This window comes from Kitasatospora sp. NPDC048407 (assembly GCF_043200475.1).
Classification (GTDB): domain Bacteria; phylum Actinomycetota; class Actinomycetes; order Streptomycetales; family Streptomycetaceae; genus Kitasatospora.
In genome coordinates this window covers 1-54,312 of record NZ_JBICXW010000012.1, presented here as the reverse complement: position 1 = coordinate 54,312, position 54,312 = coordinate 1, and the positions used below count along the sequence as shown (strand labels likewise).

52 protein-coding genes, 1 tRNA gene, 6 pseudogenes and 1 riboswitch (1 of these 60 only partly in view) are annotated in these 54,312 nt (G+C 71.6%); of the genes and pseudogenes, 34 read left to right on the top strand and 25 right to left on the bottom strand.

The features are described from left to right. Together ACGFWJ_RS22115 and ACGFWJ_RS22110 are read left to right on the top strand one after the other, a co-directional pair. Nucleotides 1-718 carry the 3' portion of a JmjC domain-containing protein gene (locus tag ACGFWJ_RS22115; RefSeq protein WP_387637999.1) on the top strand. The gene continues 158 nt to the left of window position 1, outside the view, so the window shows 718 of its 876 coding nt (coding positions 159-876); its start codon lies beyond the left edge, outside the window; it ends in the stop codon at nt 716-718. Between the two features lie 59 nt (nt 719-777). After that, complete coding sequence (locus tag ACGFWJ_RS22110; protein WP_387637997.1) at nt 778-1,776, top strand: MazG family protein; 999 nt, start codon at nt 778-780, stop codon at nt 1,774-1,776. A gap of 4 nt (nt 1,777-1,780) precedes the next feature. Here ACGFWJ_RS22110 and ACGFWJ_RS22105 read toward each other — a convergent pair whose 3' ends face one another. Beyond that, a complete protein-coding gene (locus ACGFWJ_RS22105; protein WP_392952133.1) occupies nt 1,781-2,203 on the bottom strand; it encodes an SDR family NAD(P)-dependent oxidoreductase in 423 nt (140 codons plus the stop codon). A gap of 155 nt (nt 2,204-2,358) precedes the next feature. On the opposite strand from ACGFWJ_RS22105, the gene ACGFWJ_RS22100 reads away from it, so the two are divergent. The 7 genes and pseudogenes from ACGFWJ_RS22100 (at nt 2,359) to ACGFWJ_RS22070 (ending at nt 10,327) form a co-directional block, all read left to right on the top strand. After that, nucleotides 2,359-3,603: a cytochrome P450 gene (locus ACGFWJ_RS22100; protein ID WP_392952130.1), complete on the top strand. Its 1,245-nt coding sequence runs from the start codon at nt 2,359-2,361 to the stop codon at nt 3,601-3,603. Between the two features lie 242 nt (nt 3,604-3,845). Continuing rightward, nucleotides 3,846-4,045: riboswitch (cyclic di-AMP (ydaO/yuaA leader) on the top strand. A 3-nt stretch (nt 4,046-4,048) separates the two neighbouring features. Then, complete coding sequence (locus ACGFWJ_RS22095; protein WP_392952127.1) at nt 4,049-4,735, top strand: transglycosylase family protein; 687 nt, start codon at nt 4,049-4,051, stop codon at nt 4,733-4,735. 252 nt (nt 4,736-4,987) lie between these two features. Beyond that, nucleotides 4,988-6,277 (top strand): phosphopyruvate hydratase, encoded by a 1,290-nt coding sequence (gene eno / locus ACGFWJ_RS22090; protein WP_387637989.1) that lies wholly within the window; start codon nt 4,988-4,990, stop codon nt 6,275-6,277. Nucleotides 6,278-6,478: 201 nt separating this feature from the next. Further along, nucleotides 6,479-6,916, top strand: a complete 438-nt coding sequence (locus ACGFWJ_RS22085; RefSeq protein WP_387865365.1) for a septum formation initiator family protein — start codon at nt 6,479-6,481, stop codon at nt 6,914-6,916. Continuing rightward, a pseudogene (locus tag ACGFWJ_RS22080) lies at nt 6,913-7,462 on the top strand (DUF501 domain-containing protein); the annotation flags it as partial. The gene ACGFWJ_RS22085 and the pseudogene ACGFWJ_RS22080, both read left to right, overlap by 4 nt. Nucleotides 7,463-7,593: 131 nt before the next feature. Next, nucleotides 7,594-8,529 (top strand): exopolyphosphatase, encoded by a 936-nt coding sequence (locus ACGFWJ_RS22075; protein ID WP_392952123.1) that lies wholly within the window; start codon nt 7,594-7,596, stop codon nt 8,527-8,529. A 433-nt stretch (nt 8,530-8,962) separates the two neighbouring features. Further along, nucleotides 8,963-10,327, top strand: coding sequence for an NAD(P)/FAD-dependent oxidoreductase (locus tag ACGFWJ_RS22070; RefSeq protein ID WP_387637983.1), 1,365 nt, complete (start codon nt 8,963-8,965; stop codon nt 10,325-10,327). Nucleotides 10,328-10,503: 176 nt separating this feature from the next. On the opposite strand, the gene ACGFWJ_RS22065 is transcribed toward ACGFWJ_RS22070, so the two are convergent. Then, nucleotides 10,504-10,947 (bottom strand): DNA-binding protein, encoded by a 444-nt coding sequence (locus ACGFWJ_RS22065; RefSeq protein ID WP_387865371.1) that lies wholly within the window; start codon nt 10,945-10,947, stop codon nt 10,504-10,506. Between the two features lie 148 nt (nt 10,948-11,095). Between ACGFWJ_RS22065 and ACGFWJ_RS22060 the strand changes: the two genes are divergently transcribed. Beyond that, nucleotides 11,096-11,302: a hypothetical protein gene (locus ACGFWJ_RS22060; RefSeq protein WP_392952119.1), complete on the top strand. Its 207-nt coding sequence runs from the start codon at nt 11,096-11,098 to the stop codon at nt 11,300-11,302. Here the strand turns inward: ACGFWJ_RS22060 and ACGFWJ_RS22055 are convergent. Both ACGFWJ_RS22055 and ACGFWJ_RS22050 read right to left on the bottom strand, forming a co-directional pair. Further along, nucleotides 11,253-12,008, bottom strand: coding sequence for a hypothetical protein (locus ACGFWJ_RS22055; protein WP_392952116.1), 756 nt, complete (start codon nt 12,006-12,008; stop codon nt 11,253-11,255). The two genes, ACGFWJ_RS22060 and ACGFWJ_RS22055, sit on opposite strands and share 50 nt — an antisense overlap. A gap of 153 nt (nt 12,009-12,161) precedes the next feature. Further along, nucleotides 12,162-12,243 (bottom strand) — tRNA-Leu (locus tag ACGFWJ_RS22050). 337 nt (nt 12,244-12,580) lie between these two features. Between ACGFWJ_RS22050 and ACGFWJ_RS22045 the strand changes: the two genes are divergently transcribed. Beyond that, the gene (locus ACGFWJ_RS22045) at nt 12,581-13,354 is read left to right on the top strand and encodes an ABC transporter ATP-binding protein (protein ID WP_043915787.1); all 774 of its coding nucleotides are present in this window, start codon (nt 12,581-12,583) and stop codon (nt 13,352-13,354) included. Nucleotides 13,355-13,400: 46 nt separating this feature from the next. Beyond that, on the top strand, nt 13,401-15,956 hold the full coding sequence (locus ACGFWJ_RS22040) for an ABC transporter permease (RefSeq protein WP_392952112.1): 2,556 nt from the start codon (nt 13,401-13,403) through the stop codon (nt 15,954-15,956). A gap of 83 nt (nt 15,957-16,039) precedes the next feature. Here the strand turns inward: ACGFWJ_RS22040 and ACGFWJ_RS22035 are convergent, their stop codons facing one another. After that, on the bottom strand, nt 16,040-16,564 hold the full coding sequence (locus tag ACGFWJ_RS22035) for a peptidylprolyl isomerase (protein WP_392952109.1): 525 nt from the start codon (nt 16,562-16,564) through the stop codon (nt 16,040-16,042). Between the two features lie 172 nt (nt 16,565-16,736). On the opposite strand from ACGFWJ_RS22035, the gene ACGFWJ_RS22030 reads away from it, so the two are divergent. Further along, a complete protein-coding gene (locus tag ACGFWJ_RS22030; RefSeq protein WP_392952106.1) occupies nt 16,737-17,621 on the top strand; it encodes a Bax inhibitor-1/YccA family protein in 885 nt (294 codons plus the stop codon). A gap of 89 nt (nt 17,622-17,710) precedes the next feature. Beyond that, complete coding sequence (locus tag ACGFWJ_RS22025) at nt 17,711-18,049, top strand: hypothetical protein (protein WP_387637965.1); 339 nt, start codon at nt 17,711-17,713, stop codon at nt 18,047-18,049. Between the two features lie 95 nt (nt 18,050-18,144). Here the strand turns inward: ACGFWJ_RS22025 and ACGFWJ_RS22020 are convergent, their stop codons facing one another. The 3 genes from ACGFWJ_RS22020 to ACGFWJ_RS22010 all read right to left on the bottom strand — a co-directional run bounded on the left by ACGFWJ_RS22020 (nt 18,145) and on the right by ACGFWJ_RS22010 (nt 21,733). Beyond that, on the bottom strand, nt 18,145-19,056 hold the full coding sequence (locus ACGFWJ_RS22020; RefSeq protein WP_387637962.1) for a hypothetical protein: 912 nt from the start codon (nt 19,054-19,056) through the stop codon (nt 18,145-18,147). 289 nt (nt 19,057-19,345) lie between these two features. After that, entirely contained in the window at nt 19,346-20,566 is a 1,221-nt protein-coding gene (locus ACGFWJ_RS22015) for an acetyl-CoA C-acetyltransferase (protein ID WP_392952101.1), read from the bottom strand. 57 nt (nt 20,567-20,623) lie between these two features. After that, nucleotides 20,624-21,733, bottom strand: coding sequence for an SGNH/GDSL hydrolase family protein (locus ACGFWJ_RS22010; protein ID WP_392952099.1), 1,110 nt, complete (start codon nt 21,731-21,733; stop codon nt 20,624-20,626). Between the two features lie 324 nt (nt 21,734-22,057). Between ACGFWJ_RS22010 and ACGFWJ_RS22005 the strand changes: the two genes are divergently transcribed. The 4 genes from ACGFWJ_RS22005 (at nt 22,058) to ACGFWJ_RS21990 (ending at nt 27,091) form a co-directional block, all read left to right on the top strand. Next, nucleotides 22,058-23,458 carry a cystathionine beta-synthase gene (locus tag ACGFWJ_RS22005; RefSeq protein ID WP_392952096.1) on the top strand — a complete coding sequence of 467 codons (1,401 nt, stop codon included), beginning with the start codon at nt 22,058-22,060 and terminating at the stop codon, nt 23,456-23,458. 408 nt (nt 23,459-23,866) lie between these two features. After that, entirely contained in the window at nt 23,867-24,196 is a 330-nt protein-coding gene (locus ACGFWJ_RS22000) for a hypothetical protein (protein WP_392952094.1), read from the top strand. A gap of 154 nt (nt 24,197-24,350) precedes the next feature. Then, a complete protein-coding gene (locus ACGFWJ_RS21995) occupies nt 24,351-25,619 on the top strand; it encodes an Ig-like domain-containing protein (RefSeq protein WP_392952092.1) in 1,269 nt (422 codons plus the stop codon). Nucleotides 25,620-25,729: 110 nt separating this feature from the next. Continuing rightward, a complete protein-coding gene (locus ACGFWJ_RS21990; protein ID WP_392952089.1) occupies nt 25,730-27,091 on the top strand; it encodes a hypothetical protein in 1,362 nt (453 codons plus the stop codon). Nucleotides 27,092-27,238: 147 nt separating this feature from the next. Here ACGFWJ_RS21990 and ACGFWJ_RS21985 read toward each other — a convergent pair whose 3' ends face one another. Next, the gene (locus tag ACGFWJ_RS21985; protein ID WP_392952086.1) at nt 27,239-27,448 is read right to left on the bottom strand and encodes a hypothetical protein; all 210 of its coding nucleotides are present in this window, start codon (nt 27,446-27,448) and stop codon (nt 27,239-27,241) included. Between ACGFWJ_RS21985 and ACGFWJ_RS21980 the strand changes: the two genes are divergently transcribed. Beyond that, complete coding sequence (locus ACGFWJ_RS21980) at nt 27,447-27,938, top strand: DUF1203 domain-containing protein (protein WP_387637944.1); 492 nt, start codon at nt 27,447-27,449, stop codon at nt 27,936-27,938. The genes ACGFWJ_RS21985 and ACGFWJ_RS21980 overlap by 2 nt on opposite strands. Before the next feature lie 7 nt (nt 27,939-27,945). Here ACGFWJ_RS21980 and ACGFWJ_RS21975 read toward each other — a convergent pair whose 3' ends face one another. The 3 genes from ACGFWJ_RS21975 to ACGFWJ_RS21965 form a co-directional block, all read right to left on the bottom strand. Beyond that, nucleotides 27,946-28,311, bottom strand: a complete 366-nt coding sequence (locus tag ACGFWJ_RS21975) for a cupin domain-containing protein (RefSeq protein ID WP_392952083.1) — start codon at nt 28,309-28,311, stop codon at nt 27,946-27,948. A 115-nt stretch (nt 28,312-28,426) separates the two neighbouring features. Beyond that, entirely contained in the window at nt 28,427-29,542 is a 1,116-nt protein-coding gene (locus tag ACGFWJ_RS21970) for a hypothetical protein (RefSeq protein ID WP_392952080.1), read from the bottom strand. A 19-nt stretch (nt 29,543-29,561) separates the two neighbouring features. After that, nucleotides 29,562-31,211 carry a M48 family metalloprotease gene (locus ACGFWJ_RS21965; RefSeq protein WP_392952078.1) on the bottom strand — a complete coding sequence of 550 codons (1,650 nt, stop codon included), beginning with the start codon at nt 31,209-31,211 and terminating at the stop codon, nt 29,562-29,564. 165 nt (nt 31,212-31,376) lie between these two features. On the opposite strand from ACGFWJ_RS21965, the gene ACGFWJ_RS21960 reads away from it, so the two are divergent. Next, nucleotides 31,377-32,531: a cystathionine gamma-synthase gene (locus ACGFWJ_RS21960; RefSeq protein ID WP_392952075.1), complete on the top strand. Its 1,155-nt coding sequence runs from the start codon at nt 31,377-31,379 to the stop codon at nt 32,529-32,531. A 100-nt stretch (nt 32,532-32,631) separates the two neighbouring features. Here ACGFWJ_RS21960 and ACGFWJ_RS21955 read toward each other — a convergent pair whose 3' ends face one another. Next, the gene (locus ACGFWJ_RS21955; RefSeq protein WP_392952073.1) at nt 32,632-33,072 is read right to left on the bottom strand and encodes a MarR family winged helix-turn-helix transcriptional regulator; all 441 of its coding nucleotides are present in this window, start codon (nt 33,070-33,072) and stop codon (nt 32,632-32,634) included. An 89-nt stretch (nt 33,073-33,161) separates the two neighbouring features. Here ACGFWJ_RS21955 and ilvA point away from each other — a divergent pair, with 89 nt between their 5' ends. From ilvA to ACGFWJ_RS21940, 3 genes are all read left to right on the top strand, one after another. Further along, nucleotides 33,162-34,373, top strand: a complete 1,212-nt coding sequence (gene ilvA, locus ACGFWJ_RS21950) for a threonine ammonia-lyase (RefSeq protein WP_392952071.1) — start codon at nt 33,162-33,164, stop codon at nt 34,371-34,373. Nucleotides 34,374-34,595: 222 nt separating this feature from the next. Further along, on the top strand, nt 34,596-35,606 hold the full coding sequence (locus tag ACGFWJ_RS21945; RefSeq protein ID WP_392952068.1) for an ATP-binding cassette domain-containing protein: 1,011 nt from the start codon (nt 34,596-34,598) through the stop codon (nt 35,604-35,606). Between the two features lies 1 nt (nt 35,607). Further along, nucleotides 35,608-36,468 carry an ABC transporter permease gene (locus ACGFWJ_RS21940; RefSeq protein ID WP_392952065.1) on the top strand — a complete coding sequence of 287 codons (861 nt, stop codon included), beginning with the start codon at nt 35,608-35,610 and terminating at the stop codon, nt 36,466-36,468. A gap of 77 nt (nt 36,469-36,545) precedes the next feature. Here ACGFWJ_RS21940 and greA read toward each other — a convergent pair whose 3' ends face one another. Both greA and ACGFWJ_RS21930 read right to left on the bottom strand, forming a co-directional pair. After that, nucleotides 36,546-37,043, bottom strand: coding sequence for a transcription elongation factor GreA (gene greA, locus ACGFWJ_RS21935; protein WP_387637920.1), 498 nt, complete (start codon nt 37,041-37,043; stop codon nt 36,546-36,548). A gap of 279 nt (nt 37,044-37,322) precedes the next feature. After that, nucleotides 37,323-37,745 (bottom strand): DUF4307 domain-containing protein, encoded by a 423-nt coding sequence (locus tag ACGFWJ_RS21930; protein ID WP_387637918.1) that lies wholly within the window; start codon nt 37,743-37,745, stop codon nt 37,323-37,325. A 160-nt stretch (nt 37,746-37,905) separates the two neighbouring features. Here ACGFWJ_RS21930 and mca point away from each other — a divergent pair, with 160 nt between their 5' ends. Further along, the gene (gene mca / locus ACGFWJ_RS21925; RefSeq protein WP_387637915.1) at nt 37,906-38,775 is read left to right on the top strand and encodes a mycothiol conjugate amidase Mca; all 870 of its coding nucleotides are present in this window, start codon (nt 37,906-37,908) and stop codon (nt 38,773-38,775) included. A gap of 57 nt (nt 38,776-38,832) precedes the next feature. After that, nucleotides 38,833-39,024, top strand: a complete 192-nt coding sequence (locus ACGFWJ_RS21920; RefSeq protein WP_392952062.1) for a hypothetical protein — start codon at nt 38,833-38,835, stop codon at nt 39,022-39,024. 3 nt (nt 39,025-39,027) lie between these two features. On the opposite strand, the pseudogene ACGFWJ_RS21915 reads toward ACGFWJ_RS21920, so the two are convergent. From ACGFWJ_RS21915 to ACGFWJ_RS21905, 3 genes and pseudogenes are all read right to left on the bottom strand, one after another. After that, nucleotides 39,028-39,388 (bottom strand): annotated as a pseudogene (locus tag ACGFWJ_RS21915) (Uma2 family endonuclease); the annotation flags it as partial. Nucleotides 39,389-39,501: 113 nt separating this feature from the next. After that, nucleotides 39,502-40,455, bottom strand: a complete 954-nt coding sequence (locus ACGFWJ_RS21910; RefSeq protein ID WP_392952059.1) for a hypothetical protein — start codon at nt 40,453-40,455, stop codon at nt 39,502-39,504. Next, nucleotides 40,452-41,864, bottom strand: a complete 1,413-nt coding sequence (locus ACGFWJ_RS21905) for a phenylacetate--CoA ligase family protein (protein ID WP_392952057.1) — start codon at nt 41,862-41,864, stop codon at nt 40,452-40,454. The genes ACGFWJ_RS21910 and ACGFWJ_RS21905 overlap by 4 nt, the downstream gene beginning before the upstream one ends. Before the next feature lie 398 nt (nt 41,865-42,262). On the opposite strand from ACGFWJ_RS21905, the gene ACGFWJ_RS21900 reads away from it, so the two are divergent. Then, the gene (locus ACGFWJ_RS21900; protein ID WP_392952054.1) at nt 42,263-43,120 is read left to right on the top strand and encodes a helix-turn-helix domain-containing protein; all 858 of its coding nucleotides are present in this window, start codon (nt 42,263-42,265) and stop codon (nt 43,118-43,120) included. Between the two features lie 36 nt (nt 43,121-43,156). Continuing rightward, a pseudogene (locus tag ACGFWJ_RS21895) lies at nt 43,157-43,288 on the top strand (DUF255 domain-containing protein); the annotation flags it as partial. A gap of 51 nt (nt 43,289-43,339) precedes the next feature. On the opposite strand, the gene ACGFWJ_RS21890 reads toward ACGFWJ_RS21895, so the two are convergent. Further along, nucleotides 43,340-44,338: an ArsR/SmtB family transcription factor gene (locus ACGFWJ_RS21890; protein ID WP_392952052.1), complete on the bottom strand. Its 999-nt coding sequence runs from the start codon at nt 44,336-44,338 to the stop codon at nt 43,340-43,342. A 68-nt stretch (nt 44,339-44,406) separates the two neighbouring features. On the opposite strand from ACGFWJ_RS21890, the gene ACGFWJ_RS21885 reads away from it, so the two are divergent. Continuing rightward, nucleotides 44,407-45,660 (top strand): MFS transporter, encoded by a 1,254-nt coding sequence (locus ACGFWJ_RS21885; RefSeq protein ID WP_392952049.1) that lies wholly within the window; start codon nt 44,407-44,409, stop codon nt 45,658-45,660. Between the two features lie 60 nt (nt 45,661-45,720). Beyond that, a pseudogene (locus ACGFWJ_RS21880) lies at nt 45,721-45,807 on the top strand (DUF255 domain-containing protein); the annotation flags it as partial. Between the two features lie 161 nt (nt 45,808-45,968). On the opposite strand, the gene ACGFWJ_RS21875 reads toward ACGFWJ_RS21880, so the two are convergent. From ACGFWJ_RS21875 to ACGFWJ_RS21860, 4 genes and pseudogenes are all read right to left on the bottom strand, one after another. Then, on the bottom strand, nt 45,969-46,535 hold the full coding sequence (locus ACGFWJ_RS21875; RefSeq protein WP_392952046.1) for a Uma2 family endonuclease: 567 nt from the start codon (nt 46,533-46,535) through the stop codon (nt 45,969-45,971). A gap of 70 nt (nt 46,536-46,605) precedes the next feature. Beyond that, a pseudogene (locus ACGFWJ_RS21870) lies at nt 46,606-47,013 on the bottom strand (type II toxin-antitoxin system VapC family toxin). Continuing rightward, nucleotides 47,010-47,221 (bottom strand): annotated as a pseudogene (locus ACGFWJ_RS21865) (hypothetical protein). Before ACGFWJ_RS21865 ends, ACGFWJ_RS21870 begins: the two co-directional pseudogenes overlap by 4 nt. Nucleotides 47,222-47,273: 52 nt before the next feature. Beyond that, a complete protein-coding gene (locus ACGFWJ_RS21860) occupies nt 47,274-47,900 on the bottom strand; it encodes a hypothetical protein (RefSeq protein ID WP_392952043.1) in 627 nt (208 codons plus the stop codon). A 1-nt stretch (nt 47,901) separates the two neighbouring features. Here ACGFWJ_RS21860 and ACGFWJ_RS21855 point away from each other — a divergent pair, with 1 nt between their 5' ends. From ACGFWJ_RS21855 to ACGFWJ_RS21845, 3 genes are all read left to right on the top strand, one after another. After that, nucleotides 47,902-48,603: a hypothetical protein gene (locus ACGFWJ_RS21855; protein WP_392952041.1), complete on the top strand. Its 702-nt coding sequence runs from the start codon at nt 47,902-47,904 to the stop codon at nt 48,601-48,603. A 113-nt stretch (nt 48,604-48,716) separates the two neighbouring features. Beyond that, nucleotides 48,717-50,753 (top strand): thioredoxin domain-containing protein, encoded by a 2,037-nt coding sequence (locus ACGFWJ_RS21850; RefSeq protein ID WP_392952038.1) that lies wholly within the window; start codon nt 48,717-48,719, stop codon nt 50,751-50,753. A 66-nt stretch (nt 50,754-50,819) separates the two neighbouring features. Continuing rightward, a complete protein-coding gene (locus ACGFWJ_RS21845; RefSeq protein ID WP_392952036.1) occupies nt 50,820-51,671 on the top strand; it encodes a GNAT family N-acetyltransferase in 852 nt (283 codons plus the stop codon). Nucleotides 51,672-51,766: 95 nt separating this feature from the next. Here ACGFWJ_RS21845 and ACGFWJ_RS21840 read toward each other — a convergent pair whose 3' ends face one another. Next, nucleotides 51,767-52,303, bottom strand: coding sequence for a MarR family winged helix-turn-helix transcriptional regulator (locus ACGFWJ_RS21840; RefSeq protein WP_392952034.1), 537 nt, complete (start codon nt 52,301-52,303; stop codon nt 51,767-51,769). Nucleotides 52,304-52,398: 95 nt separating this feature from the next. Here ACGFWJ_RS21840 and ACGFWJ_RS21835 point away from each other — a divergent pair, with 95 nt between their 5' ends. Both ACGFWJ_RS21835 and ACGFWJ_RS21830 read left to right on the top strand, forming a co-directional pair. Continuing rightward, entirely contained in the window at nt 52,399-53,115 is a 717-nt protein-coding gene (locus tag ACGFWJ_RS21835; RefSeq protein ID WP_392952031.1) for a DUF4386 domain-containing protein, read from the top strand. A 5-nt stretch (nt 53,116-53,120) separates the two neighbouring features. Beyond that, a complete protein-coding gene (locus ACGFWJ_RS21830) occupies nt 53,121-53,885 on the top strand; it encodes an SDR family NAD(P)-dependent oxidoreductase (protein WP_392952029.1) in 765 nt (254 codons plus the stop codon). Nucleotides 53,886-53,911: 26 nt separating this feature from the next. Here ACGFWJ_RS21830 and ACGFWJ_RS21825 read toward each other — a convergent pair whose 3' ends face one another. Then, complete coding sequence (locus ACGFWJ_RS21825; RefSeq protein WP_392952026.1) at nt 53,912-54,127, bottom strand: hypothetical protein; 216 nt, start codon at nt 54,125-54,127, stop codon at nt 53,912-53,914. Between the last annotated feature and the right edge of the window lie 185 nt (nt 54,128-54,312).

The following is a 54,312-nucleotide window of genomic DNA, read 5'->3' as shown; positions in this document are numbered from 1 at the left end:
GGTGCCGTACCTGGGCCTGGTGCAGCGCGACGCCCACCTGCCCGTCGAGCGGTTCTGCCCGCCGCGGGTGGTGCTCGGCGAGGTGGTCGGGGGGTACGCCGACGGCGCGGCGGTGCGGGCGCTGATCCGGGACGAGCAGGCGACGCTGCTGCTGCGCTACGTCGACCAGTGGCACGACGGGGTGCGCGAGCTGGCCCGCGGTCTGGCCGCCGAGATCGGCCGGCAGGTCGAGGCGTTCTACTTCCTGACCCCGCCCGGCACCCAGGGCCGCCCGGTGCACCGCGACGACGCGGACGTGCTGGTGGTGCAGATCTCCGGGGCCAAGCGCTGGTGGGTGCACGGCGGGCCCGCCGACGGCAACTGGGTGCCGGAGCGGGAGGACGGCGACCCGGGCGAGGTGCTGCTGGAGACCGTCCTGCAGCCGGGCGAGGTGCTGTACGTGCCGCGTGGCTTCGCCCACCGTGCCCGCGCCGAGGACGGCGCGCCCTCCACGCACCTGTCGCTGACGATCCGCGAGGCGGCCAGCGCCAACCTGTACACCGTCGCGCAGAGCCTGCTCGCCGACAGCCTCCCCTTGGCGGGGCGCCCGCTGGACGACGCCGCGCTCACCGAGGCGGCCGCCGCGCTGATCGAGCACGCCGGTTCGCTGCTGGCCGAGCTGACGCCCGCCGACCTGCTGTCCGTCACCCGACAGCTGATGCTGCAACCCGCGGCGTGACCGTCCGCGCAGGAAAACCGCTGGTCCGCCCCGCACGCGGTCGTTGTAGGTTCGGTGGCGTGGACACTCCGAAGCTGATCCTGCTCACCACCACCCACCGCGTCGCCCCGGGCCTGCTCGGCTGGCCGGCCTGGGAGGCCCTCCGTTCGGCGCCCGTGGTGCTGGCCGGCGTCGCCGACCACCCGCAGCTGCCCGCGCTGCGCGCCGCCGGCGTCGAGCCCCGGCTGATCGAACGGGGCTCCGCCCCGGCGCTGGCCCGGCAGTTGCTCGCGCTGGCCCCCGCGGTGTGGCTGGAGAGCCCGGACGGCGACCCGGGGCTGACCGACGCACTGGCCCGGATCGCGGTGGAGGAGGCCGGCGAGCACCCGGAGATCGAGGTGCTGCCGGGCTCGTACGACCTGCCGGGCGCCCGCCTGCTGGACCTGGTCTCGGTGATGGACCGCCTGCGCTCGCCCGGCGGCTGCCCGTGGGACGCCGAGCAGACCCACCGGAGCCTGGTGAAGTACCTGGTCGAGGAGGCCTTCGAACTGGTCGAGGCGATCGAGGAGGATGACCGTCCGACCCTCCGCGAGGAACTCGGCGACGTGCTGCTCCAGGTGTTCTTCCACTCCCGGATCGCCGAGGAGGACGCCGAGGACCCGTTCTCCATCGACGATGTGGCGGGCGACATCGTCGAGAAGCTGATGTATCGCCACCCGCACGTGTTCGCCGACGTCAGCGTCCGGGACTCCGCCGAGACGGAGGCCAACTGGGAGCAGCTGAAGGCCGCGGAGAAGCAGCGCGAATCGGTGCTGGACGGCGTCCCGGCGGGCCTGCCCGCGCTGGCGTACGCGGCGAAACTGGTCTCCCGGGTGCGCCGGGCGCGGTTCACCGGAGTGCCGGACGCGCCGTACGAACTGCCCGCCGAACTCACCGCCGAGACGGCGGGGGAACTGCTGCTGGCGGTCGCACAGCGCGGCTACGACCAGGGCGTGGACGTGGACGCCGCACTGCGGGCGGCGGCCCGGCGCTACCGCCGGGCGGTACGGGCCGCCGAGGGACTGTCCGAGGACGACTGACGGGTCAGCTCGCCAGCGGGACGTCCGAGACCGGGCGGCGGCGCTGGGCCGGCACGACCTCGCCGATCGCCTCGCCGACCAGGGCCAGCACCTCGGCCAGCGGGTCGAGGTGGCCCGACAGTTCGGCGAGCTGGACGACCCGCTCGCCGTCCGGGCCGGCGACCGCGAACAGGTCGATCGGCCCGAGGTGCTTGGCGGCGGTGTCGACCAGCGCGGCGATGTCCGCGGGGTGGTGGATGTCACCGGACACCCCGACCACCGGGCAGCCGGGACGGTCGAGTTCGGCGGCCAGGTCCTCGGCGACGTTGGGGCGAAGATCGGCGATGAGCAGGCCGGCGGCGCCGGCGGCGGAGAACCGGCGGGCCAGGTCGGCCCCCTCGCCTCCGTCGAGCACCGCGATGACCACCACTGCACCGGCTACTCGCATGGCCTGCTCCCCTTTCAGAGCGAACCGCGGGCGGTCCGCACGCCGCCCACTGTGGTTCTTGCGGAGGATCGTAGGCTCGCCCCGACTCTCCGCAACAGCAATTACCCGCCAGGTGACCAGACTCACGCGACGGCGGTTCCAGATACGGTCAAGACATGCCAGATCAGCCCCACGCCACCCACCCGCAACTCTTCACCTGGGAGTTCGCGGCCGATCCGTATCCGGCGTACGCCTGGCTGCGGGAGAACGCCCCGGTGCACCGCACCACGCTGCCGAGCGGGGTGGATGCCTGGCTGGTCACCCGGTACGCGGACGCCCGGCAGGCGCTGGCCGACTCCCGGCTCTCCAAGAACCCGGCGCACCACAGCGAACAGGCGCACCGCACCGGCCGGGTGGGCATCCCGGGCGAGCGGCAGGCCGACCTGATGACCCATCTGCTGAACATCGACCCGCCGGACCACACCCGGCTGCGCCGCCTGGTGTCGAAGGCGTTCACACCGCGCCGGGTCGCCGAGTTCGAACCGCGGGTGCAGCAGCTCACCGACCGCCTGATCGACTCCTTCGCGGAGCGCGGCGAGGTCGATCTGATCCACGAGTTCGCCTTCCCGCTGCCGATCTACGCGATCTGCGACCTGCTCGGCGTCCCGCCCGAGGACCAGGACGACCTGCGCGACTGGGCCGGCATGATGATCCGCCATACCGGTGGCAAGCGCGGGGGAGTGGGCCGCGCGGTCAAGCAGATCCGCGGCTACCTGGCCGACCTGATCCACCGCAAGCGCGCCGACCTCGGCGACGACCTGATCTCCGGCCTGATCCGGGCCAGCGACCACGGCGAGCACCTGAGCGAGAACGAGGCCGCGGCGATGGCCTTCATCTTGTTGTTTGCGGGGTTCGAGACGACCATTAATTTGATCGGCAATGGGGCATTTGCCCTGCTCCGCAACCCCGTTCAGCGCACCCTGCTCCAAGAGTCGCTGGCGCGCGGGGAGTCGGGCCTGTTGGAGACCGGCATCGAGGAACTCCTGCGCTACGACGGGCCGGTGGAGCTGGCGACCTGGCGGTTCGCCACCCGGCCACTGAGCATCGGCGGGGTGGACATCCCGGCGGGCGACCCGGTGCTGGTGGTGCTGGCCGCGGCGGACCGCGACCCGGACCGGTTCTCCGACGAGAACACCCTGGACCTGGCCCGGACGGACAATCCGCACCTCGGTTTCGGACACGGCATCCACTACTGCATCGGTGCGCCGCTGGCCCGGCTCGAAGGGCAGCGCGCGATCGGCACACTGCTGACACGGCTGCCGGACCTCCAGTTGGCCGCCGATCCGGCCGAACTCCGTTGGCGGGGTGGGCTGATCATGCGCGGACTGCGCGAACTCCCGGTCTCCTTCACGCCCCGCTGACCCGGTTTCGACCGCCGCCGCGCCGCCCTCGCCCCGCCCCCGCACGTCACCGTCCGTGAGCCCGGTGGGGGCGCGGGTGCGCCCCCACCTCGGGCGAATACGGACATACATGGACGGTTTGTGCACGAGAGGTGAAGGTCCGTAATTTCGACGTGATACCGGTGATATGAGCTTGTGATTGCTCGTCAGCTCTGCTTACTCTCCGATTTGCCCGCAGCTGCGGGCCCCGAGCGCGGCACGCCGAGTCCTGTCCGCCGCACCCTCGGGACACCGACCAGGATTCGGACAGGAGCGGGGGAACCAGGTGTGAACGCCGTACTCCCAACGGCTTGGGGTGAAGCCGCCGGGGAACGGACGCAACCGCGTCCGGACCTCCCGGCGGCCGGGCCAGCCTCCCGGTCCGAACCCGACAGCTCACCTCGTAGGCGTGCGGAGAGGAAGTCCCATGCTGTTCACCGGTACTGGACGTCACCGCCGTAGCACCAAGGCCGAGAAGGTCGTCGCCGCTGCCGGCGTCGCCTCCGTGGGCCTGGCCCTGCCCCTGCTCTCCGCCACCGGAGCGGCAGCCGCACCCGCCGACACCTGGGACCGCGTGGCCCAGTGCGAGAGTGGCGGGGACTGGAGCATCAACACCGGAAACGGGTACTACGGCGGCCTGCAGTTCTCCTCCTCCACCTGGCGCGCCTACGGCGGCGGCGACTACGCCGCCCGCGCCGACCAGGCCACCCGCTCCGAGCAGATCGCGGTGGCCGAGCGGGTGCTCGCCTCCCAGGGGCCCGGCGCCTGGCCGTCCTGCTCGATCAAGGCCGGCCTGTCCCGCGACGGCGACAGCTCCGAGGACACCGCCTCCCGCTCGCAGCAGCGCGCGGCGGCGCCCGAGCAGAAGCAGGCGAAGTCGCAGCAGGCGCCGAAGTCGCAGCAGCAGTCGAAGAGTTCGAAGCAGAGCGCCCCGGCCGACGCGCCGACGCAGTCCGGCACCGGGAACTACACCGTGCAGGAGGGCGACACGCTGTCCGGGATCGCCGCCGCGCGGAACGTGTCCGGCGGCTGGGAGCAGCTGTTCCGGGCGAACCGCGAACTGATCGGCGCCGACCCCGATGTGATCATGCCCGGCCAGGTGCTGGCGCTGTGACGGCGCGGTCCGGCCGGCTCCGGCCCGGCGGTGGTATAGACCCTTCGTCGGTCTGACGATTCGTCCGCTCCGGGCGTGCGCCCAGCAGTTCGCGCCGCCCGGAGCCCGCCGCCGACGGGCAAACAGGTGAACTACCAGTGAGTAGCCGGGTCACACGGTGAGACGGGGCCCGGCCGGGCGTGGCCGTGGGCATGTCTGCGGCTAGGCTCTGGGCGTAACGACCACACATCCGCTTCCGCTAGGAGATGCCTCGTGCCGTCCATTGATGTCGTCGTAGCCCGTGAGATCCTCGACTCCCGCGGCAACCCCACGGTCGAGGTCGAGGTCGGTCTCGACGATGGCAGCACCGGTCGTGCGGCTGTCCCGTCGGGTGCCTCCACCGGCGCCTTCGAGGCGCTGGAGCTCCGCGACGGCGACAAGAACCGCTACTTCGGCAAGGGCGTCGAGAAGGCCGTCCTCGCCGTCATCGAGCAGATCGGCCCGGAGCTGGTCGGCTACGACGCCACCGAGCAGCGCCTGATCGACCAGGCCATGCTCGACCTGGACGCCACCCCGGACAAGTCCTCGCTCGGCGCCAACGCCATCCTCGGCGTCTCGCTCGCCGTCGCGCACGCCGCCTCCGAGGCCAGCGACCTGCCGCTGTTCCGCTACCTGGGCGGCCCGAACGCGCACGTGCTGCCGGTCCCGATGATGAACATCCTCAACGGCGGCTCGCACGCGGACTCCAACGTCGACATCCAGGAGTTCATGATCGCCCCGATCGGCGCGGAGTCCTTCTCCGAGGCCGTCCGCTGGGGCGTCGAGGTCTACCACACCCTCAAGGGCGTGCTGAAGGAGCGCGGGCTGTCCACCGGCCTGGGCGACGAGGGCGGCTTCGCCCCGAACCTGGACTCCAACCGCGAGGCCCTGGACCTCATCACCGAGGCCATCAAGAAGGCCGGCTACACCCCGGGCAAGGACATCGCGCTCGCCCTGGACGTCGCCGCGTCCGAGTTCTACAAGGACGGCGCCTACCAGTTCGAGGGCAAGGCCCTGTCGGCCGCCGAGCTGGTCGAGTACTACGCCGAGCTGGTCGCCGCCTACCCGCTGGTCTCCATCGAGGACCCGCTGGACGAGTCCGACTGGGACGGCTGGAAGGCCATCACCGACAAGCTGGGCGACAAGGTCCAGCTGGTCGGCGACGACCTGTTCGTCACCAACCCGGAGCGCCTGCGCAAGGGCATCGAGACCGGCACCGCCAACGCGCTGCTGGTGAAGGTCAACCAGATCGGCTCGCTCACCGAGACCCTGGACGCCGTCGAGCTGGCCCAGCGCAACGGCTACCGCTGCATGATGTCGCACCGCTCCGGCGAGACCGAGGACGTCACCATCGCCGACCTCGCCGTGGCCACCAACTGCGGCCAGATCAAGACCGGCGCCCCGGCCCGCTCCGAGCGCGTCGCCAAGTACAACCAGCTGCTGCGCATCGAGGAGATCCTCGACGACGCTGCGGAGTACGCCGGCCGCGGCGCGTTCCCGCGCTTCCGCTCTGCGGACAAGTAAGCACAGTCGCTCCGCGGACAAGTAAGCACAGTCGCTCCGCGGACAAGTAAGCACAGTCGCTCCGCGGACAAGTAAGCACAGTCGCTCCGCGGACAAGTAAGCACAGCAAGGGCTGATCGCCGAGCCTGTTGTGACCGGTGCCCCGGCCTCCACCGCGTATGGTGGGGCCGGGGCACCGGCATGCGCAGGAGGGGCGACCAGATGGCCAAGTGGAGAATTCCCGGACTGGCGGCGCGCCCGCGCTTCACCAGCCGGGCCACCGTGCTGGTCCTCGTCCTGTGCTCGCTGGTGGCGATACTCGCGTACCCGGCCCGGCAGTACATCGCGCAGCGCGGCGAGATCGCCGATCAGCGGGCCAAGGCCGATCACGCCCGCCAGCAGGTCGACGAACTGCGCCGGGCCAAGGCCCGCTGGCAGGACCCGGAGTTCGTCAAGGCCCAGGCCCGGGAGCGGCTGCACTACGCGCTGCCGGGCGAGACCCCGTTCGTGTCGGTCGCGCCGCCGCCCGCGCAGGGCGAGAAGCAGTCCGCCTCGGACGGCGCCGGCCGGCCCAAGGCCGCCCGTCCCTGGTACTCCGGCTTCTGGGACTCGGTGGACGCCGCCGACACCGCGATCGCCGCTCCACCCGCAGCTCCCTGACGCCACCCCACCCGCCCCCTCCTGACGAACAGACTCCTGATGAGCAACCAGAACCCTCCCGTCTCCGACAACGACGTCGCCGCCATCGCCGCCCAGCTCGGCCGGGTGCCGCGCGGGCTGCGTTCCGTCGCCCACCGCTGCCCGTGCGGCAACCCGGACGTGGTGGAGACCGCGCCCCGGCTGCCCGACGGCACGCCGTTCCCGACGCTCTACTACTTGACCTGCCCCAAGGCCGCCTCGCTGATCGGCACCCTGGAGGCGGACGGCGTGATGAAGGAGCAGACCGCCCGGCTCGCCGAGGACCCCGAGCTCGCCGCCGCCTACCAGGCCGCGCACGAGGACTACATCGCCCGCCGGGACGCCATCGAGGTGCTGGAGGGCTTCCCCAGCGCCGGCGGCATGCCCGACCGGGTCAAGTGCCTGCACGTGCTGGTCGGCCACTCGCTGGCGGCCGGCGAGGGCGTCAACCCGCTCGGCGACGAGGCGATCGGCATGCTGGAGGACTGGTGGGCCAAGGGCCCGTGCGTCAGCCCCGCCGAGGTCGAGGCCGCCGGTGAGCGGGTCGCCCGCAACAAGGCCAAGGCCCAGGACCACGCCGCGGTGATCGCCGCCAAGGAGGCGCTGACCGCCGAGCGGGCCGAGCGCGCGGCGCGCAAGGCCGAGGAGGACGACGAGTCGTGAGCACCATCCGGGTCGCCGCGATCGACTGCGGCACCAACTCGATCCGCCTGCTGATCGCCGACCTGGACCCGGAGACCGGGGAGATCGTCGATCTGGACCGGCGGATGCTGATCGTCCGGCTCGGCCAGGGCGTCGACAAGACCGGTCGGCTGCACCCCGAGGCGCTGGACCGCACCTTCGCGGCCTGCCGCGAGTACGCGGAGATCATCGCCGCGCACGGCGTCGGCCCGGAGCGGATCCGGATGGTCGCCACCTCGGCCTCCCGGGACGCCGAGAACGCCGCCGAGTTCACCGCCGGAGTCAAGGCGATCCTCGGCATCACCCCGAGCGTGGTCAGCGGCGACGAGGAGGCCCGGCTCTCCTTCACCGGCGCCACCCGCGAGCTGCTCGGCGGCCCGCACCGCCCGCCCTACCTGGTGTTCGACCTGGGCGGCGGCTCCACCGAATTCGTGCTCGGCGAGCAGGACGTGCGGGCCGCGCACTCGATGGACATCGGCTGCGTGCGGATGACGGAGCGGCACTTCGCGGGCGGGCAGCCCACCGAGGTGCAGATCGCCGCCGCCCGGGCCGACATCCGGGCCGCGCTGGACACCGTCGAGGCGAGCGTCCCACTGGCGGACGGCGCCACCCTGGTCGGCCTGGCCGGCACCGTCACCACGGTCGCCGGGATCGCGCTGGAGCTGCCCGGCTACGACTCCGAGCGGATCCACCACGCGGTGCTGACCGTCCAGCAGGTGCGGGAGACCGCCGAGTGGTTGCTGCACTCCTCGCACGCCGAGCGGGCCGCCGTCCCCGTGATGCACCCCGGCCGGGTCGACGTGATCGCGGCCGGCGCGCTGGTGCTGCTGGAGATCATGGAGCGCACCGGGGCCGCTGAGCTGCTGGTTTCCGAGCACGACATCCTCGACGGGATCGCCTGGTCGATCGCCTGATCCGGGCGCCCGGCGGGTGGTCGACGGGTGGTTGACGGGTGTTCCGGGAGGCCCGGTGCGGGCCTCCCGGCGTGTCCCGGCAGGAAGCTTCGTGAATTTCTTCACATGGCGACCGGGCCTTTCGGCCCCTTGCGGTGTCCGGTCCGTCCGATATGTGGGACCGAAGGTGCCTGGGGCGGGTGGTTCATGGGATCGCAGGCAACCCGCCGTTCACGCCGAAGAAATCGAAAGCGCACTCGGGAACCCGCGCCCCACAAGGATCGTTGCTGCTCAGCGTGGCACCGAGTGCCTGGGCGATCATGGTGGACAGGCGGTGGCGGCGAGGAGGCCGGCACCGGCCGGAATTGTGGGCGCGCAGTGTAGCAGCAGGTGTCCAGGAGCTTGTGATGGGCCTCACGAATGGCCCGTCAGGCCGGGGTGGATACTTTCGGATATGAGCACCACGGAGCGTCCTCGCATCCTCATTGTCGGCGGTGGTTACGTCGGCCTGTATGCCGCGATGCGCATCCTCAAGAAGATGCGCTACGGCGAAGCGACCGTCACGGTCGTCGACCCGCGGTCGTACATGACGTACCTGCCCTTCCTCCCGGAGGCGGCCGGCGGCAACGTCGCCCCCCGCAACCTCGTCGCGCCCCTGCGCAGCGCCCTGAAGAAGGCGGAGGTGCTCACCGGTCACGTGACCGAGGTGGACCACGCCCGCAAGGTCGCCACCATCCAGCCCGCGGCCGGCGAGTCCTACGAACTGCCCTTCGAGTACCTGGTCGTGGCGACCGGCTCGGTCTCCCGCACCTTCCCGATCCCGGGTCTGGCGGAGCACGGCATCGGCATGAAGACGGTGGAAGAGGCGATCAGCCTCCGCAACCACGTCATGGCGCAGCTGGACAAGGCCGAGTCCACCACCGACGAGGACGTCCGCCGCAAGGCGCTGACCTTCGTCGTCATCGGTGGCGGCTTCGCCGGCATCGAGACGGTCGCCGAGATCGAGGACATGGCGCGCGACGCCGCCAAGATCTACAAGACCGTCAGCCGCGAGGACATGCGCTTCGTCGTGGTGGAGGCGGCCAACCGCATCCTCCCCGAGATGGGCCCCGACCTGGGTCTGTGGACCAAGGGCCGGCTCGAGGAGCGCAACATCGAGGTCTACATCGAGACCTCGATGGACTCCTGCGTCGACCAGCACGTGGTGCTGAAGAACGGCATGGAGTTCGACGCGTCCACCATCGTGTGGACCGCCGGCGTGAAGCCGAACCCGATCGTCAACCGCTTCGGTCTGCCGCTCGGCCCGCGTGGCCACGTCGACACCAAGCCGACCCTGCAGGTCCAGGGCTTCGACTACGTGTGGGCGGCCGGCGACAACGCCCAGGTTCCCGACCTGGCCGCCGGTGAGGGCGCCTGGTGCCCGCCGAACGCGCAGCACGCGGTCCGTCAGGCCGCCGTCCTCGGTGACAACGTGGTGGCCGGCATGCGCGGCTTCCCGCAGGCCGAGTACAAGCACAAGAACCTCGGTGCGGTGGCCGGCCTCGGCCTGCACAAGGGTGTGGCGATCCTGTTCGGCAAGGTCAAGCTCAAGGGCCGCCTCGCCTGGTACTTCCACCGCGCCTACCACGGTGCGATGGTCCCCACCATGAACCGCAAGATCCGGGTCTTCACCGACTGGACGCTGGCGATGTTCCTCAAGCGCGAGACGGTCGGTCTCTCCGAGATGGAGAAGCCGTTCGACGCGTTCCAGGAGGCCACCGCTCCGCCGAAGCCCGCCGCCGCCGCGGAGCCGAAGAAGGAGCTCGCCTCCAGCAAGTAAGCGACGAGACCCGTCACTTCGGGTTACGAGTCGGAGGCCCTCCGCCCGGCAACGCCGCCGGACCACGTCCTCCGTGGTGCTCAGCCGGCCTTGCTGTCGGGCGGAGTACAGCACTCAGTTGACGAAGGCCCCCACCCCCCGCCGGGTGGGGGCCTTCGGGCTTTCCCGGGGCGCCGTCAGCCCTGGTCGGTGGGTGTGGTGCGGTCGCTGAGGCGCTCGTGGCGCTGGCGGGCGGCCTGCGGGGTGCCGAGGCCGAGGCCGAAGGCGATCTCCTGCCACGTCATGCCGCGGCCGCGGGCCATGGTGAGCAACCCGGCCTCCAGCTCGTCGAGTTCGGCGCGGACCAGGGGGAGCAGGGTGAGCGCGGCGGTCAGGTCGGCGCGGTCCACCTCGGGTTCGCCGTCCTCGGCGAGAGCGGCGCCGCTGAGCAGGAAGGCCACCAGCCGGACCGCCTCGTGCGGGGCGAGCATCGCCGGGTTGGTCTGGCGGCGGCGCTGCTCGTCGGTGGCGGCGTGGCGCTCGGCGATCCGGAACAGCGAGGCGTAGACGCGCTGCGTGCGGGCGGCCTCCGGGTCCGGCGGGGAGAACGGGTCGGCAGGCTGCTGAGGGGTGTCGGTCATGGGGTCAGCATGCTCCGGTGAACGGGGCGACGTCAACGGAATTCGTTGAACGAAGTGTTCATAGGCGGGCCCGGGAAGTGGATTGATCACGCGGATCCGGCCGCTTAGCATGACGATCACCAACCACGCTCAACCTGGGGGAACCGCAATGGAACTGAGTACCCGTCAAGCCGCCTTGATCGCCGCCGCCACCACCGCACTCGCCGCCGCGGCCGTCGTCGGCACCGCTGCCACCGCCACCGCCGCCGAGCGCCCCGTCGACCAGGCCGCCGGCCAGGTCGTGGTGCCCGACCACATGGCGCTGGTCACGCCCGACCACATCGCGATCTCCGTCGCCGACCACATGGGGCTCTGACCCCGCCGTGCGGGCAGCGGCCGACGACCCGGCGGCGAGCCTGGTCGCGCAGACCGCCGAGCGCCTGATCCGGCTCTGGGCCGAGCGCGGCGAACTCCACCACCCCGGCTGGGGACGGCCGTTCCGCCAGCTCGCCGAGCTGCTGCCCGCACCGGACGTCGAATTCGCCGTCCACAACCCGCAGATGGTGCCACTGCTCTGGTACCCGGCGCTGCGTCGCGAGGGCCCGCACGGCACCGTCGTCGAGGTGTTCGACCACCTCCCGGCGGACGCCGGTCCGCCGCTGCCGCGCCGGCAGGAGCTGTCCCGGATCTACAGCTGGGCGCCCGTCACCCGCACCGCCCTCGACTGGATCGCGGAGCGGCTGGCCGGCCGCGGACTGCTCGAAGTCGGCGCCGGCAGCGGCTACTGGGCCGCGCGGCTGCGCGCCCGCGGCGTCGACGTGCTGGCCACCGACGCCGAGGCCCGCACCGAACTCAATGGCTGGACCGACCGGTTCCGCTGGACCGACGTCCGCCCCGGCCGGGCCGCCGAGGACGCCGCCGCGCACCCCGACCGGGCCCTCGCCCTGATCTGGCCGCCGCACCGCGATCCGATGGCCCTGGACGCCCTGCGGGCCTACCGCGGCGATCATCTGATCTATCTGGGCGACCGCCCGGGCGGTCTCTGCGCCGACGACGCCTTCTTCGCCGAGCTCGCCACCCACTGGTACCCGGCCGCCCGCTGCCCGCTCACCCTGCGCTGGCTGGGCAATCACGACACCCTGACCCACTGGATCCGCAGGGAATCCGCGGGGGTGGGTCGGGGCATCGGTCGTGATCGGGTCATTACCGCAGGTCACGATGGGTGGGCAGAAGAGTGCCCAGAGCCGGACTCGAACCGGCACGACCTTCCGGCCAAGCAGTTTTAAGCTGCCCGTGTCTGCGTTCCACCATCTGGGCCTGGGAGCGCGTGAACTCGGTTACTGAGCCTAGTCGGCCGGGCGAGGGTTTCGCATAATTCTCGGGACGGAAGTTGTCATGCTTCCATGCGATCTGACGAAGCGTCTGTCATTTCGGCCACCCTCCGACAGTTCTCGGCCACCGCCGGTCCTCGGGGTGCGGGTCATACCGAAGGAGGAGAGGGCGGCGGCGGCCGTACATCTCGGGGCGGGGCGGCAACCGTTCGGCGGAGCGACGAATTCCATGATCATCGAGGAGAGGATGGGATAGCGGTCGCAGGCACGTCCTGGCCGCAGCCCAGTGACGAGCCAGCACCTCCCCGACAGGAGTCCCCTTCGTGAGCACCTCGACCGCGTACGCAGCCCACACCGGTCTGGCGGCGGCCCGCGCCACCGGTCTCAACAAGGTCTACGGCGAAGGCGACACCCGCGTCGTCGCGCTCGACAACGTCTCGGTCTCCTTCGGCCAGGGCGAGTTCACCGCGATCATGGGCCCGTCGGGCTCCGGCAAGTCCACCTTGATGCACTGCATGGCCGGCCTGGACACGGTCAGCTCCGGCTCGGCGACCATCGGCGAGACCGAACTGGTCGGACTGAAGGACAAGCAGCTGACCAAGCTCCGCCGCGACAAGATCGGCTTCGTCTTCCAGGCGTTCAACCTGCTGCCGACGCTGACCGCGCTGGAGAACATCACGCTGCCGATGGACATCGCCGGCCGCAAGGTCGACAAGGCCTGGCTCGACCGCGTGGTGGAGACGGTCGGCCTGTCCGGCCGCCTCTCGCACCGCCCGGCGCAGCTCTCCGGCGGCCAGCAGCAGCGCGTGGCCTGCGCCCGCGCGCTGGCCTCCAAGCCGGAGATCATCTTCGCCGACGAGCCCACCGGAAACCTGGACTCCCGCTCCGGCGCCGAGATCCTCTCCTTCCTGCGCAACTCGGTGCGCGAGCTCGGTCAGACCGTGGTGATGGTGACGCACGACCCGGTGGCCGCGTCCTACGCGGACCGCGTGGTCTTCCTCGCCGACGGCCGGATCGTCGACGAGCTGACCAACCCCACCGCCGACTCGGTCCTCGACCGGATGCGTCGTTTCGACGCCAAGGGCCGCACCAGCTGACGGCCCCTCAGCAGCCGACCGTCCACACCACCCCAGGACTGACCCCATGTATCGCACCGCACTGCGCAACGTGCTGGCCCACAAGGGCCGACTGCTGATGACGGCACTCGCCGTCATGCTGGGCACCGCCTTCGTCGCCGGCACCCTGGTGTTCTCGGACACCATGGGCCAGGCCGTCCGCAACAGCTACTCCAAGAGCTACTCCGACGTCTCCGTGCTGATCTCCGACAGGTGGTCCCGGAGCGCCGACGAGGGCCCCAAGGAGGCCGGCCAGAAGAAGCGTGACGCGCTGACCGACGCCACCGTGAAGGACCTCGCCGCCCTGCCGGGCGCCGAGCGGGCCCGCGGCGTGGTCACCGGCTTCACCGCCGTCGCCGACAAGAAGGGCAACCTGATCGGCGAGGCGTGGAGCGCCCAGGGCTCCAACTTCGCCCCGGACGCCTCCGGCAAGGACCCGCGCTACCCGATGGCGGAGGGCCGCGGCCCGAAGGCGGCCGGCGAGATCGCGCTGAACAAGCAGGCCGCCGACAAGGCCGGCTACAAGGTCGGCGACAAGGTCCGGGTGGCCGGCAACGGCGCCGCCGAGGACACCACGCTCACCGGTGTGTTCACCTCCGACGACCCGCAGGTCACCTCCGGCGGTTCGCTCGTGCTGATGGACACCGCCACCGCCCAGCAGCGGCTGCTGGAGCCCGGCCACTACAGCTCGATCGCGCTGACCGCCAAGTCCGGCGTCTCGGAGGACGCGCTGCTGGACGCGGCCAAGGCGAAGCTGCCCGACACCTTCGACCTGGAGACCGGCCAGAAGCTCAAGGACGAGCAGTCCAAGATGGTCGAGCAGTCGGTCACCGGCATGAAGAGCATGCTGCTGGTGTTCGCCGGCATCTCGCTGTTCGTCGGCATCTTCATCATCGTCAACACCTTCACCATGCTGATCGCTCAGCGCCTGAAGGAGCTGGCGCTGCTGCGCGCGGTCGGCGCCAGCCGCCGCCAGGTCACCAACTCGGTGCTGATCGAGGCGCTGCTGATCGGCGTGATCGCCTCCGTGGCCGGTCTGCTGCTCGGCATCGGCATCGGCGCCGGCATGCAGTCCCTGCTGGCCGGCATGAACGAGGGCATGCCCACCGGTTCGCTGGTGATCGCCCCGGCCACCATCATCGGCACCCTGGTGACCGGCATCGTGGTGACCGTGCTGTCCGCGCTGATTCCCGCGATCCGCGCCTCCCGGATCCCCCCGGTGGCGGCGATGAGCAGCGGTGACCTGCCCAGCACCCAGCGCGGCCTGGTGGTCCGCAACTCGATCGGCGCGGTGCTGGCCGGCGGCGGCATCGCCCTGATCCTGGCCGGCGCGTTCAGCAAGGGCACCGGCGGCCGGACGTACCTGGAGCTCGGCGCCCCGCTCACCCTGATCGGCGTGTTCGTCCTGCTGCCGCTGCTGTCGCGCCCGGTGGTCGCCCTGGTCGGCCCGCTGCTGGCCAAGGTGTTCGGCACTCCCGGCAAGCTGGCCCGTCGCAACGCCGTCCGCAACCCGCGCCGCACCGCCAGCACCGCGGCCGCGCTGACCATCGGCCTGACCCTGGTCACCGCCGTGACGGTGATCGGCGACTCGGTCACCAGCACGGTCACCCGCCTCGTCAGCGGCTCGATGAAGGCCGACTACACGGTCTCGATGGCCAACCGCCACTCGCTGTCGAAGGACCTGGCGCCGCTGATCGCCAAGGCGGACGGCGTGACCGCCGTCAGCCCGGTCAGCAACGTGATGTGGACGATCAACGGGGACAGCCGGGCCGTCGAGGGCTTCGACGCCGCCGCCTTCGACCAGCTGGTCACGGTGAAGATGGCGTCCGGCTCGACCGGCGCGCTGAAGCAGGGCCAGATCCTGGTCAACGACGAATACGCCGCCAAGCACAACCTCACCCAGGGTGCCACCGCCAAGGTCGAGGTGGCCGAGGGCAAGACGCTGGACCTCACCGTCGGCGGCGTGTTCGAGCGCAACGCCACCCTGTCGAACGTCATCGTGTCCAACGCGCTGATCGACCAGCACGACCCCGACTCGTTCATCAGCGAGATCCTGGTCAAGGGCAAGGACGGCGAGACCGCCGCGCTCAAGCAGTCCGTCAAGCAGGCCACCGGCAGCAACCCGGTGATCGAGGTGCTGACCGAGAAGGACAAGGTCGCCGAGTTCAGCCGGATCATCACGACGATGCTGAACATCATGTACGGCCTGCTCGGCATGGCGGTGCTGGTCGCCGTCCTCGGTGTGATCAACACGCTGGCGATGTCGGTGTTCGAGCGCAAGCGCGAGATCGGCATGCTGCGGGCGATCGGCCTGGACCGGCGCGGCATCAAGCGGATGGTCCGCATCGAGTCCGTGGTGATCTCGCTCTTCGGTGCCGTGATCGGCGTGGGGCTCGGCGTCTTCCTGGCCTGGTCCGCCGTCCGGGTGCTGGCCGCCGACCTGACCGGCCTGACCACCTCGATCCCCTACGGCAGCGTGCTGCTCTTCCTGGCCCTGTCCGCGCTGGTCGGCGTGATCGCCGCCCTCTGGCCGGCCCGCCGGGCCTCCCGGATGGACATCCTCGCCAGCATCAAGACCGACTGACGTCCGGTCGGCAGAACGCCGCGCCGCCCGTTCCCGGAGCAACCGGGGACGGGCGGCGCGGCGTTCGCGTGGGGCGGCCCGGGTCAGCGGGTCTCGATCACGACCTTCTCGATCACCACGTCCTGCACCGGGCGGTCGTTGCGCCCGGTCTCGACGCCGACGATCGCGTCCACCACACGCTGGCTCGCCTCGTCCGCGACCTCACCGAAGATGGTGTGCTTGCCGGTCAGCCAGGTGGTCGGGCCGACCGTGATGAAGAACTGCGAACCGTTGGTGCCCGGGCCCGCGTTGGCCATCGCCAGCAGGTACGGCTTGGTGAACGCCAGGTCCGGGTGGAACTCGTCGGCGAACTTGTAGCCCGGGCCGCCGGTGCCATTGCCCAGCGGGTCGCCGCCCTGGATCATGAAGCCTTCGATGACGCGGTGGAAGATCGTGCCGTCGTACAGCGGGGCGTTGCTGGGCTGCCCGGTGTTCGGGTCGATCCACTGGCGCTCGCCGGTCGCCAGCTCCACGAAGTTCTTGACCGTCTTGGGGGCGTGGTCCGGCAGCAGCCGGATCACGATGTCGCCCTTGTTGGTCTTCAAGGTGGCGTACAGCTCCTCGGCCATCCGGGGGGCCGCCTTTCTGATCGTCTGTCAGTTGCGTCCCCCACCCTGCCCTCTCAAGGGCCCCGCGCGCAGGCGACACGGGATCCTCCTCACGGCTGACGCGGAATACTTTGCCAAACCATTACTCTTGTGCTCTGTATGGGTGGTGCTGTGCCACCCCGGAGGGAATGTGATGAGAAGCAGAAACCCGGTCTTCTCGCGGGAGGGGTCCTTCACCCGCGACAACCAGTACGCGGGGTTCGGCACGCAGCCGGCCGGGCACCAGGGCCAGGCGTACGGCAACCCGTACGCCAACAACCCGTACGCCAACAACGCCTACGCGCAGCCCGGCGGTCAGGCCATGACCGACGAGCAGCTCTACGAGCTCTACCAGGGCCCTGACGCGGGCCCGGCCCAGACCGGCCGGATGACGCTGGACGACGTGGTCGCCCGCACCGCGATGACGCTGCTCACGCTGGTCATCACCGGCGCGGTCGCCTGGTTCGTGGTGCCGGTCGAGAACTACGCGCTGGCCGGCGTCGCCGCGTTCGCCGCGATGGTCATCGGCCTGGTCATCAACTTCAAGCGGAGCATCAACCCGGCGCTGATCCTGACGTACGCCGGCCTGGAAGGCTTCTTCCTCGGCGCGCTCAGCAAGGCCTTCAACACCCTGCTGCAGGGCATCGCCATCCAGGCCGTGCTGGGTACCGCCGCGGTGTTCGCGGCCACCCTGATCGCCTACAAGAGCGGCAAGATCCGGGTCACCCCGCGGTACACCCGGATCGGCATCTCGATCGCGATCGGCTTCGTGATCCTGATGTTCGTCAACCTGATCGCCACCATGTTCGGCGCGGACTTCGGGTTCCGCTCCGGCCCGCTCGGCATCGTGGTCGGCCTGGTCGGCATCGCGCTCGGCGCGTTCTTCCTGACCCTCGACTTCAACGAGATCCAGGAGGGCATCCGCAATGGCGCCCCCGAGCGGGAGTCCTGGCGGGCCGCCTTCGGCCTGACGCTGTCGCTGGTGTGGATCTACCTGGAGATGCTGCGCCTGATCGCCATCCTGCGCGGCGACGACTGATCACACGGCTGTACACGCGGCGGGCCCCGGAGGACTCCTCCGGGGCCCGCCGCGTTCCGTCCCGCCCCGGCTTGGCTACCCTCGGGGCCATGTCCGAGCACCACCCCGTCACCCCCGCCCAGTTGACCGCCGCCGTGGACCGGCTCGCCGACCGCTTCCGGGCGATGCCGCAGAGCCGCCTGCTGGTCGCCGTCCCCGGCCACCCCTCGCGGGCCGCCGCGCTGCTCGCGCTGGCCGGCCGGCTGGCCGACGCCGCCCGCGCGCTGGAGGGCCTGCCGCCGCTGCCCGTCCCCGACTGCGGGGCGTTCGCGGTCGGCGACCAACTCGCCGTCACCGGCCACGACCTGGCCGCCGCGGCCGCCGAACACCCGGAGGCGCTGGCGGTCGCGCTCACCGACGTCGAGGACACCGACCGGCTGACCGCCTGACGCAGGGTCGGGAACGCCGAAGGGGCGCCGGTCCGCCCGGGCAACCCCTTGCCGTGCGGATCGACGCCCCTGCGCGTGGCTCAGATGTGCGTGGTTCAGATCGAGGCGACCACCCGGTCGGCGAGCACGTAGACGGTGTCGCCGTCGGTGGAGAACGTCAGCGAGTACGAGCCGGAGAAGCGGGAGCCGCCCAGCAGCCGGACGTCCTCGTCGGCCCGGACGGCGTCGATCAGCCGGTACGCCGCCTCCCGGTCGCCGGGGGCCACGCACAGCGTGGTGCCGTCGGCGAACGCGTACACGTCCAGGGTGCCGAGCGGGCCGGGGCGCACGTCGGTGAGGGCGATCCTGTCCTCGGCGAGGGCGGCGAGCCGGTCGTCGGTCCACTCGCGGGACGGGGTGGGGCTGGGCACGAAGTCCGGGTGCGAGGGGTGGCGGCGCGGGTCGGGCGCGGTGGCGGGCTCGCTCTCGGCGTCCAGCAGTCCGGACTCCAGGCCGGTGGCCAGCAGGTCGGCCTCGCGGCGGGCCTTCACGTCACCGTTGTCGCCGGGGAGCGGGAAGCTGCCGCCCCGGATGCCGCCGTCCGCCGAACCGCCGTCCGCGGAGCCGTCCTTGGCGAGGTCCTCCAGCGCGTGGCGCAGCGCCTCGCCGAACTCCGGGTCCATCACCCCGTAGTTGTCGGCGGCCTCCTGCGGCCCGGTCGGGCGCGGGAAGAAGATCGGCCACTCCTCGCCGGCGGCCGTGAACGGGGTCTCGAACAGCGGCGCGTCCTCGGCGGCGCGCGCCTCCTGCTCGGCCCAGAATGCCCGGGCCTCGGTGATCTCCCGCTCCCGGTCGGCGGCGAGCGCCTCGGCGACGGCGCGGCGTATCAGTGCCTCGTCGAGCTGCGGGGCGGGCTGCGCGGTGGGCTGCGCGGCGTCCAACTTCCGCCCCAGTGTGCGGAGGTGGAGCAGGACGGCGGCGGTCAGGGCGATCAGGGCCAGCAGCAGGGAGGTGTAGACGACGCTCACGGAACGTACTCCCAACGAGGAGCGGAACGGGGTTACGGCTCCACACTGCCGTATTCCCGCCCGTTACTGCAGAGGCTGATGTCCGATTTGGCGGTGACTTTCCGACTTGTCCTTAAATTGCTGGGTAATGCCCTTCTACGCAGCGGAGTTGATCCAATCCGGTGCGTCGATATTTCGGTCCCGGAGGGCAAAAAAACGGGCCGGATCGCACCATGGGTGTGATCCGGCCCTCAATTACGTACGGTGACTCCGGACGGGTGAGACGTCCGTCACGGTGTCGACGCGGAGGTCAGCTCAGCCGCTCGATGACCATCGCCATGCCCTGGCCGCCGCCCACGCACATGGTCTCCAGGCCGAACTGCTTGTCGTGCCACTGGAGCGAGTTGATCAGCGTGGTGGTGATCCGGGCGCCGGTCATGCCGAACGGGTGGCCCACCGCGATCGCGCCGCCGTTGACGTTCAGCCGGTCCAGGTCGATGCCCAGGTCCCGGTAGGACGGGATGACCTGCGCGGCGAACGCCTCGTTGATCTCCACCAGGTCGATGTCGCCGATCGACAGGCCGGCCCGCTTCAGCGCCTGCTTGGACGCCTCCACCGGGCCGTAGCCCATGATCTCCGGCGAAAGCGCCGAGACGCCGGTGGAGACCACCCGGGCCAGCGGGGTGATGCCCAGCTCGCGCGCCTTGGTGTCCGACATGATCACCAGTGCGGCCGCGCCGTCGTTCAGCGGGCAGCAGTTACCGGCCGTCACGGTGCCGTCGGGGCGGAACACCGGCTTCAGGCCGGACACGCCCTCCACCGTCACGCCCGCGCGCGGGCCGTCGTCCGCGCTCACCACGGTGCCGTCCGGGAGCGTCACCGGGGTGATCTCGCGCTGCCAGAAGCCCGCCTTGATCGCGGCCTCGGCCAGGTTCTGCGAGCGGACGCCGAACTCGTCCTGCTCGGCGCGGGTGATGCCCTTCAGCGCCGCCAGGTTCTCCGCGGTCTGGCCCATCGCGATGTACGCGTCCGGCAGCAGGCCGTCCTCGCGCGGGTCGTGCCACTCGCCGCCGCCCGTTTCGGCGCGGTGCTTGGTGCGGGCCATCGCCTCGTCGAACAGCGGGTTCATGGTGCCCGGCATGCCGTCCGAGGTGCCGTTGATCGACCGCGAGACGGTCTCCACGCCGGCGGAGATGAAGATGTCGCCCTCGCCGGCCTTGATCGCGTGCAGCGCCATCCGGGTGGTCTGCAGCGAGGACGAGCAGTAGCGGGTGATGGTGGCGCCCGGCAGGTAGTCCATGCCCATCTGGACGGCCACGATGCGGGCCAGGTTGTGGCCCTGCTCGCCGCCCGGCAGGCCGCAGCCCAGCATCAGGTCGTCGATCGTGCGCGGGTCCAGCTCCGGGACCTTGGCCAGCGCGGCACCGATGATCTGCGCGGTCAGGTCGTCCGGGCGGACGTCCTTCAGCGAACCCTTGAAGGCCCGGCCGATCGGCGAACGGGCGGCGCTGACGATGACGGCTTCGGGCATGACGGGCTCCTCGCTGAGTGACCTCGGGGTGCGATCCGACGGATCTCCCGGGGAAAGTTACCGCTTGGTAGCTCCGGCGTCATCCGCCTCCGGATGTGAGTTGGCCGACGCGATCGCCCGCGGCCACTCCTGGTCCGCGACCGCCCCGGGATCCTGCCTCGCCGCGTCGCCGCCCGGCAGCGCCAGCCGGAAGCGCTGCTTGAGCGTCGCCCACCGCCAGGTGCCGTTCGACGGGCCCGCCGCCGTCACCTCGGTACCCGAACGCCCCGCCGCCGCCGCGGCCGCCACCGCCACCGGCAGTACCGCCTGCGGCTCCAACGGCCCGCCCACCGCGGACGGCGTGTCCTGCGGCCACAGGTCGAGCGCCGCGCACACCGACGGCAGCAACGCCATCGACGCCGTCGCGTACCCCTGCGCGGACGGGTGGTAGCGGTCCGCGGCGAACAGTTCCGGACGGGTCGCGAACTCCGGGCCCAGCAGCGATCCCAGCGAGACCGTCCGGCCGCCGGCCTCCACCACCGCGATGGTCTGCGCCGCCGCGAGCTGCCGGCTCAACCGGCGCGCCACCCAGCGCAGCGGCGGCCGCACCGGCTTGATGGTGCCCAGATCCGGGCAGGTGCCCACCACCACCTCGCAGCCCGCCGCGACCAGCCGGCCCACCGCCTCGCCCAGCTCCCGCACACTGGTGGCCGCCGGAGCGTGCCTGGTCACGTCATTGGCACCGATCATCAGCACCGCGATGTCCGGACAGTGCGCCAGCGCCCGCTCCACCTGCCTCGCGAGATCGCCCGAGCGGGCACCCGACTTCGCCACGTTCACCAGCCGCACCCGGCGCTCGGCGACCGACGCCAGCCCCGAGGAGAGCAGCGCGCCCGGCGTCTCCTGCGCGCGCTGCACACCCAGGCCCGCGGCCGTCGAATCGCCCAGGAACGCCATCACCAGCGGCGGACGCGAATCCAGCGGATCGGCGAACGCCTCGCCGTGCATGCCGTCCGCGCGCGGCGGATCGCCGCCCAGGATCCCGATCGCCCGGACCGCCATCCGGCTCTCGGTCAGCAACACCCCCGCCAGCCCCACCCCGAGCAGCCCCAGGCCGCCACCGCCGTACGCGGCCGCCGTGGCGATCCGCCGTGCCACCCGCACCCTCGACGCCTGCGAGCCGGCCATCGGCCACCCCCTCTCCTCTTACACCCAGACTCGTACCCGCCCACGTACCCGCCCACCCCGCCCCGCTACCCGGCCACCCCCACCAACCACCCACCCGGAGCCCCGGTGGGGCCTGGTGCGCCGAGGTCGTTTTTCCGAAGTCTGTGCGGCGGAGGGCCTTCTCGGTGGGCTGATGTTCGGTGGTGGTGGAGTGCCGGTGGGTGCCGCGAGCGGTTTGTTCGGGCGGGGCGGGAGACATGGGGTGGATGCGCACGGTGGGTGCGAAGGGGGCCCTAGGCTGGGGGTTTCGGCAATCAGGGCATGCCATGGACCGGGAGGATCCCCGTGCGGTACCACAATTCGATCATCGAGCTGGTCGGCGACACCCCGTTGGTGAAGCTCAACAAGGTCACCGAGGGCATCACCGCCACCGTGCTGGCGAAGGTCGAGTACTTCAATCCGGGTGGTTCGGTCAAGGACCGGATCGCGATGCGGATGATCGAGGCGGCGGAGGCCTCCGGCGCGCTCAAGCCGGGTGGCACCATCGTCGAGCCCACCAGTGGCAACACCGGGGTGGGGCTGGCGATCGTGGCCCAGCAGAAGGGCTACAAGTGCATCTTCGTGTGCCCGGACAAGGTGTCCACGGACAAGATCAACACCCTGCGGGCGTACGGCGCCGAGGTCGTGGTGTGCCCGACCGCGGTCGCGCCGGAGCACCCGGACTCGTACTACAACGTCTCGGACCGGCTGGTCCGTGAGACCCCGAACGCCTGGAAGCCGGACCAGTACTCGAACCCGGACAACCCGGCGTCGCACTACCACTCCACCGGCCCGGAGCTGTGGGAGCAGACGGACGGCCGGATCACCCACTTCGTGGCGGGCGTCGGCACCGGCGGCACCATCTCGGGCACCGGCCGGTACCTGAAGGAGGCGTCCGGCGGGAAGGTCCAGGTGGTCGGCGCGGACCCGGAGGGTTCGGTGTACTCGGGCGGCACCGGCCGTCCGTACCTGGTGGAGGGCGTCGGCGAGGACTTCTGGCCGACCGCCTACGACCGCGAGGTCGCGGACCGGATCGTCGCGGTGTCCGACAAGGACTCGTTCCAGATGACCCGCCGCCTGGCCAAGGAGGAGGGCCTGCTGGTCGGCGGCTCCTGCGGCATGGCCGTGGTGGCCGCGCTGGAGGTGGCCCGCGAACTGGGGCCGGACGACGTCGTGGTGGTGCTGCTGCCGGACGGCGGCCGCGGTTACCTGTCGAAGATCTTCAACGACGACTGGATGGCCGACTACGGCTTCCTGCCGACCGCCACCGACGAGGCGCACATCGGCGAGGTGCTGGCCCGCAAGGACGCGGTGGAGCACGAGGGCATCCCGCAGTTCGTGCACATGCACCCGGGCGAGACGGTCGCCGAGGCGGTGCGGGTGCTGCGCGACTTCGGCGTCTCGCAGATGCCGGTGGTCTCCCCGGGTGCCGGGCACCCGGACATCATGGCGGGCGAGGTCGTCGGCTCGGTGGTCGAGCGCGAGCTGCTGGACGGCCTGTTCAACGGGCGGATCGAGCTGACCGACACGCTGGACAACGTGATGTCCAAGCCGCTGCCGGTGGTCGGTTCCGGCGAGTCGGTGACCAACCTGATGACGGTGCTGGAGAAGGCCGACGCGGTGGTGGTGCTGGTGGAGGGCAAGCCGCAGGGCATCGTCACCCGCCAGGACCTGCTGGCCTTCCTGACCGCCCGGGCCGGTCACTGACGTTCCCTCAGGGGCGGCGCCCCGCCCGGTACGTGGACGTCACAAGCGCGCATCATCCGGTTAACACGGCTCGGGCATGGTGGTGGACACGGCAAGAAAAGCCGGGAAAACGGTGACGGCGGGGGTCGGGAGCGGCTCTCCGGCCGCCGCGGTCACCAGGGGTTCCGACGGTCGGCCTGACCCGTCCGCCGGGCCCGGTCCGCGGGGCTGCCGTCGTCCCGCCCCTGGCAGGTTCAGGGTGTGACGGCGCCCGTGGCGAACATCGCGTCGTGAGGCGCGGCTTCCGCGTACTCCCGGGTGGGGGAGTGCGCGCGGAGGCGGCAGGGCCGGTCCGGGTTGTTGCCCGGCCCGGCCCTCGCCGCGAGGGCCGTTTCCGGATGGGCCGTGCGACCCCCTACGCTCGCTGTCATGACCAGCAGCATTGACCTGCCCGAGCAGGACGCCCCCCGTTACGTTCGCCTCACCATCGAGCTGATCGCCGAGATCACCGACGAGCAGGCCCTGAAGGCCGCCGCCCTGACCCAGGTCGCGGACGACGAGTACCTGGACGACGAGGAGCGCGCCCAGGCCGTCGAGGCGATCGAGGTGGACCCGACCGGTTCGCTCGCCCACTTCGTCGACCCGGTGGCGCTGCTCGGCGACGTTCCCGGCGTGGAGCTCGCCTCCGCGACCTGGGAGTCCGCCACCACCGCCTACGACCCGGACGACGAGGGCTGGGACGAGTACGAGGTGAAGTGAGCCCCGGCGCTTTCGCGCTCAGGCCCGGTCCGGAGATCCCTAGAACCAAGGATCTCCGGACCGGGCCTTTTTGTCCGTTCTTTGGACCCCTTGAGTACTCTCGTATGATCTGCACATTTTTGAGTGATCTTGAGAGATCCAGGGACCGAGGAGCGTGGACGTGACCGCAGCCGAGAAGCAGGACGGGCCGCTCGGCGGCAGCTGGAGCCGGCGCGGCGTACTCGCCGGGCTGCTCGGCGCCCCCGTGCTGCTGCTGGCCGCGTGCCAGAGCGGCGACGGCAAGTCCACTCCGGTCGGCGGCGGCGGTGCGAGCGCGGGCGGCCAGAGCCCGTCGACCAGCCCGAAGGCGTCCGTCGCGCAGATCGCCATCACCCCGGCCGACGGCGCGACCGCCGCGCCGTTCACCGCGCCGGTCACCGTCACCGTGCAGGACGGCACGCTCACCTCGGTCACCGTCACCGACGGCGCGGGCAAGCAGATAGCCGGCCAGCTGGCCGCCGACGGCGCCAGCTGGACCACCACCGCGCCGCTCGTCAGCGGCAGCAAGTACACCGTCGCCGCCGCGGCCGAGGACAAGGACAAGCGTCCCGCGGACGCCAACGCGAGCTTCTCCACCGCCTCCCCGGCCAACACCTTCGTCGGGTACTTCAACCCCGAGGACGGCTCCACGGTCGGCGTCGGCATGCCGGTGACGATCAACTTCAACAAGGCGATCACCGACCGCAAGGCCGTCCAGCAGGCGATCACCGTGGTCTCCGACCCGCCGGTGGAGATCGTCGGCCACTGGTTCGACTCGACCCGGCTGGAGTTCCGCCCGCAGCAGTACTGGGCCAAGGGCACCACCGTCACGCTGAAGCTGCGGCTGAAGGACGTGGCCGGCGCCACGGGCGTCTACGGCACCCAGTCCAAGGACGTCACCTTCACCGTCGGCCGCAGCCAGACCTCGGTCGCCGACCTGAAGGCCGACACCCTCACCGTCACCACCGACGGCAAGGTCACCGCCACCTACCCGGTGATCGGCGGCTCGCCCGACCACCGCACCTGGGGCGGCAAGATGGTGATCTCCGAGCGCTACAAGGAGACCCGGATGAACTCCGCCACGGTCGGCCTGGGCAGCGAGTACGACATCCCGGACGTGCCGCACGCGCAGCGGCTCACCACCTCCGGCACCTTCATCCACGGCAACTACTGGTCGGCGGCGTCCCAGTTCGGCAACTCCAACACCAGCCACGGCTGCATCGCGCTGCAGGACGTGCAGGGCGGCAACAGCACGACCACCAGCGCTGCCCGGTTCTTCGCGAGCTCGATGGTCGGCGACGTGGTCGAGGTGGTCAACTCCGGTGACCGCACGGTGAATCCGTCGAACGGACTGAACGGCTGGAACATGTCCTGGGCGGACTGGAAGGCCGGCAGCGCGCTCTGACGACCCGTCAGGCGGGGGAGTCTCTCACGGCAAGGTGGGGGCGCCGTAAGAGTGTCCTTAACGAATGGTAAAAATATTCGCATGCGGGGGGGCATGCGGGTGTGTTGAGCTTGCCTCCGCGGCAGGGCCGATCGGGCCCGAGTTCCGCCTTCAGGCACAGGAGTTCAGCCATCAACACCGCCACCAGCCGGTCTGTCCGCGCCGGCATAGCCGTCACCACCGGAGCCGTCCTGATCGCCGCCGGCGTCACCGCCTGCGGTACCGCCGAGAAGCTGAGCGCCGGCCAGAAGGTCACCGGGGCGTTCAAGAAGCTCGGCGACGCCAAGTCGATGAGCCTCCAGCTCTCCTTCGACGCCACGTCGGACCAGATCGTCGCCTTCGGCAAGGCAGTTGACGACCCGATCGAGAAGAAGAGCGCGGACCTGCTGTCCGACCTGGTGCTGAACGTGTCGCTGAGCGCCGACAAGCCGCTCAAGGACACCGAGGTGTTCAAGTTCAACACCTCCGACACCACGAACGACTCGTACGACCTCAAGGGCGTGGCGGTCGCCTACTCGCTGAGCGCCAAGAAGTCCGGCAAGACCTACGCGGACGTCCGACTGGTCGGCGAGCGGATGTACCTGAAGGCGGACGTCCGCGGCATCGCCGAGCTCGCCGGCAAGGACACCAAGGAGGTCGACGAGTTCGTCTCCGTGCTGCCCGCCGAGGCCGGTCCGATCAAGGACGTGGTCGACGGCAAGTGGGTCTCGCTGGACGTGAAGAAGATGCAGGACGAGATCAAGAAGTCGAAGGCCCCCGGCACCGACGCGGGCGTCAGCTCGGGCTCGCCGCTGGACGCGATGCCCGGGATGGACCCGGCGGAGCTCAAGCACCTCGTCAAGTCGCTGAAGGCCGTGATCTCCAAGAACACCTCGGTGGAGGACAAGGGCAAGTCCGGCGACGCCGACGTCATCGAGGTCTCCGCCCAGGCGCGTCCGCTGATCGAGGGCCTGGCGAAGACCGTCGAGAAGGCCGTCACCGGCAAGGACGCCCTCCCGTCGCTGCCGACCGGCGACTTCGAGGACATCCCGGACCGCAAGATCGCCGCCGACGTGATGATCAAGGGCGGCAAGGCGCAGGCCATCACCTTCGACCTGATGCAGCTCGCCGACAAGCCCGACGCCTCGGCGCACTTCCCGCTCCGGCTCGGCATCAACTCCGACGCGCCGGCCATCGACGCCCCCAGCGGCGCCACCGAGCTCGACCTGCAGAAGCTCGGGGAGGCCTTCATGTCGATGGCCGCCCCCGGTGGCAAGGCCGGCGGCAAGGGCAGCGGCTTCGGCTCGGACGGCCCGGACGCCACCCCGCTGACCGACGCCCAGTACGCCGAGCTGGCCGCCGCCGGCATCGACCACGACAAGGCCAAGAACCTCAACGCGGCCGGCCTGTCGTTCCAGGACATCAAGGACTTCGCGGACGCCATCAAGGGCTGACCATCAGTCAACCCCCGTTCGCCTCACGGCCCGTCGCAGCCCCGGTTGCGGCGGGCCGTCGCCTTGCTCCGGCTCGGCCCGGCCGGTCCATCTCCGCGTAGATCATCTCGCCCATGTCGCAAGTGATCGCGACGCGAACACAAGTGATCACGGCGAGGAGTTCATCCCTGCGGAGACTATCTCCGCGTAGATCATCTCCCCCGGCGCCAACGCGGACACGATCGCTGCAGCCCCCGCCACCGACAACGCCGACCCCGAGCGTGCCGCGCAGCTCGCGCCCGCCAGCAGGCGGTGCCGCAGCGCGACGTCCGGAACCCGCCGGACCGCCGCGCCCGGTTCGCGCAGGCTGGGGGTCATGAACACCACCGACACCACCCTCGACGTGCGGGCCGTTCCCGCGCAGACGCTCGCCGAACTGCGGCGGCTCGACGACAGCGGGCGCTGCCACCCCGTCACCGTCACCGAGGACGGTGGCTCGCCGCTGCGGTGCTGCCTCACCCGGGCCCGCCCCGGAGACCGGATCGTTCTGCTGTCGTACGCGCCGCTGCGGCGCTGGGCCGAGGAGACCGGCTGCGACCCGGGAGCGTACCTGGAGACCGGGCCGGTGTTCGTGCACGCCGACCCGTGCGAGGGCTTCGCGGGCGGCTGGCCGGACGGCTTCCACGGCGGGCAGCGAGTGCTGCGGGCCTACTCCGCGGACGGCCGGATCCTCGGCGGCCGGGTCGGCGAGCCGGACGAACTGCCCGAGCTGGCCGCCGAGTTGCTGACCGACCCGGAGATCGCCGTGGTGCATGTGCGGGCCGTCGAGTACGGCTGCTTCATGCACGAGGTGCGGCGGGCCGGCTGAGCGGGAATCAGCTGCGCTTCGCGTAGTCGGTGAAGCCCTGCCAGTCGACGACCACGCAGGCCACGTCGCCCAGCACCCAGGCGTCGTGGCCGGGCGGGCAGATCATCACGTCGCCCGCGCCGAACTCCTCGGCCTGGCCGTCGTCCATCTCGATCCGCATCCGGCCCGAGATCACGTACCCGGCGTGCGAGGCCTGGCAGCTGTCGGTGCCGGCGATCGGCTTCACGTGCTTCGACCAGCGCCAGCCCGGCTCGAACACGCCCCGGCCGACGCCGCCGGACTTCAGGTTCACCAGCGACACCTGCCCCTTGCCCTCTTCGAACGGGCGGACCTCCTCGGGGGAGTCCAGATTCATCCGTACCAACCCGGCCATTACCGCTCACCTCCGGCCGACAACGCTCCGTGCCCCCGTCGCCGGGCTCGGCAACGGGGGCACGGCTGACGTTCCCATCCTCGGCAACCGTCGCGGATCGCGCCAGGCACGGCGGTCAGTCCGCGGTGGCCGCCAGCACGATGTCGATGCGCCGGGTGACGAACCTGTCGACCGGGTCCGCCCAGTACGTCCACGGCTCGGGGACGATCGGGCCGAGCGCCCGCAGGTGCGGCATCGCGTCGGCGGGCCGGCCTGCCTGGGCCAGCACCCAGACCAGCCAGCCGTGCGCGTAGCGGCGGTGGCGGTCGTCGGGGTCGGCCAGTTCCAGGTCGGCCAGCACCGCGGCCACGGCGGCCTGCACCTCGGGGGCGGTGTACGGCTCCTTGTTCCCCTCGAACTGCTCGAAGTACGCCTCCAGCTTGAGCGCGGACAGCAGGCTGCCCTTCGGGGCGGCGGCGACCGCGGCGTCCACGAAGGCGTGCATCTCCTCGTGGCTGCCCTTCCACTTGGCGCACCAGTACTGCAGGGCGCCGGTGTGGGCGGAGAAGTTGTGCGGGTCGCGGGAGACGATCTCCTGCCAGAGCGCCCGGAAGCGCTCGTTGTCCCAGCTCTGGCCCATCGCCAGCGGGATCTGGGCGACGAACGGCAGCGGGTCGGCCGGGTCGGCGAGCCGGACGGCCTCGGCGGCGGCCGCCTCGGCGTCGCCCAGCACCTTGCGGAACGCGGCCCAGCGCTCCGAGGTGACCGCGGCGGCCCGCTGGCTGGTGCGCACGTTCCAGGCCAGCACGACCAGCGAGTCCTGGGCGAGGATCGCGGCGTCCGCGTTGTCCGGCTGCTCGGCGCGCCAGGCCAGCAGCCAGGCGTCGTTCTCGGCGGCGGGCTCCGCGAAGCGGCGCATCAGACCCCGGCGCCGGTCGTGGTCGCCCGCGGCGGCGGCGAGCAGGTCGGCGACCGGGTGCCAGTCGCCCGCCTCGAGGGCGGCCAGCGCCGCGTCCACGTCCGGGCCGGCCAGGCCCGGATCCAGGATCAGCTCGTCCCCGGGGACCAGTCCGTGGTCGGCCGGGTAGATGGTCCGCCGCTTCCGCTCCGCCTCCTCGTACCGGGCGATGGTGGCCTTGGCCTCCTCGGTGCGGGCGTTCAGAGTGGCGACACGGCGCTTCATCAGCCAGGGGGCCAGCTTGAGGGCGGCGATCAGGACCAGCGGGATGAGCAGGATCAGACGAGCGTCCATCGAACGGTTCTCCGGGAGGTCAGGACTGCGGGTCGGCCGGGGCGGCGGCCTCGGCCAGCAGGGCGCGCAGCGGGGCGGTGTCGGGCGCGTCGGCGACGGCGGCGTCCAGCGCCTCGGGCAGCCGCTCGCCGGTGTCGCCGGGCAGCACCAGGGCGGCCGGGCGGCTCCAGGACAGCTCCCAGCGGGCCTGCTGCTGCGAGGCCAGGGCGAGCACCGTCAGCGCGCGCAGGGCCCGGCGCAGCAGCGGGCGGTGGAACTCGCGGGCGGCCCGGCCGGTGGCCTGCGCGGACTCCTGGCTCTGCGGCAGCCGCCCGGCGATCTCCGCCGAGCGCCCGGCGTCCAGCGCGTCCAGCATCGCCTCGGCGGTGCCGGGCAGGCCGCTGTCGGTGAGCGCGCGCAGCACCGGCTCGGCCTCCTCGCGGGCGTACGCGAGCATCGCCTCGTGGACCAGCTCCGGCCAGTCCAGGCGGCGCATCTGCGCGGCCTCCGGGATCAGCGCCAGCGTCTCCAGCTCGGCCAGCCGCCGCTGCGGGTCGCGCAGCAGCCCGAGCGCGGGCCGGTCCTCGCCGAGGCCGGGCAGGCCCGGGGTGTCCGGCAGGGCCTCGACGGCGGCGACCCGCTGCTTGATCGGCGGGTGCGAGTCGTACGGGTCGGGCTGCTCGTCGGGGAGCTCCAGACCCATGTCGGTGAGCTCCTTGCCGCGCTCGGGGTCGGTCAGCAGGCGGTCCAGGCCGCCGAAGAACTGGCCGGGCAGCGGGAGCAGTCCGGCGCCCACGCCCATGGTGGCGTAGCTGTTCAGGTAGAAGCCCTGCGCGGCGTCCAGCACGGGGATGCGGCGCAGCGCGGAGGCGGTGGCGTCGCGGCCGGCGATCCGGGCGGCGTGCCGGTCGGCGGCGTACTCCTGGCTGCGGCTGATCGACTCGGACACCCGGAAGTACAGCTTGGCGTACAGGGTGAACAGCTTGGCGAGGTAGCGCTCGACGCCGCCGTTGCCGGCGTCCGTGTCGCGGGCCTTGCGGCCGCGGGCCTCCCGGGCGGCGTTCTTCGCGGCGATCTCGGAGGTCCGCTCGGCGACGTTCTGGTCGGCGCCGTGGTGCAGGGTGGCGATGGTGTGCCCGATGGCGGCGCGGCCGGCCACGGTGGCGGCCGCCAGGCGGACGTCGTTGTTGGCGTAGTGGCCGAACTCGTGGGCGAGCACCGAGTCCAGTTCGGCCTCGGTCAGGCCGATCAGCAGCGGCGCGCCGATCACCAGGTGGCGGGGGCCCGGTATCAGGCCGAGCAGCTTGGTCTCCTCGTACACACCGGCGTTGACCTGCGGCACCAGGCGGATCTCGGCCGGGCCGCGGACACCGGTGGCCGCGGCGATCCGGTCGACCCGGTCCCACAGCTCGGGCTGCTCCTCGCGGGTCAGCGGCAGGCCGTCGTGGCTGTCGTCGCGCGGACGGCGGGTCAGGAACACCACCCGCACCACCGGGTAGGCGATGGCGGCGCTGAACAGCACGATCTTGGCCGTTCCCAGGCTGAACCGGCCGGTGTTGACGATCAGTTCGAAGTTCAGCCAGACCAGGCCGGCCACGATGGCCGCCGCGAGCAGGTAGAACCCGGCGAGCAGCGTGACTGCCAGCAGGGCCCGGGTGGACGTGCGCATGCCGGTGCGCTCGGTGGACATTCCGCGCCCCCAAGTGTCGATCGTGTGTGCGGCTGGCAGATCGTAGCGGTACGACCTGGCCCTTTGCGAAGCGATTGCGATGGCGGCACGGCCGCCTGACGCGCCGCCAAGACGGACCCGCCCAACCACCACCCGTGATCCGTCCGCCGCACTAGGCTCGACCGCATGACCGAGCACCAGCTTTCCCACGGCTTCGAAACCCTCGCCATCCACGCGGGCCAGGAAGCGGACCCCCGGACCGGGGCAGTCGTGACGCCGATCTACCAGGTGTCCACCTACAAGCAGGACGGCGTCGGCGGACTCCGCGAGGGCTACGAGTACAGCCGCTCCGCGAACCCCACCCGCACCGCCCTGGAGGAGTGCCTCGCCGCGATCGAGGGCGGCTCCCGCGGCCTCGCCTTCGCCTCCGGCCTGGCCGCCGAGGACACCCTGCTGCGGACCATCCTCAAGCCCGGCGACCACATCGTGATCCCCAACGACGCCTACGGCGGCACCTTCCGGCTGTTCGCCAAGGTGCTGACCCGCTGGGGCGTCGACTTCTCCGTCGCCGACACCCACCACCCCGAGAAGGTGCGCGAGGCGATCCGCCCCAACACCCGCGCGGTGTGGGTCGAGACCCCCTCCAACCCGCTGCTCGGCATCACCGACCTGACCGCCGTCGCCGAGATCGCGCACGCCGCCGGCGCCCTGCTGATCGTCGACAACACCTTCGCCAGCCCCTACCTGCAGCAGCCGCTGTCGCTCGGCGCCGACGTCGTCGTGCACTCCACCACCAAGTACATGGGCGGCCACTCCGACGTGGTCGGCGGCGCCCTGGTGGTCGCCGACGCCGGCCTCGCCGAGGAGGTCGCCTACCACCAGAACTCGATGGGCGCCGTCTCCGGCCCGTTCGATGCCTGGCTGGTGCTGCGCGGCATCAAGACCCTCGGCGTCCGGATGGACCGTCACTCCGACAACGCCGCCCGGATCGCCGAACTGCTCTCCGCGCACCCGAAGGTGACGCAGGTGCTGTACCCCGGCCTGCCCACCCACCCCGGGCACGACATCGCCGCCAAGCAGATGAAGGCGTTCGGTGGCATGGTGTCGTTCCGGGTCGCCGGTGGCGAGGAGGCCGCCGTCGAGGTGTGCAACCGCGCGCAGCTGTTCACCCTCGGCGAGTCGCTGGGCGGCGTCGAGTCGCTGATCGAGCACCCCGGCCGGATGACCCACGCCTCCGCGGCCGGCTCCCCGCTCGAGGTGCCCGCCGACCTGGTGCGCATCTCGGTCGGCATCGAGTCCGCCGCCGACCTGCTCGCCGACCTGGAGCAGGCGCTCGGCTGATCGCCGTTCCGGCGCGGTTCAACGGCGGCTGTGCGGACCGCCGTTGGACCGCGCGGATGGTAATACCGTTTGTGCATTTGCGAGTTGAACCACCTGGGCGTCAACGCTGGTTGCGCAGGCCGTCGTTGAAGCGTTCCAGCAGCGCGCAGAACAGCGTCCGCTCGTCCGCCGTCCAGTCGGCCGTCAGTTCGGCGATCAACTGCCGCCGCTGCTCGTGCACCTGCGCCAGGCGCCCGGCCCCGAGCGGGGTCAGTGCGAGCAGTGCCGCGCGCCGGTCGGCCGGGTACGGCACCCGGGTCAGCAGGTGTTCGCGCAGCAGCGGCGCGGCCTGCCGGGTCACCGTGGAGGAGTCCACGCCCAGCGCGGCCGCCAGTGTCTTCACATTGGCCGGCCCGCCGGCGGCGAGCTGGTCCAGCAGCAGGAACGCGGCCCGGTCGAGCGCCGCGGCGGCACTGATCCGCCGGGCGAACACCGCGACCTGGTAGGGGAGTCGGCAATCGGGGTCGGGGGCGTCGGGCACGTCGGGCGGGGGCAGGCTCATCGCGACTCACGGGGGTGCGGGCGACTCGTGCCCAGCAGCGTACGCGCGCCCGGCGGGCATCGGAACCGCCTCGGCCTAGGCTGATCTTCATGCAGAACTGGCCGATCACACTCGACGACGTCCGCGGCGCACAGAAGATGCTCGCCGGGGTGGCCAGGGTCACCCCGATGCAGAGCAGCCGCCACCTGTCCGGGCTGGCCGGTACGCCCGTCCACCTGAAGTGCGAGAACCTCCAGCGCACCGGCTCGTTCAAGTTGCGCGGCGCGTACCTGCGGATCGCCGGCCTGCTGCCGGTGGAGCGGGCCGGCGGCGTGGTCGCCGCCAGTGCGGGCAACCACGCGCAGGGCGTGGCGCTGGCCGCCGCGCTGCTCGGTGTGCGCTCCACCGTCTTCATGCCGCTCGCCGCGCCGCTGCCGAAGGTCGCCGCCACCCGCGAGTACGGCGCCGAGGTGCGGCTGCACGGCGCCAACGTCGACCAGGCGCTGCAGGCGGCGCGCGAGTACGCCGACGCCACCGGCGCGGTGTTCATCCACCCCTTCGACCACTGGGACGTGATCACCGGTCAGGCCACCGTCGGCCTGGAGATCCTGGAGCAGTGCCCCGAGGTGCGCACCGTGCTGGTCGGCACCGGCGGCGGCGGGCTGCTGGCCGGCGTGGCGATCGCGATCAAGGCGCTGCGCCCGGACGTCCGGGTGATCGGCGTGCAGGCGGCCACCGCGGCGGCGTACCCGCTGTCGCTGTCCGCGGGCCGCCCGGTCTCGCTGGAGCGGTTCTCCACCATGGCCGACGGGATCATGGTCGGCCGCCCGGGCGACATCCCGTTCGAGGTGATCAACTCGCTCGCGGACGGGGTGCGGACGGTCTCCGAGGACGAGCTGTCCCGGGCGCTGCTGATCGGCCTGGAGCGGCTCAAGCTGGTGGTCGAGCCCGCCGGGGCGGCGCCGATCGCCGCGCTGCTGGCCGAGCCGGGCCGGTTCGAGGGCCCGGTGGTCGGCGTGCTGTCCGGCGGCAACATCGACCCGCAGCTGATGCAGCGGGTGCTGCGGCACGGCCTGGCCGCGGCGGGCCGCTACCTGTCGCTGCGGGTCCGGCTGGCCGACAAGCCGGGCGCGCTGGCGGACCTGCTGGGCGTGCTGACCCGGGTGGACGCCAACGTGCTGGACGTCGCGCACGTGCGGATCGACCCGCAGCTGGGCCTGACCGAGGTCGAGGTGGACCTGCACCTGGAGACCAAGGGCCCGGAGCACTGCGCGGCGGTGATCGGGGAGCTGCGCGAGGACGGCTACGTGGTCTCGCACTGACGGCGCGGCACCGGGCGCGGCGCCGGGCCCGGCGCCGAGACGCGGATCACCTGTTCGGGTTGACGCGATATATCGCGAGTGGCAGCATCTTGCGATGTATCGCGAGCTTGCCGTTGGCGCGCTCAGGTAACAGAGTGGGTGATCTGCGCCCAAAACGGGCTCGTCCACCGACTCCACACCTCCGACTTCAGGACCCCGACTTCAGGGAGATGAGGCAGGACCATGGCGTCAGCCATCGAAGCCGAGAACCTGGTCAAGACCTTCGGTGACGTACACGCCCTCGACGGCGTCAGTCTGGACGTCCCCGAAGGCACCGTGCTCGGACTGCTCGGCCCCAACGGCGCCGGCAAGACCACCACCGTGCGCGTTCTGACCACCCTGCTCCAACCGGACTCCGGGCGGGCCACCGTGGCCGGCGTCGACGTCCTCAAGCACCCCAACCAGGTGCGCAGCCTGATCGGCCTGTCCGGCCAGTACGCCGCCGTGGACGAGTACCTCACCGGCCGCGAGAACCTCCAGATGGTCGGCGAGCTCTACCAGATGAGCGCCCGCGACGCGAAGAAGCGGGCGGTGGAGCTGCTGGAGTGGTTCAACCTCGCCGAGGCCATGGACCGCACCGCCAAGACCTACTCCGGCGGCATGCGCCGCCGCCTCGACCTGGCCGCCGCGCTGGTGGTCCGCCCGCCGGTGATGTTCCTGGACGAGCCCACCACCGGCCTCGACCCGCGCAACCGGCTCGCGCTCTGGGAGGTCATCGAGACCCTGGTGGAGCAGGGCACCACGCTGCTGCTCACCACCCAGTACCTGGAGGAGGCCGACCGCCTCGCCCACGACATCGCGGTGGTCGACCACGGCAAGGTGATCGCCCGCGGCACCGCCGACGAGCTGAAGGCCCAGATCGGTGGCGAGCGCATCGAGGTCGTCGTGCACCGCTCCGACCTGATCCCCGAGGCGGTCGCCGCGCTCACCCCGTTCGCGAAGGGCGATCCGGCGGTGGAGAAGAACACCCGCCGGATCACCGTCCCGGTCAGCGGCGGCGCCAAGGTCCTGGCCGACGCCATCCGCGAACTGGACGCCCGCTCCATCGAGATCGACGACATCGGCCTGCGCCGCCCCACCCTCGACGACGTCTTCCTCTCCCTCACCGGCCATGTCACCGAGGGCGACGGCGGCGTGGACGAGGGCGAGCAGCCGGCGAAGAAGGGCCGTCGCGGCCACGGGAAGGACGCCTGAGATGACCACCGCACTGCCGGACGCGGCGATCGGCCCCGTCCCCGTAGCCCCCCGCCGTGGCGTCTCCGCCACCCTGCACGACTCCTGGGTGGTCGCGAAGCGCAATTTGCGGCGAATGACCCGAATTCCCGAAATCGTGGTCTTCGGTCTCATGCAGCCGGTGATGTTCGTGCTGCTGTTCTCGTACGTGATGGGCGGCGCGATCGCCATCCCCGGCGCCCAGCCCAGCCACGAGGTGTACATCGAGTACCTGATGGCGGGCATCTTCGCGCAGACCGTCACCTTCGCGGTGGCCGGTGCCTCGGCCGGTATCGCGGAGGACATGACCAAGGGCCTGGTCGACCGGTTCCGCTCGCTGCCGATGTCCCGCGCGGCGGTGCTCACCGGTCGTACCCTCGCCGACCTGGTGCAGACCGCGTTCACCGTGGTGGTGCTCGCCCTGGTCGCGCTGCTGGTCGGCTGGCGGATCCACGACGGCGTCCTGAAGGCGCTCGCCGCGTTCGGCCTGCTGCTGCTGCTCGGCTACGCGTTCTCCTGGATCGGCGCGCTGATCGGCCTGTCGGTGCGCAGCCCCGAGGCCGCCACCTCGGCCGGTCTGATCTGGCTGTTCCCGCTGACCTTCATCTCCAACGCCTTCGTGCCGGTCAGCTCGATGCCCGGCTGGCTGCAGCCGATCGCCTACTGGAACCCGTTCTCCGCCACCGTGCAGGCCTGCCGCAGCCTGTTCGGCAACCAGCTCGGCCCGACGCCCGACGCCTGGCCGATGCAGCACGCCGTGCTGGTGTCGATCGGCTGGTCGCTGATCATCATGGCGCTGTTCTCCTGGCTGTCGGTGCGCAAGTACCGCCGCGCCGCGGGCTGAGCTTTCTGCTGGTGAACGCCGGACGGCCGCTCCCCCCACCCGGGGGAGCGGCCGTCCGGCGTCGTGCTGCGGGAGGCTCAGCCGGAGAACGGCTTGGCGTCGACGATCTTCACGCCGGCCTTCTTGCCGTTCGGCAGCTCGTACACGGCGTCCTCGCCGACCGACTTGCCGGTGATGGCGCGGCCCAGCGGGGACTGCGGCGAGTACACGTCGATGTCGCCGTCGGTGACCTCGCGGGAGGCCAGCAGGAACTCCATGGTGTCGTCCAGGTCGCCGTCGAAGGCCACCGTCACCAGCATGCCCGGCGCCACCACACCGGAGTCGGCCGGAGCCTCGCCGACCTTCGCCCGCTCCAGCAGCTGGGACAGCTGACGGATGCGCGCCTCGGTCTTGCCCTGCTCGTCCTTGGCCGCGTGGTAGCCGGCGTTCTCCTTGAGGTCGCCCTCCTCGCGGGCGGCCTCGATCTTCTTCGCGATCTCGATGCGCCAGGGCCCGGTCAGGTGGTCAAGCTCGGCCTTCAGCTTGCTGTAGTGGTCCTGAGTGAGCCAGGTCACGTCGTCGTTGGTCTGGGTCACAGGGTGCTCCTCGTCGTGCTGGCGCTGCTGCGAGGGTGGTTCGGCAGCAGTGGGCGATTTTCTGGGCAGATGCAAAGCAACGCCCGCTTCCGTGCCATTCGGCAGGGAAGGGGCGAAATCACGAGCCTAACAAGTTCCCCGTACAGGCGGGAAGGGCTGCGGGGGGCGAGGCCGTCCCGCACCTTCGACTATGCGCTCGAAAGGGTGAGCGGAGCAAAGAGCGTTCGCTCACCCTTCCGGCGGCTCCGGGCGTCTTCCGGCGCCTATTCGGGCGGGCCGCTACTTGTTGGGCGTGCAGCCGAGCAGCTCCGCGGTGGAGCCCCGGGAGGTGGTCCGCAGCGTCACGACCTTGTCGTAGCTGGTGCCCTCGGCCGGGATCTGGAAGTCCGACTGGCCGACCACCGCGCCGTCCGCGCCCTGCGTGCGGACCGTGCACACGCCGGAGGTGCCCTCGCTCTTGCGCACCGACAGCTGCAACTGGAGCTCGCTGTCGGACACCGGCTGGAAGGTCGGCACCGTACCGTTCAGCTTCGTCTCGCGCAGCAGGTAGGACGTGCCGAGCCAGGCGATCAGGCCCACCAGCAGCACCCCGAACACGACACCGGCGATCCGCAGCCGGCGGTCGGTCGTCCGGTCGTCGGACCGGCTGTAGCGGCCCACCGGGGGCGCGAGGGGCTGCTGGGGCGTAGGGCTCTGGTCCATGGCGCGGCTCGGTCCTTTCGCGGAGGAACGCTCGGCCGTCCGCGGGAATGGACGCGCCCTCCAGTCCGTCACTATAGGAGGGGCACGTCCGCGCCAGAGGCGGCGGGGGAGCCGGCCCGACGAAGCGGACATTTTTTGTTACCTGGAAGGGACCCAGGCGTTGAGCGAGCAGTTGCGGTTGATGGCGGTACACGCGCACCCGGACGACGAGTCCAGCAAGGGCGCCGCCACCATGGCGATGTACGTGGCCCAGGGGGTGGAGGTCCTCGTCGCCACCTGCACCGGGGGCGAGCGGGGGTCGATCCTCAACCCCAAGCTGCAGGGCGACCCGTGGGTCGAGGAGAACATTCACGAAGTGCGCCGAAAGGAGATGGACGCCGCCCGGGAGATCCTCGGCGTCCAGCAGGCATGGCTCGGCTACGTCGACTCCGGCCTGCCCGAGGGCGACCCGCTGCCCCCGCTGCCCGAGGGCTGCTTCGCCCTCGAGGACGTGGACGTGGCGGCCGGCACCCTGGTCAAGCTGATCCGCGAGTTCCGCCCGCACGTGATCACCACGTACGACGAGAACGGCGGCTACCCGCACCCCGACCACATCATGACCCACAAGATCACCATGGCGGCCTTCGAAGCCGCCGGAGACCCCGAGGCCTACCCCGAGGCCGGCGAGCCCTGGCAGCCCCTCAAGCTCTACTACAACCACGGCTTCCCGATGGGCCGCATCCGCGCCCTGCACGCCTACCTCACCGAGAACGGCCACGACTCGCCCTACGGCGAGTGGATCGAAGGCTGGGAGAAGTCCGGCCGCGCCGAGCGGGAGATCACCACCCGGGTCGACTGCGGAGAGTACTTCGAGATCCGCGACAAGGCCCTGATCGCCCACGCCACCCAGATCGACCCCGACGGCCCCTGGTTCCGCGTCCCGATCGACATCCAGCGCGACGTCTGGCCCACCGAGGACTACGAACTCGCGAAGTCCCTGATCGACACCGACCTCCCCGAGACCGACCTCTTCGCCGGCCTCCGGAAGTAACCCGTACGACCCACCCCCGGTGACCCGGCCCGCGTAGGGCCGGGTCACCATGGATGAATGAGCACCCCCGTGAACGTCACCCAGCTCGCCGCCGACCTCGCCCTCGACGAAACCAAGGTCACCCCCGGCCTCCTCGGCTTCGTCGTCTTCGCCGCCCTCGGCATCGCCACCTGGTTCCTCCTGAAGTCGATGAACGACCGCTTCAAGAAGATCGACTTCACCGAGCAGCCCGACCCCAAGGACGAGTGACCCTCACGGGGTGAGATCCACCTCCACGGCGAACGGCGCCGCGACCCGCACCTCCCCGGTGAACACCGGCCCGTCGCGACAACTGCCGCTCGCCGGGTCGAGCACGTGCGTGTACACCAGCGGCAGCCCCGTCGCGGCCCGCTCGACCCGCCAGTAGAACCCGATCCCGGCCCGCGCGCACTGGTCGACCTTCACCACCCGGTCCGTGGTCTCCGACCCCCGGCGACACCACCTCGACCACCAGCAGCACATGCTCCGGCCTGTTCGGGGCCACATCGATGGCGTCCGCCCGGTCCACCACCACGTCCGGGCGCCGGTTGTTCAGCGGCACGTCCTGCAGACGGACGTCGAAGTCCGTGTCCGCCCAGCCCCGCGGTCACGCCTTGGCGGTGAGCGAGATCATCCGCGGCGCATACCGGGCATGTTCGAGTACCTGACGGTCGTTCGGCACGAGCAGATCTACATCGTCCAGGTCTCCTATTGCTGAACCGCCCCTCGCGTCCCGTTTCCGGCCGCGGTAGGGGCCGCCAGGTCCGGTGACCTGCGGGCCGGCTGCCGGCCCGGGGTTCCGATCCGGTCGCGGCGGAACGTGAGTTCGGCCATCCGGCGTTCGGGGCCCCGGCGGCGGAGGAGGAGGTGGCCGATGAAGGCTGCCGGGCCGAAGAAGACCTGGGCCGGGATCAGGGCCGCAGGGTGCCCGGTGACGGCGTCGATGAGGTGCAGGGTGGCTACCGGGGCCACGGCGCCGAAGAGCACGACCAGTGTGATTCCGGTGCGCAGGCCCGCCTTGCCGTAGGCCTTGTAGGCGGCGGTGGTGAAGAGGGCGTAGGCCAGCAGGTCGCCCATGCCGAGTACGGAGCCGAGGTTCTCCCCGATGCGGAGCCCGGCCGCGGGGGCGAAGGGGTAGCCCTGGATCGCGTCGGACAGTTCCTCGGTCAGTGGGACGACCCAGGCGAAGAACGCGTCGTAGGCGGCGAGCGCGAGCAGGAACCACGCGACGTTCTTCAGCCGCATCCCGCCCTGGACGTTGATGTTGGTGGCGGAGACGACGACCAGGCCGACGACGCAGCTGTTGGCGATCCAGTACGGCGCGGCGGTGTCGCCGAAGGCGAGGTGGGTGCCGAGCACGGCCGCGATCAGCGTGGCGATCAGCGCCCAGCGCAGCCGTCCGTCACCGATGACGGGCTGGTAGCCGACGGACAGCCCGCCGGCGAAGGCCAGCGCGAGTACCGCCGGCAGGACCGCGCCGGGCAGCGCCAGGTAGAGGTACGGCAGCGCCAGGACGAAGCCCATCATCATGAAGATGTCGGCGCCGTTGAAGACCCCGATCGGCGGCCGGGGGGTGCGGACGGTGCGGAAGTAGCCGACGGCGCCGACGCACACCGCGAGGGCCAGGGTGCAGCTGACCGCGAGCTGGAAGAAGACCGTCATGCGTGGCTCCGGGTGAAGGTGTGCTCCAGCAGGTCGCAGCGGAGTGGGAAGCGCAGTGCCGCTTCCGCGTCGTCCAGCGGCAGGACGGTGACGTCGGCGTCGATGCCCTCGGCCCGCAGTCGCATCGTCACGTCGGCCGCGCCGAGTTCCTTGGAGACGACCTCCACGTGCAGCCGGCCCCGGTCGGTGATCTCGGCCCGGTGGCGCAGCGGCCACGGCAGGCCGGGGGTGCCGTCCAGCGCCTCGACGAGGTCGCGCGGGGTGACGATGGTGTCGGCGGTGCGGTAGAGCTGTCCGGCCTTGCCGAGGATGTGGGAGACCGCGGGGACCGAGGCGAGTTCGCAGGTGGGCTCGCCGTCCAGGGTGCGGACCACGTCACCCGTGTTGTATCGCAGGACGGGCATGCATTCCCGGTAGGGGAAGTACGGGGTGACCGTCAGCTCGCCGAGGCGGCCGGGCCCGGCGGGCTCGCCCGTCTCCAGGTCGAGGACCTCCGTGTACCCCATGTTGGGGTCGATGTGCAGGTGATGGTGGGTGCAGGTGCGGCCGCTGACGGGCAGCAGTTCGGTCATGCCGAAGGAGTCGCCGACGGTGCGTGCGCCGAAGGTCTCGCGGAAGGCGGCCGCCAGGTTGCGCGACAGCATCTCCCCTCCCGCGTAGACCGCGCGCAGCCCGAAGTCCTGCGGCCCGTATCCGCGTTCGCGGGCGACGCTCACCATGCGGGCGAGGTAGCTGGGGTTTCCGGTGAGCACCGTCGGCCGGGGGCCGGAGCGGCCGAGCAGGTGCTCGACGGACTCCTCGGGCGGGATCTGTCCCACGACGTGACAGGCGGCGTTGGCGAGGCGGCACACCTCGACGTCCTCCTGCACGGCGGCGGTCGCCCGCGAGCTGAGGTTGATCTGCATCCGGTCGCCGGGGCCGAGGTCGCCGCGGAGCACCAGGGACAGCGCGATCAGGGCGGGCCACAGCTCCATCTCGTAGCGGGAGAGCCAGATCTGGACCGGCGCGCCGGTGGTGCCGGTGGTCTGCGTCACCAGGTACGGGTCGCTGCAGAGGAAGTCGGCGGGGCGGGCGAGCAGGTCGGCCTTGCGGGTCACCGGGATGCGGGTGAGCGTCTCGGTGGTGATCCCGTCCGGGTCCACGCCGGTGAGCCGTTCCCGGTAGAAGGGCGAGCGTTTGGCGAGCCTGCGCACGGTGCGCTGGAGCGCCCGGTTCTGCAGGTCGCGGCGCTCGGCCGGATCGGTGAACGGTCCGTCGGCCAGTTCGTCGACGTCGTCGCCGAGCGAGCCGAACTCCTCCAGCGTGACGAGCGCGTCGGCGACCAGCCGTTCCACGGCCCGTACGTTCAGCCGCCGGCCGAACACCATGGCCGTGGCCACCTGCACCTGCCGGACAGCGGTCTCCAGCACTGATGCCTCCCTCGTACCTCGAACAGGACGAAGGGGTGGGGGCGGCTCGCCGCCCCCACCCCCGGGGTTCTACGTCAGCTGGCCGAGCAGGCGCCGAAGAAGACCGCGGTCAGCGCGCCCATGACGTACTTGAACTGCTTGGCGCTCGTCTTGATGGAGCTCATAGCTGCCTCCTTGTGTGGTGCGAGTGGACGGCCCGCCTGAGCTCCGCAGGAGCTCCGGCGTTCCGTTCCCGGATGAAAAACACAGTGGCGCGATCATCGCGAGCGGGCAATGATCGGGTCCGTTCAACGGACCGGCGACTGAAGGGAACCCATACCGAAACCCCAACTGACCTGGTCCGAACGGGGAGTTGTGGGGCCGTCCGATCGGCGGCCCGGCATGAGAGGGGGGCCCTCATGGCGAGATCCGGCGCCGAGGGGCGCGGCGTGCTGGACGGCGCGTTCGCACTCATGGAGGTACTAGCGCACACCGACGAGGTGGGGCTGACCCGGCTGGCGAGCGACGCCGCGCTGCCGAAGGCCACCGCCCACCGGCTGCTCGGGCAGCTGGTCGCACTGGGCGCGGTGCAGAGTCACGAAGGCCGCTACCGGTTGGGCCCGCGGACGTTCCGGCTCGGGCAGGCCTGGCATCCGGCGCGCGCGCTGCGCGCCGCAGCGGCCCAGCCGCTACGAGAACTCGCGGCGGTCAGCGGCGGGGTGAGCCTGAGCCTGTCGGTGCCCGAAGCGGGACAGATCATCGTCGTCGGGGGCATGCGGGGCGAGGTGGACGAGGTCTTCCCGCTGTACTCCGGGGTCGTCCTGCCGCCCGGCAGCGCGGCCGAACTGGTCCTGGCGGCGGCCGCCCCGGTACCGAAGCGGCCCGCGGGGTGGACGGAGGCCGCCTGGGCGCGCGAGGTCGCCGGGGTCCGGGAGCGGGGGCTCGCGTTCGACTACCAGCAGTGCGTGGATTCGCTGTCGTGCGTGGCGGCTCCGGTGCACTCGGCGTCCGGCCAGGTGGTGGCCGCGGTCGCGGTGACCGCCCTGGACGCGAAGCTGATCCCCCCGCTGGCCGACGCCGTGAGCCGCGCGGCGTCGATGATCAGCGGGAGGCTGGCCCGCCGGCCGGAGCCCGCGCCCAAGCCCCGCAGGGCCGCGCCCGCCCCGAACCGGGCCGTCAAGGGCTTCACGGCCCCGACCGACCCGGCCGCCGACCCGGCGGGTGCCGCCGGGATCCTCCTGCCCCGGCCGCGCGCCCCGCACCGCCGGAGCCGCTGACCTGTCGCCGAGCCCCCAGGACCCACCCGAAAGCCGTCGCCGTGTCTGCTGCGGCATGCCGACAATCCGGTGGAGTGGTGGCCCTGGGGGCCGGAGGCGTTCGAGGAGGCGGAGCGGCGCGGCGTGCCCGTTCTGCTGTCCGTCGGGTATGCGGCTTGTCACTGGTGCCAATGACTTGACGCAACCAGGTGGTCCCGACTTGGAGCGTTGCCGGACGACTCACGGGCCCGCCGCGCCGCCGACCAGCGCGTCCCCGAGCGCCGTACGCCGGTAGAGCACCGAGCGGCCGGACCGGGTGCGCGCCAGCAGCCCGCTCGCGAGGAGCACGGCCAGGTGGTCGCCGACCGCGCCGGGGGCCATCACGAGGCTGCGGGCCAGCTGACTGGTGCTGGCCGGTGCGCCCAGCTCCACCAGCAGCCGCGCCCGGGAGCGCCCGAGCAGCGCCGCCAGCGCCGCCGGATCGGGCGCTGCCCGTTCCCACAGGGAGGCGGTGCCGCGCGCCCGGTAGATCAGGGCCTTCGGCCACGGCTCCTCGTGGAAGGCCGCGACACCGGGCCACACCATCACTGAGGGCACCAGCAGCAGCCCCTGCCCGGCGAGGCTCACGTCCTTGTACGCGCGGCGCAGCGGCACCGCAAGGTGCTGTCCCTGCCAGGCCAGCCCGTCCTGCAGGCCCTCGACCGCCTCCTTCCAGCCGCGCTCGCCGATCACCCCGACCCGGTGCACGACATCGCGTTCGCAGACCGCCCGCAGCTGCGGCCAGTCCGGGGCGAGCAGCTCGTGCCAGGCGCGGTCCAGCGCGTCGGCGACCGTCTCCACCACGCCGTCGGACTCCAGCAGTTCGCGCACCCGCGGATCACGGACACCCAGGTCACCGCCCGCCCGCCCGCGCAGCACGGCGTCGATCTCGGCGCGGGCCACCGCGACCGGCGTGGACCGGATCGCCGCGAGATCGTCGGCCCAGCTCTGGGCGAGCCCACGCGGCGGCGGGGCGACGAAGTTGGCGCCCGCCGTGCTGACCTGAAGCGCCAGCACGGCGTCCAGATGCGTCTCGCCGCGCAGCCGCGCGAAGCCCGGGGCGAGGCGCGCCGCCCAGTCGGCCGGCAGCGCCGCGTCCCGGCCGCTCAACCGGCGCAGCAGTCCGCAGAGCTCGAAGGCCGGGGAGAGCGCGAACCGGCTGTGCAGCAGGTCCTCGGTGGTGGCGGTGAAGCGGAGCACGCCGCCAGACCTTACGTCCCCGGGCGAATCTCTCGCACGCCCGCGCGGCCCGCACCAGGCTGCCGGGCATGACCACCGCATCCCCGCCGCTGCCGGCCCCGGCGCCGCGAACCACCTACGGCCAGGTGCTCGCCGAGCCCCGATTCCGGCTGCTCTTTCTGACCCGCACCATCGGCATCACCGCCGACTCGCTGCGCATCACCACCTTCTCGGCACTGGTCTACTCCGGCACCGGCTCCGCGCTGCTCAGCGCGCTGGCCTTCGGCGCGGGCTTCCTGCCGCAGCTCCTCGGCTCGCTGCTGTTCGGCTCCCTCGCCGACCGGTTCCCGCCCCGGGCACTGATTGCCGGCGGCTACCTGCTGGAGGGCACGGCGGCGGCCCTGCTCGCCCTGGTGCGGATGCCCGTCGCGGCGGGCCTCGCCGTCGTCGCGGTGCTCGCCCTCGCGACCCCGGCGTTCGGCGGCGCCTCCGCACGGCTCGTCGCCCGCTGGCTGAGCGGCGACGCGTACGTGCTGGGCCGCTCGCTCAACAGCATGGCCTCCAGCGGCGCCCAGCTCTTCGGGCTGACCCTCGGCGGCGCCGCCGTCGCGGCCGTCGGCCCGCGCGCGGCACTCGCGGCCGGGGCCGTCATGCACCTGCTCTGCGCGGCCGCCGTCCGGCTGCGGCTGCCACGGCTCGCGGCGGAACCCGAAGCGGGCGGCGGCGGCGCCATGCGCACGAGCCTGCGCGGCACCGGCGCGCTGCTGCGCCACCGCCCGGTCCGGCGGCTGCTGTTCGCCCAGTGGCTCCCGTCCGCGTTCGTCGCCGGAGCGGAGGGCCTGATCATCGCCTACGCGGGCAGCCACGGCTTCCCGTCCGGCTCCTACGCGGTCCTGATGGCCGCCCTGCCGGTCGGCATGCTGCTGGGCGACCTCCTCGTCGGACGCCGGCTGCGGCCCGCCACCCGCGAACGCATGGTGGTGCCCCTCATCGCCCTCATGGGCCTGCCCCTGGCCGGCTTCGCCGCCGACCCGGGCCGCCCGCTCTCCGCCGCCCTGCTCCTGCTCTCGGGCAGCGGCTTCGCCTACGGCCTCGGCCTGCAACGCGAGTTCCTCGCCGCCCTCCCCGAACAGGGCCAAGGCCAGGCCTTCGGCCTGCTGGGCTCCGGCAACATGACCTTCCAAGGCCTGGGCCCCGCCTTCTTCGGCACCATCGGCGCCTTCACCGGCACCGGCTGGGCCATGGCCCTGGCCGGCCTCGGCGCACTCCTCACCGCCACCTGGATCCTCACCTGGCGCCGCACCGACCCCGGCGAGCCGACCCACCCCACCCCCGAGCCGTGAGTCACGGCCCCCGGCACCACTCCCGATGCGTCAGGATGGGCACATGCCGAACCGTCTCGGCCCTGGGGGCCGGAGGCGTTCGAGGAGGCGGAGCGGCGGGGGGTGCCCGTTCTGCTGTCTGTCGGGTATGCGGCTTGTCACTGGTGCCAGTGAATGTGTACAACCGGGTAGTTCCGGCCTGGGGCGTTTCCAGTGAGTGCCGGAATCGACACGAATGGTGAGTGGTTGTGTGGGGAGGTGGACGCCTGGCCGAGGACCGGCTGGCAGCCTCGCCCGAAGTCAGGCCGTCTACATGTCCTGAGTGCGGATCAGATCGTGTTGAGGTCGATCTCGACCGCGAACGGAGCGGCGGTCCGGATCGTGCCGGTGAACATGTCGGCGTCGCGGTAGGACCGGCTCGCAGGGTCGAGGATGTAGGTGTAGATGAGGGGAACGCCGTTGGCGGTCTGCTCGATCCGCCAGTAGAAAGCGATGCCGGCCTGGGCGTACTGATCCACCTTCACGATGCGGTCAGTGGTCTCCGAACCCGGTGACACGACCTCGACGACCAGGAGAACGTGCTCCGGGCGGGTGGGCGTGATGTCGATGGTCTCAGCCCGGTAGACCACGACGTCGGGCCGCCGGTTGGTGAGGGGCACGTCCTGCAACCGGACGTCGAAGTCCGTGTCGGCGTTCCAGTCCGAACCGGCGGCTGCATCCAGGGCGTTCGCCAGGATCCGGGCCAGGCGGTTGTGCCGCTTGGACGCACTCGGGCTCATGACGACCATCCCGTCCACAATCTCGATACCCGCGCACTGCTCCGCGGACCAGGAGTCGTACTCGTCCGCGGTGATCTGCTGGTGCATCCACTCAGGAGCGACCATCTCGGCGGTCATCGCCGCGCCTCCTCGGGGGTTCGACGGGCTCGGTGCTGCTGGGCCCAGCGTACGCCGCTGTCCCCAGTGCTTATACCTCTCTGATGATCACGCGCTTCCCGCAGAGCTTCGACCAGTGGTCCCGGTCGGAGGTCAGAACGATCACGGAGGCTGGGACACGGAGCGCGAGCGCGGCAACGAGGGCGTCGATCGCGTACCTGTGCCCGTGCAGCCCGCTTGCGTCCTGAAGCAGCGCCACCGCGGTCAGGGAGTCCTCCTGGCTGACCGGTTCCACCTGCAGTCGGGAGAGTGCCTATTTCAAGCGCGCCGGATCAGTCTTCCCTTGCACAGCTTCAACGATGGTCAGCATAGACACGAGGACAGGGACTCCGGCCTGCCGTGACGCCTCGATCCGAGCCGCCATCCTGCGATCGTTGCGCAGAAGCAGGGAGAGTACCTCGGAGTCCAGCACCAGCGAGCGGGCCGGCTGCTCCTTCATGCAGCGCCCCGCTCGACATCCTCGGCGTTCTCGTCTCCGAACAGCTCACGATGAGCGGCTTCGATCTCCTGCTCAATGAAAGCGCGCCGTGTTCCTCCTCGTGGGACGCCACGATCTCGGCGAGCCCGTCCATGGCGAGTTGATGCCTGACGGCCTCGGTGATGTAGCTGAACAGCCCACCACAGCCGGTTTTACACGGAGAGTTTATGAGGGAGCGAGGGCTTTCGGCGCTCCATAGGCGCCCTCGCAACCGCCGCACCTCAACCGCTGTGTTCGCGCAGTAGCTCGATCACGTTGCGGAGCATGGGTATCGCCGAGTCGCCGGCCTTGTCCTTGTCGTTGAAGTGCATCAGTTCGTTTCGGATCTCCCGCAGTTCGTCGAGGCGGGCGGTGAAGGACTTGCGGTCCAACGGCCAGCCCAGCTTGTCCCACTGCTCCGGATTGCCCAGGACCTGCTGGTAATCCCCGTAGGACAGCTGATCGAAGGCGGAGAGCTTCCGGCGTCCGTCCGGATCGCAGAGCTCGATCACCTCCGCGAGGGCCAGGCTCTCCGAGATGACCCGGCGCAGTTGCCGGTCGAGATCGCCGATGAGCAGGAACGGCCGGGCCGTGGCGCCGTATTCGGCGGCCACATCGGCGACCGTGATGATGCCGGCGATCTGATTCGTCTGGTCCTTGACCAAGAGGAAGCCGAACCGTTCCAGGTCGGGCAGGACATCGATCAGGTGGTCGGCGTAGCTGACCGCGTGAGCGGCGACGATGGCATCGGAGAAGGGGGCCTCGGGGTTCGCGTAGCGCGCTCGTGCGATGGACTCCCAGGTGACGGCACCCCGCAGATTCCGAGGTCCGCTCAGCACAGGCAGCTGTGAGTAACCGTTGAGCCGCATCTTGGTGAACACCTCCTCGAAGCTCGCCGAGGATGGCACCGACACCACTCCCTTAGCGGACATCCGCAGCGTCATCCCTCTCGCGGACCGCGTCGTGCAACATATCGCTGCGTATGCGGTGCTCGCGCCAAGCGGTTTGTTCGGTCTCCTCGGCGAACGCTGGCCACATACGCGGTGGCTTACTGATGTGAAGCGAGCCGTCCACATGTGCCTGCTCGGCGGTGGGGATCGGCATGATTTGGTCCGTGAGCTCACTCGCGAGTGGTTCGCGAGCAATCCGTCGCGTCCGTGGCTTTTGTTCGTCGCAGACCGGTCTGACGACTTGCTCTTGGTCTGCCGCATCGAATCCGAACGCGCCTGGATCAGACGGATGCTCTACAGCGTGAGCGATCACGTCGCATATTCCGTCCTGGCGGAGGACTATGCCGCTGAGGGTGCTGTGTTGGAGGCAAGACGTGGCCGTGTCCGGAATGCTTTGGTACACGGTAATCCCGTCGGCTTCGCGATCGTCGAGTCCGTGCGCGAGTACTCCGAGTTTCTGAGCGGGTGTGCACTCGACCTCGGTCTCGAGTCCTACATCGAGGGCAGGACACCGGCTGCCGTGTTCAACCGGACCGACGAGGTGACCGCAATGCTGTCAGGGCAGGACGCCGCCAGCTACTGGCGGGCTCGACTTGCCGCCCAGGGTCGTGCCGTCGCATAGCGCCCAGGTGTTACAGCAGTGTTTTCCGTGCTCGCCACATGTCCCGCTGTCGCGGACGGTCACGGCGCGCGGGGGATACCCCGTGGAGCGCCGGGCTCCTGGATACTGCCGTCATGACGAACCGTCTGGCCCACGCCACCTCTCCGTACCTGCAGCAGCACGCCGACAATCCGGTCGACTGGTGGGAGTGGGGGCCGGAGGCGTTCGAGGAGGCGGAGCGGCGGGGTGTGCCCGTTCTGCTGTCCGTCGGGTATGCGGCTTGTCACTGGTGCCATGTGATGGCACACGAGTCGTTCGAGGACGAGGCGACGGCCGGGTACCTGAACGAGCGGTTCGTGGCGGTGAAGGTCGACCGGGAGGAGCGGCCGGACGTCGATGCGGTGTACATGGAGGCGGTGCAGGCGGCCACGGGGCGGGGCGGGTGGCCGATGACCGTGTTCCTGACGCCCGAGAAGGAGCCGTTCTACTTCGGGACGTACTTCCCGCCGGAGCCGCGGCACGGGATGCCGTCGTTCCGGCAGGTGCTGGAGGGGGTGGACACGGCGTGGACGGGGCGGCGCGCCGAGGTCTCGGAGGTGGCGGCGCGGATCGGGAAGGATCTCGCGGACCGGGCCTCGGTGTACGCGGTGGGGAGCGGGATCGCGCAGCCGCCCGGCGAGGGTGAACTGCACGCGGCCGTCGTGGAGTTGACGCGGTCGTTCGACGAGCGGCGGGGCGGGTTCGGTGGGGCGCCGAAGTTCCCGCCGTCGATGGTGCTGGAGTTCCTGCTGCGCCACCACGCCCGGACGGGGTCGGAGGCCGCGCTGGAGATGGTGCAGCGCACCTGCGAGGCGATGGCGCGCGGCGGGATGTACGACCAGTTGGGCGGCGGGTTCGCGCGGTACGCGGTGGACGCCACCTGGACGGTGCCGCACTTCGAAAAAATGCTGTATGACAACGCGCTGCTGCTGCGGGTGTACCTGCACCTGTGGCGCGCCACCGGCGACGAGCAGGCCCGCCGGGTCGTGCTGGAGACCGCCGACTTCCTGCTGCGTGAACTGCGCACCCCGCAGGGCGGGTTCGCCTCCGCGCTGGACGCCGACTCGCTGGACGAGGCGAGCGGGAAGACCGTCGAGGGCGCGTACTACGCGTGGACGCCCGAGCAGTTGACGGAGGTGCTGGGGGAGGCGGACGGCGCCCTCGCGGTGGAGCTGTTCGACGTCACCGGCACCTTCGAGCACGGCACGTCGGTGCTGCAACTCCTGCGCGACCCCGAGGACTTGGCCAAGTACCGGGAGATCCGGGAGAAGCTCGGGGAGGCCCGCGCGCAGCGTCCGGCCCCGGCCCGGGACGACAAGGTGGTCGCGGCCTGGAACGGCCTGGCGATCGCCGCCCTCGCCGAGGCGGGTGCGCTGCTGGAGCGCCCGGACCTGATCGAGGCCGCCGAGCGCGCCGCCGACCTGCTGATTGCCGTGCACCTCACGGCGGACGGGCGGCTGCTGCGCACCTCCCGGGACGGCGTCGCGGGCGCCAACGCGGGTGTGCTGGAGGACTACGCGGACACCGCGGAGGGATTCCTCGCGCTGTACGCGGTCGGCGGCGAGTCGTCCTGGCTGCAACTCGCCGGGGAGCTGCTCGACCTGGTGTTGCTGCACTTCACCGACGAGAAGTCCGGCGCGCTGTACGACACCGCCGACGACGCCGAGCAGCTGATCCGCCGCCCGCAGGACCCCACCGACAACGCCGCCCCGTCCGGCTGGACGGCCGCCGCCGGGGCGCTGCTCACGTACGCCGCGTACACCGGCTCCGAGCGTCACCGCACCGCTGCCGAACGGGCGCTGGGCATCGTCTCGTCGCTCGGAACCCGCGCGCCCAGGTTCACCGGCTGGGGCCTGGCCGTCGCGGAGGCGCTGCTGGACGGGCCGCGCGAGGTCGCGGTGGTCGGCCCGGCCGGGGACGCGGGGCGGGCGGCGCTGCACCTGGCCGCGCTGCGTTCGACCGCGCCCGGCGCGGTGGTCGCGGTCGGCGAGGTCGGCGACACCGAGGTGCCGCTGCTCGCCGACCGTCCGCTGCTGGGCGGGAAGCCCGCCGCGTACGTGTGCCGGCACTTCGTCTGCGAGCAACCGACCGCGGACGTCGCCGAGTTGACGGAGCGCCTGCGCGCCCAGTGAGCAGTGGCGCCGCCGTTGGCCGGGAAAGTGCTGGTCAACGGCGGCGTCGGCGGGGGAGGATGCGCCATGGGCTGGACACTCACCACGTCACTGGACGACTTCCGCAGCGCAGCCGGGGAGTTCCTCGCGGCCGACCCCGTCGAGAACACCGTGCTGCTCACCATCCTCGACCGCCTCACCCGGGACGGCCTCCACGCGTACGGCGAACAGCCGCCGCGCTTCGGCTGGTGGCATGGCCCGGACGGCGCCGTCGCCGGCGCCTGCCTGCGCACCCCGCCGTACGGGCCGCGGCTCGGCCGGATGCCGGTGGCCGCCGCCGAGGAACTGGCCCGCCGGCTCGCCGCCGACGGCGAACGCCCCGACATGGTGGCCGGCGAGCACGGCACCACCCTCGCCTTCGCCGCCGAATGGCACCGGACCACCGGCGTCAACTGGTACCTGGAGCGCAACGAACGGCTGTTCCGTCTCGGCGAGTTGACGCCCCCGCCGGCCCCGCCCGCCGGCCGTTCCCGGCTCGCCGCGCCCGCCGACCGGGAGACCGTCGCCCGGTGGCTGGTCGACTTCTGCGTGGAGGCCGAGGTCCGGCCGCCCGGCGACCCGTTCGCCGACACCGACCAGCGGATCGCCGCCGAGACCCTGGTGCTGTGGGAGACCGAGGACCAGCGGGTGGTCGCGCTCGCCGGGGCCAGCCCGGCCGTCGCCGGGATGTCCCGGATAGGCCCCGTCTACACCCCGCCCGCCGACCGCGGCCACGGCTACGCCAGCGCGCTGACGGCCGCCGCCACCGTGCACGCGAAGTCGCGCGGCGCGGACGAGGTGCTGCTGTACACCGACCTGTCCAACCCCGTCAGCAACGCGATCTACCAGCGCCTCGGCTACCGGCCGGTCAACGACGCGGCCGAGGTCGCGTTCAAGTAGCGGAGGTCGCGGTCAAGTAGCGCGCCACGAAAGGGCCTTGGGGAAGACCCCCCGGGGCCCTTTCGCATGCCCGGGCGCGAGAAACGGCAGCGGCGTCAGCGGCCGCGCAGGGTGCGGTAGCCCGGGTGGACGCCGGGGGTGAGCTGCTGCTGGGCGGCGATCCGGCCAAGCAGGGCGACCAGCTGGGTGCGCTCCTCGGGCGTGAGGGCCTGGGTGACGTCCTGCTCGTGGGCGATGGCGGTGTCGCGCAGGCGGGCCAGCAGGGCCAGGCCCTGGTCGGTGAGGTGCAGGGCATACAGCCGGCGGTCCTCCGCGTTGCGGCGCCGCTCGATCAGGCCGCGCTGCTCCAGGCCGTCGGCGAACGGGACGAAGCGGCTGGGCGGCATGCCGAGCGCGTCGGCGAGCTCGCGCTGGCTGCGGCCCGGGTTCTGCACCAGCAGCCGGAGCAGGCCGGCCTGCGCGGGGGTGAGGTCGAGCTCGGCGATCCGCTGGGCGAACCGCTCGGCGGCGTGCGCGCCGAGCTGGGCCAGCAGGAACGCCGCCCCGCCGCCGGGCGGGCCGCCCGGGCCGGGTGGGCCCTGCGGGGGGCCGCCGTGCCAGTCCTTCTGGTCCGCCGCTCGATCCATGCTCATGCCGACATCGTACCCGTTTGACAATCGTTCCACGGTGTAATCATTATTCGGAGTGTATCGATCGGCGCGTGTCGACGAACGCCACGGGAGGAACCATGAGCACCACCGCCCAGCCCCGCCCGGCCCCGGCCGGACGGCCGAAGAGCCGCCCGCAGACCGGCCCGCCGCTGCTCGCGCCGACCGTCTCGGTCGCCGCGCTGACGGTCGCCTACACGGTGGTCAACCGCGCCACCCCGCATCCGGACGCCACCGGCGCCGAGGTGGTGCGGTACGCGCAGGAGCACGGCGGGGCGGCCCGGCTGGGCGCGCTGCTGCTGCTCGCCGCGTCGGTGCCGCTGGCGCTGTGCGCGGCGCTGCTCTACCGGCGGCTGCGGGCGCTCGGGATCACCGCACCCGGCTCGGCGATCACGCTGGTCGGCGGCGTGCTGGCGTCGTCCGCGCTGGTGCTGAGCGCGGCGGGGGCGTGGGCGGGCGGCCGGTTGCCGGCCGACGCGCCGTCCGCGCTGGGCCGGGCGCTGGCGGACGTGTCCTTCCTGGCGGGCGGGCCCGCGTTCGCGGCGGGCTTCGGCCTGCTGGCGGCGGGGGTCTCGGTGTCGGCGATGCTCGCCGACCTGCTGCCCCGCGCCGTGACGTGGGCGGGCCTGGTGGTGGCCGCCGCCGCGATGCTCGGGCTGTTCGCCCTGCTGGCGGACGGCTTCATGTACCTGCTGCCGGTGGTCCGGTTCGGCGGCCTGGTGTGGCTGTTGTTCGTGGCCGCCCTGCTGCCGAAGACCCGCCGCCGCGGCACCGACGACCGACCGATGGGGAGTTGAGCGAGATGACCGGAATGTACGCGGAGCTGAAGGGCCGGACGGTGGTGGTCACCGGCGGTTCGCGCGGGATCGGCGCGCACACCGCGCGGGCGTTCGCCGCCCAGGGCGCGGCCGTGTGCGTGGTCGGCCGGGACGCGACGGCGCTGGCGGCGGTGGTCGAGCAGATCACCGGCGCGGGCGGCGAGGCGATGTCCGCGGTGGCCGACGTGACGGACGGCCGGGCGCTGGACGAGGTGCGGCAGGCGGTGACGGAGCGGTTCGGCGAGGTCGACGTGCTGGCGGCGTTCGCCGGCGGCCAGGGCTTCCCGGTGCCGGTGGCGGAGCTCACCGAGCAGCGCTGGCGCGAGGTGCTGGACTCCGACCTGACTTCGGTGTTCCTCACCGTGCAGGCCTTCCTGCCGGGCATGCTGGCGCGCGGCGCGGGCTCCATCCTGACGATGTCCTCGGCGGCCGGCCGCCAGCCCAGCGGCGCCAACCTGGCGTACGGGGTGGCCAACGCGGGCGTGGTGATGCTGACCAGGCACCTGGCCACCGAGCTGGGGCCGCACGGCATCCGGATCAACTGCCTGGCCCCGTCGGTGATCCTGACCGAGAGGGTGCAGGCCCGGATGCCCGCCGAGGTGCAGAGCAAGGTCGCGGCCACCCACCCGCTGGGTCGGCTCGGCACCCCGACGGACGTGACGGAGGCCGCGCTGTTCCTGTCCTCCGACGGCGCGGGCTGGCTGACGGGGCTGACGGTCGACGTGGCCGGCGGCCGCATCACCAACTAGCTAGTGCAGCACCAGCCAGCGGTCTGCTACTCCCAGTCCCAGCGCAGCCCGAGCAGGCAGGGCGGCAGCCCCTCGGCCCCCAGGTGTGCGCAGTGGTGCCCGTCGAGGGTCAACTCCTCGGTCTCCAGCGGGGACTGGCTGGGAGTGCGACGGGTGAAGCGGTCGCAGCGGACGGGGAGGGCGGCCGGGTCGAAGGTCACCTGGAGCACGTACTGGCCGGCGCCCGCGTTGAAGCCGCGCACGTACTCGCGGCTGGGCTGCGGCGACGGCGACTCGTCGAAGCCGTAGCCCAGCAGGTGGGTGTCGCCGGTGCGCAGCCGGCGCCGGAAGGGCTAGATGAATGATGCGAAGGGTTAGTGGTCGTAGGCGGTCAGCGAGCGCATAACTGGCTGACCGGCTCGGTCGTTGTGCCAGATCGCCGAGGTCA

Excerpts from the sequence above, each read along its gene's own strand:
- ACGFWJ_RS22105 (WP_392952133.1), bottom strand. The coding sequence starts at position 2,203 with ATGCGAGTAGCCGGTGCAGTGGTGGTCATCGCGGTGCTCGACGGAGGC.
- ACGFWJ_RS22100 (WP_392952130.1), top strand. The coding sequence starts at position 2,359 with ATGCCAGATCAGCCCCACGCCACCCACCCGCAACTCTTCACCTGGGAG.
- ACGFWJ_RS22095 (WP_392952127.1), top strand. The coding sequence starts at position 4,049 with ATGCTGTTCACCGGTACTGGACGTCACCGCCGTAGCACCAAGGCCGAG.
- ACGFWJ_RS22085 (WP_387865365.1), top strand. The coding sequence starts at position 6,479 with ATGGCCAAGTGGAGAATTCCCGGACTGGCGGCGCGCCCGCGCTTCACC.
- ACGFWJ_RS22070 (WP_387637983.1), top strand. The coding sequence starts at position 8,963 with ATGAGCACCACGGAGCGTCCTCGCATCCTCATTGTCGGCGGTGGTTAC.
- ACGFWJ_RS22065 (WP_387865371.1), bottom strand. The coding sequence starts at position 10,947 with ATGACCGACACCCCTCAGCAGCCTGCCGACCCGTTCTCCCCGCCGGAC.
- ACGFWJ_RS22060 (WP_392952119.1), top strand. The coding sequence starts at position 11,096 with ATGGAACTGAGTACCCGTCAAGCCGCCTTGATCGCCGCCGCCACCACC.
- ACGFWJ_RS22040 (WP_392952112.1), top strand. The coding sequence starts at position 13,401 with ATGTATCGCACCGCACTGCGCAACGTGCTGGCCCACAAGGGCCGACTG.
- ACGFWJ_RS22035 (WP_392952109.1), bottom strand. The coding sequence starts at position 16,564 with ATGGCCGAGGAGCTGTACGCCACCTTGAAGACCAACAAGGGCGACATC.
- ACGFWJ_RS22030 (WP_392952106.1), top strand. The coding sequence starts at position 16,737 with ATGAGAAGCAGAAACCCGGTCTTCTCGCGGGAGGGGTCCTTCACCCGC.
- ACGFWJ_RS22025 (WP_387637965.1), top strand. The coding sequence starts at position 17,711 with ATGTCCGAGCACCACCCCGTCACCCCCGCCCAGTTGACCGCCGCCGTG.
- ACGFWJ_RS22015 (WP_392952101.1), bottom strand. The coding sequence starts at position 20,566 with ATGCCCGAAGCCGTCATCGTCAGCGCCGCCCGTTCGCCGATCGGCCGG.
- ACGFWJ_RS22010 (WP_392952099.1), bottom strand. The coding sequence starts at position 21,733 with ATGGCCGGCTCGCAGGCGTCGAGGGTGCGGGTGGCACGGCGGATCGCC.
- ACGFWJ_RS22000 (WP_392952094.1), top strand. The coding sequence starts at position 23,867 with ATGACCAGCAGCATTGACCTGCCCGAGCAGGACGCCCCCCGTTACGTT.
- ACGFWJ_RS21980 (WP_387637944.1), top strand. The coding sequence starts at position 27,447 with ATGAACACCACCGACACCACCCTCGACGTGCGGGCCGTTCCCGCGCAG.
- ACGFWJ_RS21985 (WP_392952086.1), bottom strand. The coding sequence starts at position 27,448 with ATGACCCCCAGCCTGCGCGAACCGGGCGCGGCGGTCCGGCGGGTTCCG.
- ACGFWJ_RS21975 (WP_392952083.1), bottom strand. The coding sequence starts at position 28,311 with ATGGCCGGGTTGGTACGGATGAATCTGGACTCCCCCGAGGAGGTCCGC.
- ACGFWJ_RS21970 (WP_392952080.1), bottom strand. The coding sequence starts at position 29,542 with ATGGACGCTCGTCTGATCCTGCTCATCCCGCTGGTCCTGATCGCCGCC.
- ACGFWJ_RS21965 (WP_392952078.1), bottom strand. The coding sequence starts at position 31,211 with ATGTCCACCGAGCGCACCGGCATGCGCACGTCCACCCGGGCCCTGCTG.
- ACGFWJ_RS21960 (WP_392952075.1), top strand. The coding sequence starts at position 31,377 with ATGACCGAGCACCAGCTTTCCCACGGCTTCGAAACCCTCGCCATCCAC.
- ACGFWJ_RS21955 (WP_392952073.1), bottom strand. The coding sequence starts at position 33,072 with ATGAGCCTGCCCCCGCCCGACGTGCCCGACGCCCCCGACCCCGATTGC.
- ilvA (WP_392952071.1), top strand. The coding sequence starts at position 33,162 with ATGCAGAACTGGCCGATCACACTCGACGACGTCCGCGGCGCACAGAAG.
- ACGFWJ_RS21945 (WP_392952068.1), top strand. The coding sequence starts at position 34,596 with ATGGCGTCAGCCATCGAAGCCGAGAACCTGGTCAAGACCTTCGGTGAC.
- ACGFWJ_RS21940 (WP_392952065.1), top strand. The coding sequence starts at position 35,608 with ATGACCACCGCACTGCCGGACGCGGCGATCGGCCCCGTCCCCGTAGCC.
- ACGFWJ_RS21930 (WP_387637918.1), bottom strand. The coding sequence starts at position 37,745 with ATGGACCAGAGCCCTACGCCCCAGCAGCCCCTCGCGCCCCCGGTGGGC.
- ACGFWJ_RS21920 (WP_392952062.1), top strand. The coding sequence starts at position 38,833 with ATGAGCACCCCCGTGAACGTCACCCAGCTCGCCGCCGACCTCGCCCTC.
- ACGFWJ_RS21910 (WP_392952059.1), bottom strand. The coding sequence starts at position 40,455 with ATGACGGTCTTCTTCCAGCTCGCGGTCAGCTGCACCCTGGCCCTCGCG.
- ACGFWJ_RS21900 (WP_392952054.1), top strand. The coding sequence starts at position 42,263 with ATGGCGAGATCCGGCGCCGAGGGGCGCGGCGTGCTGGACGGCGCGTTC.
- ACGFWJ_RS21885 (WP_392952049.1), top strand. The coding sequence starts at position 44,407 with ATGACCACCGCATCCCCGCCGCTGCCGGCCCCGGCGCCGCGAACCACC.
- ACGFWJ_RS21875 (WP_392952046.1), bottom strand. The coding sequence starts at position 46,535 with ATGACCGCCGAGATGGTCGCTCCTGAGTGGATGCACCAGCAGATCACC.
- ACGFWJ_RS21860 (WP_392952043.1), bottom strand. The coding sequence starts at position 47,900 with ATGCGGCTCAACGGTTACTCACAGCTGCCTGTGCTGAGCGGACCTCGG.
- ACGFWJ_RS21850 (WP_392952038.1), top strand. The coding sequence starts at position 48,717 with ATGACGAACCGTCTGGCCCACGCCACCTCTCCGTACCTGCAGCAGCAC.
- ACGFWJ_RS21845 (WP_392952036.1), top strand. The coding sequence starts at position 50,820 with ATGGGCTGGACACTCACCACGTCACTGGACGACTTCCGCAGCGCAGCC.
- ACGFWJ_RS21840 (WP_392952034.1), bottom strand. The coding sequence starts at position 52,303 with ATGAGCATGGATCGAGCGGCGGACCAGAAGGACTGGCACGGCGGCCCC.
- ACGFWJ_RS21835 (WP_392952031.1), top strand. The coding sequence starts at position 52,399 with ATGAGCACCACCGCCCAGCCCCGCCCGGCCCCGGCCGGACGGCCGAAG.
- ACGFWJ_RS21830 (WP_392952029.1), top strand. The coding sequence starts at position 53,121 with ATGACCGGAATGTACGCGGAGCTGAAGGGCCGGACGGTGGTGGTCACC.